Consider the following 56,165-nt stretch of genomic DNA (forward strand, 5'->3'; position numbering starts at 1 on the left):
CCCAAGTGGGATCGCAAGCCACCCCCTCCCTCAATCCGCAGCACCCTCCCGCCGAGCCCTGTTGCGCCATACCCGATACGCCCGAATCCCCGCCCGGACCGAGCCGAACAGCAGTTTCTCCTCCAGCTCCCGCGCCATCCCGGAACGCACCAGCATGCGCAGGAAAGTGCCACGGGCGCGGGCGATGGCGAAATGGATGCCCTGGGCGGCGAGGGTGTCGCGTACCTCGCGCAGGGCGGCGATGCCGCTGACGTCGATGCTGGTCACCGCTTCGGCATCGAACAGCACCACCTGGGTTTTTTCCACGTTCTGCACGGCTTCGAGCAGGCGCATCTTGAAGTAGTCGGCGTTGAAGAACAGGATCGCATCGTCGAAGCGGTACACCACCAGGCCTGGCACGGTACGGGCATCCTTGTGCTGGCGCACGTCCACTTGGCCTTCGATGCCCGGCACCCAGCCAAGCACGGCGTCGGTGGGCTGATAGATGCTGTAGAGCAGGCGCAGGATGGCCAGGGTCACGGCGAACACGATGCCCGGCAACACGCCCAGGCCGAGTACGCCGACTGTGGTCAGCAGGCACAGCCAGAACTCGAAACGGCTGAGCTTGCGGATGGTCTTGAGCGACTTCACGTCGATCAACCCCCAGCCGGCCATCAGCAGCACGGCACCCAGCGCCGCCTGGGGAATCCAGGCCATGGGCGCGGTGAAGAACAGCAGGATCAAGGCGATCACCAGGGCTGCGATGATGCCCACCAGCTGGCTCTTGCCGCCGACCATGTCGTTGACCGCGGTGCGCGAGTCGGCGCCGCTGATGGCGAAGCCCTGGGAGATACCGGCGGCCAGGTTGCTCACGCCCAGGGCCAGGAACTCATGGTTGGCGTTGATCGCGTAGCCGTGGCGGGCGGCAAAGCTGCGGGCGGTGAGCATGGCGCTGCAGAAACTGATGGTGGCGATACCCAGGGCGTCGCGCAGCAGGCTCTTGGTTTCCGCAAGAGAGCTCTGTGGCCAGGCCAGCTCGGGAATGCCCGCCGGCACCGGGCCGAGGATCGCCACGCCGAAACGGTCCAGGCCGAACAGTCCGGCCAGGGCTGTGAATACCACCACGGTCACCAGCGCCGCCGGCAGCCGCGGATAGCGCCGTGGCAACCAGATCAGCAGGCCCAGGCCGGCCAGGCCAATGGCCAGCGTCAGCCAGTGGATCTCGCCCAGGCGCTGGAAGAAGTTGATCAGGCTGAGGATGAAACCGTCGCCTTCGATCTTGAAACCCACCACCTTCGACAACTGCCCGGCGAGCAGGCTCAGGCCGATGCCGTTGAGGTAGCCGATGAGGATCGGCCGCGAGAAGAAGCTGGCGATGAAGCCGGCCCGCGCCACCCCGGCGGCGATCAGCATCACGCCCACCAGCACGGTGACGATCACCGACAGCTCGGCGATGCGTTGCGGGTCGCCCATGGCCAGCGGTGCCACGGCGCCGCCGATCATGGCGCAGGTGGCGGCGTCCGGGCCGACCATCAATTGCCGTGAACTGCCGACCAGGGCATAGACCATCATCGGCAGCACGCAGGCATACAAGCCGTACTGTGGCGGCAGGCCGACGATCTGCGCATAGGCGATGGCGATGGGGATCTGGATCGCGGCCACCGACAGGCCGGCCTGCAGGTCAGCATGGAACCACTCGCGGCGGTAGTGCAGCAGGTTGGCCAGGCCCGGTAGCCAGCGGGAGAGAAACATGCGCAGTCCTTTGGATGTGTTTCACAAAGCGTAGCGGTCAGGCGCCACGAACGACTGGGCATTCAAGCCAATTGGCGCGGCGATGGCTATGGGCCAGATCAACAAAGGCACGTTGGAAACGAAAAAGCAGTCGACGCTCCTTTTGACAGAGACGACGTGGACGGAATACGAGTTGGAGCGGGAGAGTGAATCGAACGGTTATAGGGCAAACTTCGGGCAGCGGAGATGAGTGGCGAAGGAATTCGCGAGGAGCGCTTTCATTATCGTTTTGGAGTAAACTATCTGGATCGGTAGCGAATTTGCGTGCTCCGTAGTATTTTTGCGTCTGACGGCTGGCGGTATCGTTTTGCGGTGATAGTCAAAAAAATTAGCGTTTTTGGGCTTCCGGTAGAGGTTTTCCCATGCAGGTCGGTTTCAAAGCGTTAGCTACTCGGTACGGAGTTAATCCGGTACAACCTCTGCGCGTCGATTCGGCCATCGGCACCGTGCGAGCAAGCCGCGATACCGGTAGTCAAGTAGAAAACAGGTTTCCGCCCAACTATCGGCCCGACGACGATTTTGCAGGCCACTTCGAATTCGGGCTCAAATACGAGGAGATTCACCTCGAGTTCTTCGCCCGCCTGTTTGCCGTTATAGGACCCGAGCCAGTCGAAGCTTGGTGCCGGCGTTCCCCTTTTGGCCAGTACGCTCGGCGCACCGGTTTTCTATACGAGTGGCTGACGGGGCAACATCTGGATGTGCCTGATGTGACCAATGGCGCCTATATCGATGCCGTGTCGCCCGCCCACTACCTGACCCGCACGACGCCGCTTCGATCTCGCCGCTGGCGGGTCAACGACAATCTGCCAGGCACGCCTGAGTTTTGCCCGCTTATCCGGCGAACCGACACCGTGCAGCAAGCCTTGCAGTTTGACCTGAGAGCCGCTTTGGGAGAGCTCGATCAGACCTTCGGCCCCGACATCCTGATGCGGACGGCGAGTTGGTTGACGTTGAAAGAGTCGCGCGCCAGCTTTCTGATTGAAAAAGAGGAAGGCCAAGCCAGCCGCATCCAGCGCTTTGCACATGTCATCGCGCAACACTGTGGCCATATCGAAGAACCATTGAGTGACCGAAGTCTGCATCTCTTGCAGGTAGGTATTCTGGGGCACGATGCATTTGGCCTGGGGTTGCGGCGCTCCCCCGTTTTTGTAGGGCAATCCACGATGCGCGAGAACATCGTGCACTACGTCGCCCCTCATTTTGACGACCTTGCCCCGATGCTTGCTGGCCTCAACGAATTCGAGATGGCCACCCGGGGCGCCGAGTCGCTTGCGCGCGCCGCGGCATTGGCGTTCGGCTTCGTCTACATCCATCCGATGAGAGACGGAAATGGGCGAATCCACCGTTTCCTGATCAACGACACTCTGGTTCGGGATCAGGCGGTTCCGAATGGCGTGATATTGCCTGTTTCAGCGACCATTACCAGCTCGACCGAGTTCCGGGCCGGCTATGATGCGACACTGGAGCAGTTCTCCCGACCCTTCATGCGGCGGTATGCGGCATCCTGTCGCTTTGGCACGCTTGTGGCCTACGAAGACGGTACGCCGAGCAACTTCGAGTTCGACGATTACGATGATGCGCGCTTCGCCTGGCGCTATCCGGATCTGACCGCACATGTTCTCTATACCGCGCGCGTCGTCGAATACACGATTCGAACGCAGATGGCGGAAGAAGCCAGGATCCTTGTCATTTTCCAGCTCGCCCAAGAGCGTTTAAAAGATGTTGTGGAGATGCCCGACCAGGATGCAAGCCGCATCATTCGCTCGGTTAAGGAGAATGGCTGGAATGTTTCAGGCAAGCTCAAGAAGCAATATCCGCAGCTCGACGACGAGCGCCTCGCAGCGCGAATCGTGGAGGCCGTTCGGTCGGCGTTTGAAGACCGAGAAGGGCAATGAGGATTGACCTTGGCATTCTCAGCGGTGCTTTGAATTTCAAGCGCAGAAACGAAAAAAGGAGCCGAGGCTCCTTTTGACAGCGACGACGTTAATGGAACGTCGTGCGGGGAATGCGAGATGGAGCGGGTAGAGGGAATCGAACCCTCCTCAATAGCTTGGGAAGCTATAGTTTTACCAATAAACTATACCCGCTTCGAAGCCAGACTTTTTACCAGAACCCTCCTCGAATGAGAAGCCCCAAGCTTGTAAAAAAGCCTTTCGGCGGCCCGTAGCCTGCGGCTGACGAGGGCTACAGGACGCCGATGCGCTCAGATCGCCAGTGCATGCTGGCTCGGTTCCTGTGCGTAGCGTTGGCGCGATTCTCGCTGGGCCGGCTTGAGGAAGCCGAGCATGGCATTGCGGGTATCCTCGCAGGCGGTCTTGTGCTCCATGTCCAGGAAGTGGCCGGCGCCCTGGATCACGCTGAACTGGCTGCGTCCGACATGGCGGCTGAACTGGCGGGCATCCTCGACGGTGGTGTATTCGTCGCGGTCGCCATTGATGAACAACACCGGGATATCGATGTTGCGCGCGGCCTTCAGTGCCCGCTCCAGGTCGTGATCGAGCACCTGGTTGATGTGGAAGAGCATCTGCGCGTACTCATGGCTGTCCAGGCTGCTGACGTGCCGGTAGTTGAAGCGCTTGAACAGCGACGGCAGGTACTTGCCGATGGTGTCGTTGACCAGGTTGCCCACCTGGTAGCGGTCGCAGGCGGCCAGGTACTGGCAACCACGGTCCAGGTAGTCGCGCATCGGTTCGTTGATCACCGGCGAGAACGAGCTGACGATGGCCTTTTTCACCAATCGCGGCTGGTGCGCCAGGGCCAGCAGGGTGCAGGCGCCGCCCCAGGAGAACGACAGGACATGATCGGCACGGAAATGCTCGATCAACTCGAGCAGGATATGCGCCTCGGCCTCCTTGGTCAGCAACCGTTCATGACGGTTGTGGGGTTTTGACTTGCCGGCATACGGCTGGTCGTACAGCACCACGTTGAACTGCGGATGCAGGCTGCGCACTGTCTGTGCAAAGGACGCCGTGGTGGCCAAAGAGCCATTGATCAGGATGATCGTCTTCTCGGCGCCCTGCGCGCGATGGAACTCCGTGTAAACCCGGTACTGCCCTTGGATATCAAGTACAGCGATTTCTGGCCTCATGTCATCGACTCCTGGCGCAAAAAGGGTATCCGCGTCACCTGGTGGCCTGCGTGGTCGTTTGGCGGACTGGCGCCGAACCGACCGGACTGGCCATCAGGGTGCACGTGCTTTATGACAGGTAGGCATTCGCCTGGAACTGAAAACCGGTGGGCCCTTGTGTCGATCCTTGACGTTGGTGTCGACGGTATTGTTTTGGCGGGCGATTACCGTGCCCCAGGGCATCGAGACCCCGGGTGGCCGGTAAAGGGCGTCTTGGACTACGGTTGTGACTGGTTGGTCACATGCAGACCGACGAGTTAGCAGTCAAGCAGCGCGGGCAGGATCGCGCAAGTGCCGTTGGAGGAAATCTTTCGTGGGAAACCGCCGAATGCTGATCCGCTCAGACCGAGGCGATTTCCTCGTCGGTCAGCGCCCTGAACTCTCCAGGATGCAATATCGGGTCCAGTGTGATCGACCCCATGCTTTCCCGATGCAGCCCCACCACCTTGTTCTGGAAGTGTCCGAACATCCGCTTCACCTGGTGATAGCGGCCCTCGACGATGGTCAGGCGCGCGCTGCGCGGGCCGAGGATATCCAGCTGCGCGGGCAGGGTGGTGAGGTCTTCGAAGGCGAAGTAGAACCCTTCACGGAACTTGTCGATGTAGTGCGCACCAATCTCGTCCTCGGTGTGCACCAGATAGGTCTTGGGCTGCTTGGTCCGTGGCTGGGTCAGGCGCCGCGACCAGTGGCCATCATTGGTCAGGATCATCAGTCCGGTGGTGTTGTAGTCCAGGCGCCCGGCGATGTGCAGCTCATCGCGCAGCACCGCCGGTAGCAGGTCGAGCACGGTGCGGTGCTGTGGGTCCTGGGTGGCGCTGACGCAACCGCTGGGCTTGTGCAGCATCAGGTAGCGTGCCGGGCGCCCGGCCTGGTGTACCTGCTCGTCCACTTCGACGCGGCTGAATTCACGCACCTCCAACAGCGGGTCGGCGGTTGCCACGCCGTCCACGCGCACACGCCGTTGCGCCAGCAGCAGACGCACTTGCTGGCGGTTGTAGCAGGGCAGGTTGCCGAGGAATCGGTCGAGGCGCATGGTGGGCCGCTTGCAGGAAACCGGCGCGCAGTCTAACGGATCGTGCGCGCTTGCGCTGCCTTGAGCTGTGCGTCCACCTGTGCGCAGCGCGGGCACAGGCAGGCCTTGTTGCGCAGTTCGGCGGGCAGGGCTTCGATGACTGCCGAGTCGATGTCCACCTCGAAGCACCAGCAGCCTTGCGTGGCGTTGCGCGGGTCGGCCAGGCCGCATTGGTTGAGGGCGCCGCAGGCGGGGCAGCGTTGGGGGTCAGGCATGGTCGGTTCCGGGCATCTCGCTGCAGACGCGGTTGCGTCCGCCTTGTTTGGCACGATAGAGGGCGTGGTCGGCGCGGGTCAGCAGACTGTGCAGGCTGTCGCCGCGCTGCAGGGCGGACAGGCCGATGCTCGCGGTCAGGCGCAGTGGCTGGTCGGCATAGCTGAAGGTCAGCTGCTCGGTGCGCCGACGGATCTTCTCCGCCACTTCTATGGCCTGGCGGCCTTCGGCTTCACGCAGCAGCACGATGAACTCCTCGCCGCCCCAGCGGCAGAGTATATCGGACTGACGCAGGCTGCCCTGCAGCACATTGGCGAACTGGCGCAGCACTTCGTCGCCGGCCAGGTGGCCATGGGTGTCGTTGAGGGCCTTGAAATGATCGAGGTCGATCAGCAGGGCGACCAGCGGCGCGCTGTCGCGCTGGGCCTCGACCAGCGCCTGGCCGGCCAGCAGGTCGAAGCTGCGGCGGTTGGGCAGGCCGGTGAGGCTGTCGAGGGTGGCCAGCGCCTCGGCGTTGTCCTGGTGGCGCTTGACCATGGCGTTGAGCAGTGACAGCACGACCAGGGTGATCATCGCGCAGATCGCCAGGTTCAGGTACAGCGACTGGCGGATGCGCTCCAGGGCGCCGGTCTCGCGCTTGTCCACCAGCAGGTACCAGCCCAGCTCCGGCAGCAGGCGCACGTTGAGGAAGTGGCTGTGGCCGTCGTTGTCGGTGTACTCATGGCTGCCGGTGGCGGGTGTCGGCATGCGCGCCAGCAACGCCTGCCACTGGTTGCTGTCGGCCAATTGCTGGCCGGCGCGCAAGCCGTGGGGGCCACCGTCGGATCCGGTCAGCAGGACCTTGCCCTGGGCATCGGTGAACAGCACCGAACGCTGGTACCTGCGTTGATAGTCGTCGATCAGGCGTACCACCGACTCCACGCTCAAGCCCACCCCGGCGGCCCCGATGAAGCGTTGCTGGTAGTCGAGCACGCGGTGGTTGATGAACACGGTGAGCTTGTCCTGGTTGGCCATGTCCAGGTCGACATTGATCTCGTAGGGTTTGTTCGACTGGCGCAGGCGGAAGTACCAGGCGTCGCGCCAGGCATCGGGGCGTACCTGCTTGAGTACGCCCTTGGCCTGGTAGTAGGTGAGGCTGCGGTCGGAAACGAAGAAGCTGGTGCAGGTGACCTGGCTGCCCATCACTTCGCCCAGGTAGCGGGTGACGCGCGTGGTGTCCTGTTCGCCGCCCAGTACCCAGTCCCGCAGGAAGGTGTCCTGGGCCATCATCGATGAGATCAGCACCGGGCGAATCAGGTCTTTCTGGATTTCCGAATAGACCGTGTCGGAGGTCAGCGGCAGTTCGGTGTTGACGATCACGTCGCGGATCGCCCCGCGCGAGGCGTAGTAGCTCAGCAGCGAGGTGGCCAGGAAGCCGCAGGCCAGCAACAGCAGCAGGGCGAGGATCAGCGAGCGTTGCGAGAACAGGGCGGAGGGCGAAGGCATGATCTTCCCGTGAAGTGTGCCGGTGGCCACATTCTAGTGAGATGACCGAAAAATGACTGCATGTTTTTCAGGGTTATACGACCTGTTTCAATTTGTTGCAGAAATGGCACCGAACCCTGGCGCGACTGTCTTATCCAGTGTCGATGAACGCATTGCCGTCGACGCCCGCCAGCGCCGCTGTGCCGGGCACCCCTGCGGTCCAGGAGGCCGCCATGTACCCACGAATCCTGCTCATCGTCCTGCTTGGACTGCTGACATCCGCCTGCGCCCCTTACTATGCGGGCAACGGCTACTACCGCCGTGACTACTACACCAGCGATCGCTATGTTTACCCTGGCTACCGCCAGGATCGCTACTATGTGGCGCCGCAGCCACGCTATTACTACCAGCCCGCGCCGCGTTACTACCGGCCCGCACCAGTGCCACAGTACCGCCCGTATCCGGCACCCGGCGTGCAGCCGCGCTGGCAAGGCAACCCGCGCTACGACTATGGCAACCGCCAGCGCTACGACTATGGGCGCGATCGCGACCGCCACGACTATCGCAATGATGATCGCCGAGGTGATCGCTGGCATTCGAACGGGCAGGGTAATCGCGACCGTCGACCAGACGGCGGGCGAGGTGGCGAGCGGGGCTGGTCGCGTTGACCGAGTGCGGACACGCCCCGCGATGCGTCATCCCAGTTCCGCCAACGGATGCCGCCCCTCCCAGACCTTGCTGAAATGCGCCTCCACCACCGCCGCTGGCACCTGCGCCACATCCGGCCAGTGCCAGTGCGGGGTGTTGTCCTTGTCCAGCAGGCGCGCGCGCACCCCTTCGCTGAACTCCGGGTGACGGCAACAGTTCAGGCTCATCGTGTACTCCATCTGGAACACCTGGGTCAGCGAAAGGTACCGAGCCCGACGGATCTGTTCCCACACCAGGTGCGCCGTCAACGGGCAGCCCTCATGCAAGCGTTGACCCGCCGCCGCCAGCAACGGATCGGCATGCCGGGCCAGGCCGGCCAGAGCGCGCCAGGCCGCGACGGGGTCGGCCACGTCGAGCACTTCGTCGATCACGGCCCGACGTGCCAGCCATTGCCCTTCGGGAAGCTCCACGCAGGCACGGTGCTGTTCGGCCTTGAGCAGGCTGTTGAGCTGCAGGGCGGTCTGCTCCTGCCAGTTCAACTGCAACAGCTCTTCGATCAGCGCCTCCTGCTGATGCTCGCCCAGGAAGCGGTCGGCGAGGCCCAGGTCCAGCGCGTCGCGGGCATTGAGGGGCGCGCCGGTGAGCCCCAGGAACAGGCCAAGCTTGCCGGGCAGGCGGGCCAGGAACCAGCTGGCGCCAACGTCGGGATACAGGCCGATACTGATTTCGGGCATGGCCAGGCGGCTGCTGGGAGTGACGATGCGCACCGCGGCGCCTTGCAGCAGGCCCATGCCGCCGCCCAGCACATGACCATGGCCCCAGCACAGCAGAGGCTTGGGATAGGTGTGCAGGTGATAGTCGAGACGGTATTCACGGGCGAAGAAGGTCGCAGCCAGCGGTGGCACGCTACCGGGGTGTTCGCGGCAGGCCTGGACCAGGGCCCGCACGTCGCCGCCGGCACAGAAGGCCTTTGGCCCGTTGCCGCGCAGCAGCACGCAGACGATCCCGGGGTCGCTGGCCCAGCCGCGCAGCCGTTCGTCGAGCACTTCGATCATGGGCAACGTCAGGGCATTGAGCGCCTTGGGCGCGTCCAGGGTGGCGATGCCGATACGGGCGCCGTCGGCGCCGGTCAGTACCTCGCATTGAATGGACATGGGCTACCTCGCGCAAATCATCCCCTCAGTATGGCCTGCCGCGCCGAAGCTGCCGGTCGTCGGTCGGATCGATTGACAAGCCGGCCAGGCTTTCCTAGTGTCGCGGCACTTTGCTTTTGGATGCCCCCATGACCGACGATGATCGCATCAAACTCGAGCCCAGCTGGAAAGCCGCGCTGCGTGCCGAGTTCGACCAGCCCTACATGCATCAGCTACGCGAGTTCCTGCGCGGCGAATACGCCGCCGGCAAGGAGATCTACCCGCCCGGGCCATTGATCTTCAACGCCCTCAACTCCACGCCGCTGGAGCAGGTCAAGGTGGTCATCCTCGGCCAGGACCCGTACCACGGCCCGGGCCAGGCCCATGGCCTGTGCTTCTCGGTGCAGCCGGGCATCGCCGCGCCGCCGTCGCTGGTCAATATCTACAAGGAGCTGCAGCGCGACCTCAACCTGCCGATCCCCAGCCACGGCTACCTGCAAAGCTGGGCGGAGCAGGGCGTGTTGCTGCTCAACACCACCATGACCGTGGAGCGGGCCAATGCGGCTTCGCATGCGAAGAAGGGCTGGGAGTTCTTCACCGACCGGATCATCCAGGTGGTCAGCGAGCAGTGCCCGAATGTGGTGTTCCTGCTGTGGGGCGCGCATGCGCAGAGCAAGCAGAAGCTGATCGATGCCAGCAAGCACCTGGTGCTCAAGTCGGTGCACCCGTCGCCGTTGTCGGCCTACCGTGGGTTCTTTGGTTGCGGGCATTTCAGCCGCACCAACAGCTTCCTCGAGCAGCGCGGGATGGCGCCGATCAATTGGGCGTTGCCGCCGTTGTGAGCTGAAAAAGAGGGCCGCGAAGCGGCCCTTCCTGCTCAGAGCCTGGCCCACTGCCGGAACAACGGCTCGGCCAGGAACAGCACGAACAGCAAGCGCATCACCTGCAGCGCCGTTACCAGCGGCACCGACAGTTGCAAGGTCTCGGCCGTCAGGCTCATCTCGGCGATGCCCCCGGGCATCATGCCCAGCGTCAGCGAGCGCAGGTCCAGGTGCGTCAGCAGGCTCAGCGCCCAGGCCGCGCCGGCGGCGATCAACATGCACAACGCCGTGGCCAGCAGGGTGCGCCCCAGGAACGACGGCGCCCGGCGGAAGAACGCGCGGTTGAAGTGGCAGGCCAGGCCACTGCCGATCAACCACTGGCCGATCTGGCTGGCGCCGTTGGGCAGGCCGATCTGCAGGTTACCCGCCAGGCTTGCGCCGGCAGCCACCAGCAACGGCCCGAACAGCCAGGGGTTGGGTTGGCGCAGGCGTTGCCACAGCAGTGCCATGAGCACCCCAAGCGGCGCTATCAACGCCAGCCAGCCCCAGCTCACGCTGCCCGCATGGTTCAGCGGCACGCCATCGCCCAGCAGCAGTTTGAACAGCGCCGGCACGCACAGCACCACCGCCAGCACCCGCAGGCTCTGCGCCGCGGCCACCTGGCTGAGCACCGCGCCATTGCGCGCGCCGAGGTTGACCATCTCGCCCGAGCCGCCCGGCATGCTGGCGAAGAACGCCGTCGCCCGGTCTTCACCGGTGCGCCGCAGCAGCCAGACACTGATCACGCTGGACAGCGTGGTGAACAGCGCGCCGAAGAAGATCAGCGCGAAGTGGCTGGCCACCTGTTCGATCACCGCCGGGGTGAAGTGCAGGCCGATGCCGATACCGATGATCCATTGCCCGCATTTGCGGCCATTGGGGATTTCACTGAGCTGCCAGGGGGTCAGGCAGCGCACCAGGATGATCGCCAGCAAGGAGCCGACCATCCAGGGCAAGGGCCAGCCGACCTTGCTGGCGGCAAAACCGCCCGCAAGGCCGACCAGCCCGGTGGCCCAGAACAGCGGCAACGACCGGTCAGGCATCGGCCATGGCCCGGCGCTGCAGGGCACGTTTGCGCCAGCTGCGCAGCAGCGGCAGGCTCAGCATGCACACCACCAGCACCCACACGCCCATGCTGATCGGGCTCGACCAGAGGATGCCCAGTTCGCCGTTGGAGATCGACAGCGCGCGGCGCAGGTTCTGTTCCATCAAGCCGCCGAGGATGAAGCCCAGCAGGATCGGCGACAGCGGGAAGTCCAGCTTGCGCAGGATGTAGCCCATGATGCCGATGCCGACCATCAGGAACAGGTCGAAGGTGGTGGCATGCACCGCGTACACGCCGATCGCGGTGATGATCGCGATCACCGGCACCAGTGCCCAGTTCGGCACGGCGAGGATGCGGGTGAAGATGCGGATCATCGGGATGTTCAGGATCACCAGCATGATGTTGGCGATGAACAGCGAGGCGATCAGGCCCCAGACGATGTCCGGTTGCTGTTCGAACAACAGCGGGCCGGGGGTGATGTTGTACAGCGTCAGGGCGCCGATCATCACCGCAGTGGTGCCCGAGCCTGGCACGCCCAGGGTCAGCATCGGTACCAGGGCGCCGCAGCAGGAGGCGCCGATGGCGGTTTCCGGGGCTGCCAGGCCACGTGCGTCGCCCTTGCCGAACTTGCCTTTGTCGCCGGCGATGCGTTTCTCGGTCATGTACGCCACGGCACTGGCCAGGGTCGCGCCAGCGCCCGGCAACACGCCCATGAAGAAGCCGAGCAGGCCGCAACGAACGTTGACGAAGAATACCGAGGCCGCTTCCTTGAAGTTGAACAGCATGCGCCCGGTGGCCTTGACCGCCACATGGCCATGGTGGGTCTTCTCCAGCAGCAGGAGGATCTCGCTGATCGAGAACAGCCCCAGCACCAGCACCACGAACTGGATGCCGTCGGCCAGGTGCACGCTGTCACCGGTGAAGCGGTACACGCCGCTGTTGGCGTCGATGCCCACCGCCGAGAGGAACAGGCCGATCAGCGCGGCGATGAACGTCTTCAGCGGTTTGTCGCCGGCCATGCCGCCGAGGGCGACGATGGCGAACACCATCAGCACGAAGTACTCCGCCGGGCCGAAGGCGATCGCCCATTTCGCCAGCAGCGGGGCGAACAGCACCATGCCGCAGGTGGCGATGAGGGCACCGATGAACGAGCTCCAGGCCGACAGCGACAGGGCCACGCCGGCCAGGCCCTGGCGGGCCATGGGGTAGCCGTCGAGGGTGGTCATCACGGTGGAGGCTTCGCCCGGGATGTTCAGCAGGATCGAGCTGATCCGTCCGCCGTACTCGCAGCCCAGGTACACCGCGGCCAGCAGGATCAGCGCCGACTCCGGCGGCAGGCCGAGGGCGAAGGCGATGGGGATCAGCAGGGCCACGCCGTTGATCGGGCCCAGGCCCGGCAGCAGGCCGACCACGGTGCCGATCAGGGTGCCGGTCAGGGCGGTGACCAGGTTGTACGGGCTCAGGGCGACGCCGAAGCCCTGGCCCAGGTAGCTCAAGGTATCCATGTGTCAGTTCTCCAGTACGTCGAGCAGGCCGAGGGGCAGGGGGACGTCCATCACCCGGTCGAACAACCAATAGAGGAAGATGCTCATGCCCACCACCACGATGGCGCTGTGCAGCCAGCGGCCACCGTACAGGCGGGCCATGGGCAGGCCGACCAGGATGGCGCTGAGGATGAAGCCCAGCGCCTCGAAGGTGGCGGCGAAGACGATCAGCAGCCCGACGCAGGCGGTGATCTTGATCAGGGTCTCGCGGTCCAGCTCCGGTTCGTCGTCCTTGCGCACGATGGGCGTGGGGCGAATGGCCAGGTACAGCAGGCCCAGGCTCATCAGGCCGAGCATCAGCAGCGGGTAGGCGCGTGGGCCCACCGGTTCGTAGGAGAAGGCGGCCTGGTAGGGCCAGGCCATTACCGCCAGCACGGCGCACAGCGCCAGCAGGACGAGGGCGAAGAGGCGTTGCAGGATCATGGAATAAATCCTCATGGTCGAAGAGCGGGGCGTGGGAGCGGGCTTGCCCCGCGATGGGGCATCGCGGGGCAAGCCCGCTCCCACGGGGTCGATGCTTACTGGATCAACCCGAACTCACGGGCCAATGCCTTGTAGTCAGCCACCTGCTTCTTCACATAGTCGTCCAGCTCTTCGCCGGTCATGGCGAACGGGAACAGTTCGCGCTGGTCACGCAGCTTGGCGAACTCCTCGGAGGCCAGCAGCTTGTCGAACGAGGCCTTCCACCAGGCATAGTCCTCGTCGCTGACCTTCGGCCCGAGGTAGAAACCGCGCACCACCGGCCAGACGATGTCGTAGCCCTGCTCCTTGGCGGTGGGGATGTCTTTCATCTCCGGCTCGTCCAGGCGGTTCTCGGAGAACACCGCGAGGATGCGCATGTTGCCGCTCTGGATGTGCGGCATGGAGTCGGAAATATCGGTGGAACCCACCTGGATATGCCCACCGAGCAGCGCGGTGGCGATCTCGCCGCCGCCTTCCAGGGCCACGTAGCGCAGGTCGCGCGGGTTGATGCCGGCGGCCTTGGCGATCAGCGCGGTCTGCATCCAGTCCTGGCTGCCGACGGTGCCGCCGGAGCCGATCACCACCTTGCTCGGGTCTTTCTTCAGGGCCGCGACCAGGTCATCGAGGGTCTTGTAGGGCGAGTCGCTCTTTACCGCGATGGCGCCATAGCTGGTGCCGACCGCCGCCAGCCATTTCACTGCGTTCTCGTCGAAGCGGCCGAACTTGCCCTGGGCCAGGTTCAGCAGCGAACCGCTGGACCAGGCCACCAGGGTGCCGGCATCGCCTGGCCGCTGGGCAACCACGGCGTTGTAGGCTACCGCGCCGACACCGCCGGGCATGTAGGTCACGCGCATGGGCTTGCTGAGGATCTTCTCGTTGACCAGGGCGCTCTGCACCAGCTTGCAGGTCAGGTCGAAACCGCCGCCGGGCGAGGCCGGCGCGATGCATTCGGGGCGTTTGGGTTCGGCGGCCAGGGCGTTGCCGGCCAGCAGCAGGCAGCCGGTGGCCAGGACGAGGCGGCGCAGTGAAAATGTCATCGTCTATCTCCGTGAGCGTTGTTGTTATGGGTTACCACAGAGCCACGCTGTAGCTCACCAGCAGCCGCACCTCGTCCGCGTCGCGGGCGAAGTTGGAGCGGAAGGTGGCGTTGCGCAGGCGCACGGCGACGTTTTTCAACGGGCCGCTTTGTACCACGTACTTCAGTTCGGTGTTGCGTTCCCACTCCTTGCCCTCGCCGCCGGCGGCGCGGCTGACGTTGTCGCCGCTGATGTAGCGGGTCATGAAGGTCAGGCCGGGGATGCCGAGGGCGGCGAAGTTGTAGTCGTAGCGTGCCTGCCAGGAGCGCTCGTCGGCACCTGCGAAGTCATTGATCTGGACGAAGTTGACCAGGTAGGGGTCGGCGCCGTCGACGTAGGGGAAGGCGCTGTCGCCTGTGAGCTGCTGCCAGGCGCCGCTGACCTTGTGCCCGCCCAGGGTGTAGCTGAGCATGCCGTTGAAGGTGGTGTTGTCGATCTTGCCGGCCTTGGCCGCGCCGGCATCGTCGCTGATCGCCAGGCGCAGGTCGGCGCCCAGGGTGCCCGGGCCCCACGGCTGGCTGGCGAGCATGCCGATGAAGTGCTGGCGGTAGATGTCGTCGAGCTGGGCGAAGTGGTAGCTGCCGGTGATGCGGTCGGTAAACTGGTAGTCCAGGCCGCCGGTGTCGAAATGGTCGGCGCTGAAAGTGCCGCCGAAGCGACTGTTCTTGTTGTTGAGGGCCAGGTCTTCCCAGTTGGTGTCGTTGCGGTCCTTGGCTTTTTCCAGGCGGGCGCCGGTGAAGGTCAGGCCTTTGATCTCCTTCGAGGTGACCAGGCCGCCTTCGAAGGTCTGCGGCAGGATGCGCCCGTCGTTGGGCTGCAGCGTGGGCAGCTCGGGGATCAGCGTGCCGACCTTCAGTTCGGTCTGCGAGACCTTGACCTTGCCGGTCAGGCCGAGCTTGGAGTATTCGTCGGCAGCCTTGCCGTTGTCGTGGGTCGGCAGCAGGCCGGTGTCGGTGCGGTCCTTGCTGGAGTCGAGCTTGACCCCGAGCATGCCCAGCGCGTCCAGGCCGAAGCCCACGGTGCCTTCGGTATAGCCGGACTCGAAGTTGAGCATGAAACCCTGGGCCCATTCGTCGCGCTTGGATTGCTGCGCGCTGGTGCCGTCGCGGAAGTCGCGGTTGAAGTACATGTTGCGGGTTTCGAAGGTGGCCGTGCTGTCTTCGAAGAAGGCGGCCTGGCTCACGGGCGCGACACCGGCAAGGGCGAAGGCGCTGGCGAGGGCGGAAGGTCGGGCGGCGAGGGAACGGAAAGGCGCGTACGCCTGCGGCTGCGTGGACAGCATCGTCGGTGACTCCATTTATTGTTCTTATGTGTTTGCACCTTGCTGGTGCTTTTTGCGGCGCGCGGGGCGGCCGTGGTGCGATGCTAGGTAACCAACCTTTCGCTAACCTTTCAGCGTGAAAGGTTTGTTGCGAGGGCTTCACAGCACTCGCCACGGCGGTACACTCCGCGCAAAAAGCCCAGCCGAACAGGGAGAATCCGATGCGTGTGCTGCTGGTCGAAGACCATCTGCAACTGGCCGAAAGCGTGGCCCAGGCCCTCAAGAGCCAGGGCCTGACCGTGGACGTGCTGCATGACGGCGTGGCCGCCGACCTGGCCTTGGCCAGCGAGGACTATGCCGTGGCGGTGCTGGATGTCGGCCTGCCGCGCATGGACGGCTTCGAGGTGCTGGCGCGTTTGCGCGGGCGCGGCAAGACCTTGCCGGTGCTGATGCTCACCGCCCGCAGCGATGTGAAGGACCGGGTGCATGGATTGAACCTCGGTGCTGACGACTACCTGGCCAAACCCTTCGAGCTGACCGAGCTGGAAGCAAGGGTCAAGGCCTTGCTGCGGCGCAGCGTGCTCGGCGGCGAGCGCCAGCAGCGTTGCGGCCCGCTGGTCTATGACCTGGATACCCGGCGCTTCGGCCTGGATGGCGAGCCGCTGACCCTGACCCAGCGCGAACAGAGCGTGCTCGAGGCACTGATTGCCCGCCCCGGCCGGGTGATGAGCAAGGAGCAGCTGGCGGCCCAGGTGTTCGGCCTCGACGAGGAGGCCAGCCCCGACGCCATCGAGATCTACATTCACCGCCTGCGCAAGAAGCTCGACGGTCACCCGGTGGCCATCGTCACCTTCCGTGGCCTGGGCTACCTGCTCGAGCACCGCGATGCGTGACAACGGCAGCCTGCGCGGGCGCCTGCTGGGCAACCTGGCGTTGCTGCTGGTGGTGCTGATGCTGGCCAGCGGCCTGAGCGCTTACTGGAATGGCCGCGAAGCCGCCGACACCGCCTATGACCGGACCCTGCTGGCGTCGGCGCGGACCATCGCTGCCGGCCTGTCGCAGCGCGACGGCACCCTCAGCGCCGATGTGCCCTACGTGGCCCTGGACACCTTCGCCTATGACAGCGCCGGGCGCATCTACTATCAGGTGCTGGACATCCACCAGAAGCTCATCTCCGGCTACGAGCACCTGCCCCCGCCACCGCCGGGCACGCCGCGCACCGACGACTACCCGGCACTGGCGCGGTTCTACAATGCCACCTACCTGGGTCAGGACGTGCGTGTGGTCAGCCTGCTCAAGGCGGTGAGCGAACCAAACATGAACGGCATGGCCGAGATTCGCGTGGCCGAGACCGAGGAGGCGCGGGTGCGCATGGCCCGCGGGCTGATGGCCGACACCCTGCTGCGCCTGGGGATGCTGGCCTTCGGCGCGCTGATGATGGTGTGGTTCGCGGTGAGCGCCGCCCTGCGTCCCCTGGAGCGCTTGCGCACGGCGGTGGAAGAGCGCCAGCCGGACGACCTGCGCGCCTTGCCGGTGGTACAGGTGCAGCGCGAACTGGGGCCGCTGGTGCGTGCCCTCAACCATTTCACCGAGCGGCTGCGTGGCCAGTTCGAGCGCCAGGCGCAGTTCATCGCCGACGCCGCCCATGAGCTGCGCACGCCGCTGGCGGCGCTCAAGGCACGGGTCGAGCTGGGCCTGCGCTCACGGGAGCCAGAAGAATGGCGCAAGACCCTGGAGGCGGCGGCCCTGGGCACGGACCGGCTCACCCATCTGGCCAACCAGTTGCTGTCATTGGCGCGGGTGGAGAATGGCGCCCGCGCCATCGCCGAGGGCGGTGCGCAACGCCTGGACCTGAGCCAGCTGGCCCGCGAGCTGGGCATGGCCATGGCGCCGCTGGCTCATGCCCGCGGCGTTGCCCTGGCGCTCGAGGCCGAGGCGCCGGTATGGCTCAAGGGCGAGCCGACCTTGCTCAACGAGCTGCTCAGCAACCTGGTGGACAATGCCCTGGCCCACACCCCGCCAGGCGGTGACGTCGTGCTGCGGGTGCTGGCGCCGGCGGTACTTGAAGTCGAGGACGATGGGCCAGGGATTCCGCAGGATGAGCGTGAGCGGGTGTTCGAGCGCTTCTACCGGCGCAGCGCCCAGGGCAGCGGGCTGGGGCTGGCCATCGTCGGCGAGATCTGCCGGGCGCACCTGGCGCAGATCAGCCTGCATGACGGCGAGCGCGGCGGGTTGAAGGTGCGGGTGAGTTTTATCGCGGATTGATGTCGGCTATCGCGGGGTTTGTCCCGCGATCAGCCCTGTCGATTCAGCGCAACATGCTCCGCGCATCCAGCAGTTCGGCGATATCCAGCTCGGTGCCATAGGGCAGCCCCAGATGCCGGTAGGCGGGCAGGGCGGCCAGTGGCCGGATGCGCTCGCGCTGGCAGATGCAGCGGGCGATCTGGACGATATCGATGTAGTCGATCTGGTCGGTGCGCCGGTCCAGGTCCTGCACCTGGCTGGGCAGGCTGACCAGTTGCTCGGGAAACTCCCAGGCGCTAAGAATCTTGTCGCCCAGCACCGGCTGGATCTGTTCGATCACGAAATGCAGGCAGATCGGGTCGGAGAGCAACTCGTTGTGCTCCTCGGCATAGATCAGCACCGGCAACGCGCCGATCTGGTGCACCAGGCCGCCGAGGGTGGCCTGGTCGGGCTTGAGCTGGGTGTAGCGTCGGCACAGTTCATAGCTGATGCCTGCCACATCCAGGCTGTTGGCCCAGATATCACGCAGCTTGTGTTCAACCGCCGGGGCGCGGGCATGGAAGATCTGCTCGATCACCAGGCCGATGGCCAGGTTGCAGCTGTAGTTGATGCCCAGGCGCGTGATCGCGGTGTGCAGGTCGGTGACTTCGACGGCGGCGCGCAGCAACGGGCTGTTGACCACCTTGATCAGGCGTGCCGAGAGGGCGGCGTCGCGGCCGATCACCTTGCTCAAGGCGGACACGCTGATCTCGCTGTCTTCGGCGGCTTCGCGAATGCTCAGGGCGACTTCCGGAAGCGTCGGCAGGACCAGGTCGTCCCGGTCGATGGCGGCGAGCAATTGCGCTTGGACCTTCTCGGCCAGCTTGTTCATGGACTTCTCTACGGCAAAGGTGGTGCAGCCCCGGCGTAACGCCGGGGCGGGCTGGTCAGCGCTGGATTTCCCGGTCGCGGTCCAGTTCGTAAGGCAGGTCGAGCAGCGTCAGGCGCGGGCCTTCCAGGCTGCCCAAGTGCAGGTTGTCGTCCGCCACGGCATCGGCGCTGAGCACGGCCAACAGTTCGACGGCGCTGCCGGTGCTGGCGGCGATCACCACCTCGCCGACCGACGAGCCGTGTGTCGGCGAGAAGATCTCGTCGCCCGGCTCGGGTACCGCTGTCTCGGCCAGCGCCAGGCGATACTGGCGACGTTTGAGCTTGCCCAGGTACTGCATGCGGGCGACGATCTCCTGGCCGGTGTAGCAACCCTTCTTGAAGCTCACGCCATCGACGGCCTGCAGGTTGATCATCTGCGGGATGAACAGCTCGCGGGTCGGGCCCATGACCTGGCCGATGCCGGCGCGCACCTGGCCAAGCAGCCAGTCGTTGAGCGTGCCCTCTGGCAGCGCGGCGGCGAGCGTCCCGCGCACGGCGCTGGCCCGGTCGGCAGGCGCCCACAGTTCGACCCGCCCGGCCGAGGCGCGGATGGCGATCAGGCCATCATGACGTGCGGTCGCGCCGGCCTCGTCCGCCACGCTCAGGCTCAGCGCCTGCAGGGCCGCGTCGCCGTGCTGCAGGCCGAAGCGCACCCAGGCGGCGCTGTCGTCGCTCAGCGTGGCCTTGGAGAACACCGCGTACTTCTTCAGGTCGGCCAGTTGCGCCTCGAGCAGCTCGCTGGCCATGGCCAGCAGGTAGCCATTGCCCTCGGGCAGGATACGGAAGCTCGACTGCATGCGGCCCTTGACCATGCAGCGGGCACCGAGGCTCGCATGGGCTTCGCTGAGGTAGCTGATATTGCAGGTCAGTTGACCCTGCAGGAACTTGCCGGCGTCGGAGCCGCGGACGGCGAGGATGCCCTCATGGGAGAGGGAACAGAAGAAAGCGGAATCGGCCATGGGTCATCGCGGTAGCTAAAGACTGGCGGCCATCATAGAACGCCGGTAACAAAATAGGTAGGTGAGTAGACCAACGCCTTGTGCCGCTTCATTCGCTGCGCGGTATACTGCGCGACCATTCGAGGAGGGCCCCATGGTCGAACAAACTGAACTCAATCGGCTTTTCTGGCACAGCCGTCGCGGCATGCTGGAACTGGACGTGCTGCTGGTACCGTTCACCCAGGAGGTCTACCCGAGCCTGAGCGAAGCGGACCGCGAGCTGTACCGTCGCCTGCTGACCTGCGAGGACCAGGACATGTTCGGCTGGTTCATGGAGCGCAGCGAGTCCGAAGATCCGGAGTTGCAGCGCATGGTCCGCATCATCCTGGACCGTGTCCAGCCCAAGTGAAGCATTCGAGTGCCGTTGGCAGGGCTCGCGCCTGCTGCTGACGGCCTATCTCGCCTGCCAGGCGCTGGCGCTCATCGCCAGCGTTGTGGTCGCGTTGCCCGGTTGGCCAAAGGGCCTGCTGGTCATTGCCTGTCTTGCCCACGCCTGGTGGGCCATCCCCCGCCGGATCCTGCTGTCCCACCCTGGCGCCGTCACCGGCCTGCGTCGGGAGCCGCGTGGCTGGCATATATACAGTCGTGCCCGGGGTTGGCAACCGGTGCGCCTGTGCCGTGACAGCGTTGCCTTGCCCGCGGTGGTAGTGCTGCGCTTCGTGCGCAAGGGGCAATGGTTCAGCCAGAGCCAGTGCATCCCCAAGGACGCCCTGGCGCAGGAACAGCATCGAAGGCTGCGGGTGCGGCTGAAGTTCAGCCGGCGCCGCTGGGCCGCGCCGGCCTGAAGGGTCAGACCCCCTGCGGGATCTCTTCGCCGCCGAGTGCTTCGAACAGCACCGGCAGGAACTCGGTGAAGGTCATCATCATCAGCAGGAAGCTGGCGTCGAACTGTTGCTGGGCTTCGTCACCACCATCCTGCTCGGCCTGCTCTTGCAGCAGCTCCTCGAACTTCAGGCGCTTGATCACCATCTTGTCGTCGAGCACGAACGACAGTTTGTCCTGCCAGGCCAGGGCCAGTTGGGTGACCACCTTGCCGGTGCTCAGGTGCAGCTGGATTTCCTCGCCGGTCAGGTCCTGACGCTTGCAGCGCACGATGCCACCGTCTTCGGCGGTGTCGCGCAGTTCGCATTCGTCGAGGACGTAGAAACCTTCGGCGGCCTGTTGCGACTTGACCCAGTCGGTCATGGTCGCGCTTGGCGCGATCTTCACGGTGGCCGGGCGCACCGGCAGCGAACCGATCACTTCACGCAGGGTCGACAGCAGGTCCTCGGCGCGCTTGGCGCTGGCCGAGTTGACCAGGATCATGCCCAGGCGCGGGGCGATGGCGGCGAAGATCATCGAACGACGAATGAAAGCGCGCGGCAGGAAGGCCTGGATGATCTCGTCCTTGATCTGGTCGCGTTCCTTCTTGTAGACCTTGCGCATCTGCTCGGCCTCGATCTCCTCGACCTTCTCCTTGACCGCGTCGTTGACCACGCTGCTGGGCAGGATGCGCTCTTCTTTACGTGCGGCGATCAGCATGAATTCGCCACTGACGTGAACCAGGGGGGCATCCTCGCCCTTGCCGAACGGTGCGACGAAGCCGTAGGTGGTCAGTTCCTGGCTGGCGCAGGGGCGGGCCGGCTTGCTGGCCAGGGCGGCCTCCAGGGCCTCGGCCTCGAACGGTACTTCCTGGGTCAGGCGATAGGACAGCAGGTTCTTGAACCACATGAGGGGGAATCTCTCCTTAATACATAAGGCGGGCATTATTCTCCGAGCGACGGTTCCAGGCCAACCCTGTCAGAGGGCCAGCAGTCCTATATAGAGGAAGAAAATCGCGGCGCGGCTAGGTCTTTGAAAGGCCTGGAAATTTTTTTCAAATATTTTGAAAAAAGTGCTTGCCAGGGTAGGAGGTCCTCCGTAGAATGCGCGCCACACCGAGACGAAGGGTGATTAGCTCAGCCGGGAGAGCATCTGCCTTACAAGCAGAGGGTCGGCGGTTCGATCCCGTCATCACCCACCACTCGATGTATAGCGCGGCGGTAGTTCAGTCGGTTAGAATACCGGCCTGTCACGCCGGGGGTCGCGGGTTCGAGTCCCGTCCGCCGCGCCATATTAAGCTTCCAGGGCCCACTGAACACCCGGAAGCAACAGAGAAAGCGACCTTAGGGTCGCTTTTTTTGTTTCTGGCGTTGCGTCAGAATCCCCTGTCCGCCGCAACTGGCCAGCAGGCCTTGCGCCGGTTCCTACCGCAAGCAAGAGACCGACCATGCAGGATGCCAGCCTCTCTCCCGCTCCGACACACACCACTCCCTTGCTGGGAATCGACCTGGGTACCACCAACAGCCTGATCGCCGTCTGGCAGGATGGCGAAGCGCGGCTGATCGCCAATGCCCTGGGCGAGGTGCTGACGCCGTCGGTGGTCAGCGTCGATGACGATGGCAGCATCCTCGTCGGCCAGGCCGCCCGGGCGCGCCTGACCACGCACCCTCAACGTACCGCCGCGGCGTTCAAGCGCTTCATGGGCAGCGACAAGCGTTACGCCCTGGGCGAACACCGTTTTACCCCTGAAGAGCTGTCGGCGCTGGTGCTGGGTTCGCTCAAGCAGGACGCCGAGGCCTATCTGGGCTGCCCGGTGAGCGAGGCGGTGATCTCGGTGCCGGCCTATTTCAGCGACGAGCAGCGCAAACGCACGGTGTTCGCGGCCGAACTGGCCGGGCTCAAGGTCCAGCGGCTGATCAACGAACCCACCGCCGCCGCGATGGCCTACGGCCTGCATGAGCAGAAGTTCGAGCGCACCCTGGTGTTCGACCTGGGCGGCGGCACCTTCGACGTCACGGTACTGGAGTACGCCCTGCCGTTGATCGAGGTGCATGCCTCTACCGGAGACAACTACCTGGGCGGCGAGGATTTCACCGAGGCGCTGCTGCAGGCCTGCCTGCGTGACTGGAGCCTCAAGGCCGAAGACCTGGAGCCCCAGGCCCTGGCCAGCCTGCACGACGCCATCGAGCAGCTCAAGTGCGAAGTGGGCGAGGGCAGTCGCACCTTTGCCTGGAGCATGGATGGCCAGCCCCGCGAGTGGCAGCTGGACGAGCAGAAGCTGCAGGCGATCTGGGCGCCCTTGCTGGCACGGGTACGCACTCCCATCGAACAGGCCCTGCGTGATGCCCGCTTGAGCCCGCGCGAGCTGGACAGCCTGGTGCTGGTCGGCGGCGCCACGCGCATGCCGCAGGTGCAGCAACTGGTGGCCAAGCTGTTTGGGCGCCTGCCGTACCGGCACCTGGACCCGGATACCATCGTTGCCCTCGGCGCCGCCAGCCAGGCGGCGTGCAAGGCCCGCGACGCGGCCATCGACGAACTGATCCTGACCGATGTCTGCCCCTACACCCTTGGCGTGGCCTCGTCCCGGGGCGAGGATGTCACTGGTGCCTTCTCGCCGATCATCGAGCGCAATACGATCATCCCCACGTCCAAGGTGCAGCGTTTCTACAGCAGCCACCCGGAACAGAAGTTCGTGCGCATCGCCGTGTACCAGGGCGAGCGGCCATGGGTGCGGGACAACATCCTGGTGGACAGTTTCGAGATTCCGTTGCAGCCGACCGGCGAGATCCAGTCGCTGGACGTGCGCTTCAGCTACGACATCAACGGCCTGCTGGAAGTGGACGTGACCTTCCTCGAGAGCGGCCAGAAGCACAGCCACAGTATCGACCGCAGCCCCACCGGGCTGGATGCGCAGGCACGCCAGGCCAGTGAGGAACGCCTGGCAAAATTGAAGATCCACCCACGTGACACGCTGCCCAACCGCACTTTGCTGGCCCGCCTGGAGCGAGCCTGGATGCAGAGCCTGGGCGACGAGCGCGAGCTGATCGGCAGCTGGCTGGACGCCTTCAATGCCGTGCTGGCCGGGCAGCAGGCCGGCGAGATCAGCCGTGAGCGCCAGGCATTGAGCCAGGCGCTCGACGAGCTGCGTTACTGAGCGTTGAGCCGGCGCAGGGTGGCCTGCAGGCCGCCTTCCAGCGGCTGCCCTTTGCCCGGTACCGGGCCGTAACGGTTTGGCAGCTTGTCGCCGGGCAGGCCCAGCAGCACCAGTGACGAGAACGGCAGCACGCGGGTCAGCACCATCACCAGCAGCAGTGCCGGCACGCCGTGGCCGAGGTCGCGCAGGCGACGCAGGAAGCCGCTGATCGACAAGACGCTGATCACCACCAACATCGCCGGGATATGGAGCATCAGGCTGGCGCCCAAGGCGATGATTGCCACGTGCACGGCCAGGCCCGTGCGGTTCAGTCGACTCTTGAGCTTCCAGAACGCCCACATCGGCGCCGGCGGTTCCTTGATCATGTCCAACAGCAGGCGTTCGCTCCATGACAGCACGGCCATGATCGCGCAGCGCAGGCCGGGGTCCTGTTCCGGATCGTCCTTGACCTTTTGCAGGGCGCGCAGCAGCCGGGTCTTGGGTGGGGTGCAAGTGTTCAGCAGGCGGTGCAGCGCATCCAGTACGTCGTCGACCGTGCGGCTGTCGAGGCCTTGCGCGCGCACCGCGGCAGCCGGCGGATGCTTGGCCTGGCCGTTCAGCAACCCCCGGCGCAGCGCTTCGAACCAGTCGTCTTGCAGGTCCAGCGCCTGCATGCGGTCGCGCAACGCGCAGCGCTGTGGTTCGTCCAGCGACGGATCATGGTGCAGCACTGCGCAGAACAGCAGGTAGCCCAGCGGATAATCGGTACGCAGTCCGCCGTCGTCGTTGTCCAGGCAAGCGAGCAGTTGCACGGCGTTGGGCAGGCGCGTGCTGTTGAGCGCCTGCTGCAAGGTCAGCAGGCGTGCCGAGATCAGGGCTTGTACCGGATCGCGGATATCCAGGCTGCCGAGCAGTCCACTGGCGCCTTCGGGGCTGGTCAGCAGTTGACAGAGCAGGGCGTGTGTCGGAGCGAACGGATGCTCGGCCGGGTAGTGCAACTGCCCGGGCAAGGCCGGATCGATCAGTGCCAGCCAACGTGAAGGTTGCTCCAGCAGGGCCAGCATGAACAGCTGCTGGCGGTGCCACTGCCACAGTGCCTCGCCCTCGGGCATCGAAGGTAACAGAACTCCGGCTTCGGCCAGGCGGTCTTGCAGTTGCAGGCCGAACGGGGTGGTGAACAGGCGGCGCATGTCGAACTGACGGTTGAGCGTGTGCAGGGCATGGGCCGGATAGACCCGCATGCGCCGCAGCCATTCACGGCAGACCGGGCGAATGGCATCCTCGGTCAGGGCCTCGGGCAAGGTAGCCGCCGGATCATCGCTGGCGCTGAGTTGCGTCAGCGCCTGGACCACGGGAGCCTGATCGAGCCAATGCAACTGCTGGCTCGCCTGGCGCTGGAAGCCCTCGAGGATCAGCGCGTCGAGGGCGTCCTTGGCCGGTGGCTGGGCGAGGACCAGGCGCAGCAAACCGGCCTCGCCGCGCTGCAGGGCCCAGGCATGCCAATACAAGCGGTGCAGATTGTGCTCCGGCTGCTCCTGCAGCAGCCAGGCCAGCAGCGGCAGTTCGTCGTCACCGTCCAGATGCCAGTCGACGAAGGTGCTGGCGATGCCGTCCAGCTTCAGGCGCGAGGCTTCGGACCAACGCGCCAGGGTCTGCGGTGACTGCCCCGGGCTGCCCCAGGCCTGGGCCGGGTCGCCGAGGTTCTCGGGCCAGCCGGCTGGCGTATGCAAGCAGTCGAAGGCCTGGATCAGCAAGGGCAGACGCTGGGGTTGATGGCGGGCGCAGAGGTCGATCAGCCAGCGCTCGGCCTGTGGATGCTGGTGTTGGCGGTACAGCCGCAACCAGCAGTCCAGCGCTTGTTGCTCGGCCCCCAGGGCATCGGCCTGGCGGGCCAGCAGGTAGAGCAGGTCGGCATCGTCCGGGGTTTGCGCCTGTTGTGCCTGGAGCAGTCCGTGGAAGGTCCGGCTGGCGATGCCGGCCTGGCTGAACTGCACCAGCAGGCGCTGTACCAGCGCCGAGTCGTCCGGGATCGCCAGGCAGGTATGCACGCTGGCGAACTGCTCGTACTCGAACAATGGGCGGTGCTGGTAACAGTACTCGAGGCTGCGGAAATACCACAGGCTCTCCATCTGCGCCGGGGCTGGCCAGTCGCGCATGCATGCGGTATCGAAGGGGTCCGGCTGCGCGAGACGGTCGAGGAAGGCTTCCACTTCGTGGGGGTTGTCCAGGCGCAGCAACTGGTCGGCCCAGCCCAGGCGCCGGGCTAGCAGGCCCGCGCAGTGATGGGACAGCGGCCCGCAGTCGCGCAGGGTGTGCAACAGCTGCCAGCCGAGGTCGTCCAGTTCGTCCAGTGGCAGTTCGTCCAGCTCGGCGATGAAGCCCTGCCAGGCTTGCGGGTCGAAGCGCAGCGACGGCTCCTCGAGCAGGCGATGGAAGTGCTGCAGTGTCGGATGTGGGGTGTCCTCGGCGACCGTTGGCTCGGCCTCGTGGGTTTCCTGCTCGCGGGCCAGGCGCAGCGCTTCCTCGTAGGCCGCGCGCAGGGCCTGGAAACCTTCCGGGTCGGTTTCTGGGTGGTGCGTGGGCAGGCGGCCGCGGTAGGCCAGGCGGATGGCGTCCAGGTCCTGGGTCGGTTCGATCCCCAGGCGAATCCAGCAACTCATGACCAGCAGTCCTCTTCCAGGGTGGCGGGGCGCGGCGGCTCGGGCAGGTCCATGTCCCAGGGCAACCCGGCCAGCAACTCATGGGCGCCGAGGCGCAGGTTAAGCAGGATGCAGCGGTTCCAGTGCTCGCTGCCCTGGCGCTCGAGATCGGCGGCCAAGGTCTCGTCGCTGCTGTCGCTGACATTCCATAGCGCCTTGCCAAACAGGTAGCCGGCCAGGTAACAGTCCCAGCGGTTGTAGTAGTGGCGTGCGCGCAGCGCCAGGCGGTAGTGCAGGTAGAGGCTTTCGTCGCGGTCGATCAGGCCTTTCTTGACCCCGGCGCGCAGCAGGAAGCTCATGCGCCCCAGGTCCCAGGCTCGGGTGCCGCCCGGGCCACAGTCGGGGAAGGTGCGGGCGGCGTATTCGTGGCGGATGCGTTCGCGTGGGGGCAAGGTGTCGAGCAGGGCCTGCCACTGGCTGGGCAGGCAGCGCTGGTACTGCCAGTAGGCTTCGCTCATTTCGGTGGCGTGGCCGTTGTCGGCCATGTTCAGCATGTCCAGCAACTGGGCGCGGTCGCTGATCCCCCACCAGCGCTCCAGATCGGTCTGGTCTTCCCCTTCGAAGTAGTCGGGGGCGGTGTAGCTGGCGCCGTTGAGGGCGGCCATGGGGGCGGAGAGGGCATGCAGCCAGTGCTGCGCGGTTTCGTCCATGAAAAGGTCCTGGAGGCGCTGGGAACTGGCGGGGATTGTATAGGAATACGCGCGTCGGGTTGTCAGGGGTATGTCCCAAGCCGGTAAGCTTCGGCCACCTCCCGGAGCACCTCGCACAACCACTGCGCCGGCAGGCTCTGCGCCAGGGCCGCATTGCGGCAGATGCCCACCGAGCCGCCCGGCTCACGCACGCCCAGGTCGAGCTCGACCAGTTCTCCCCGCCCGAGGTCGATCAGCACGGCATCGCGCGGCGCCACCCAGACCGCCTCGCTGCCCAGCACGTAGCGCCTGCTCAAGGCCAGCGACAGAGTCTCCAGGCGCTGTGCCGGCAGCTGGATCGCGCATTGCACGAACAGGCTGTCGGCATGCCGGCGAATGGTCGTGCCTGGCGGTGGCAGCACCAGTGGATAGGCACCGACCTGCGTGCGATCAATAGGCTGAGCCGCCAGCAGCGGATGTCCGGGTCGCACCACCAGGGTCATCGACTCGCTGTACAGGTGCTCGAACGACAGCCCTTGGATCTGCGGGCTGTCGGTCATACGGCCTATCACCAGTTCCAGCTCGCCAAGGTGCAACTGCCCGAGCAGCTGGGCGCTGGCCCCGGTCACCACGCTGATTACCAATGCCTCGTGCTGCTGGTGCAAGCGGCACAGCACCTCGGGCATCAGTAACCCTTCGACAGTCGACAGCACGCCAATACGCACCTGCGACGGCGCCCGCGCTTCCCCTCGCACGCTGCCGACCCCGTCACGCAGCGCTTGCACGCTGGGGCCGGCATAGCGCATGAAGCGGGTACCGGCCGGGGTCAGGGCGACGCCCTGGTGGCTGCGCTCGAACAGGCGAGCTTCCAGCAGATCCTCCAGCTCCTTGAGGGTCTTGGAGATCGCAGGCTGGCTGATCGCCAGCACGTCGGCGGCCCTGGCCAGGCTGCCCTGTCGGGCAATCTCCAGGAAGCACAGCAGATGGCGGAACTTGATGCGGGTATCGAGGTTCATGCCGGGCAGTGTATCCGTGCGGGCCAGACCTGCAACGTCCGGGTGATCTTCGTCGGCGGACGGCGGTTCCTCCCTTGCAGGCAAAGCCCCGAACCTTTAGCGTGTGCCGCTTCGATGCATGGAGCTGCGCAATGGCCGCCTACCTGACCCAGGACCTGGTCCTTGAACTGGGCGATGAAACGCCCGAAGACACCACCATGAACATGCTGACCTTCCGTCAGCGTGGCACCACCCTGGTGATCGCCCGCAGTCCGCTGGCTGCCGGGCAGACGCTGGAGGCGCTTTACCAGCAGCAACTGGCGCAGTTGCGTGAACGCCTTGGGGCGGTCATCAGCGACCCACTGCCGGTCAGCGCCGGCGTCGATCGTGCCATTCACGGCTTGGAAGTCAGCCTGCAGTTCAAGCGCGGCGAAGTGGTCTCGTATCAACGTCAGTTGGCCTACACGCCAAGCGGGCAGGCCCGTTTCGTGGCGGTCAGCTATAGCAAGGAAACACCGCTGGAAGCGGTCGATCTTGCCCATTGGGAAGCCATCAAGGCAGGCTTGCGGCTGAACTGACCCGGGCGGATTCGAGGCTGTACCTTGATCTCACTGACGTCGGGTGATCGAGCTGTACCTGGCCGTGTCATATGAGCCTCAGCCCCAATTCGACCGTCACCCCACGGATACGCACCGGCCACACTGGCAAGTGCTGTGTCGGATCCTCCAGGCACGCGCCGTCCTGCAGGCAGAAATGCTGCTTGTAGAGCGGTGCCACCACCACCACCGTTGCTCCCAGGCTGGCCAGCAGTCCACGGCCGATGGTGTTCGCGCCTGAGCGTGGGTCGCGGTTGCCGACGGCATACAGCTCCCGCCCTTGTCCCGGCACGTAGAACAACGCCACCTGCTCGCCCTCGTGCCACACCACCACCCCGGAGTCGGCGACCAGGTCGCTGGCCTGGCACACCGCCTGCCAGCGGGTTTCACTTGCTACAGCCGTGTTGGACAGGTTCATCACATTGCCTCCTCATGGGTGGGAATCAACTGCAGGGGCGCCGCCGGCCGGCGTTGGCCACGCTCGCGCACGAAGTGCACATCGGGATCGCCGCGTTGGTCATTGACGAAGGTGCGGAAGCGCTTGAGCTTTTCCGGATCGCCCAAGGCGTTGGCCCATTCGCATTCGTAACGGTCGACCACCTGCTGCATCTGCGTCTCGAGTTCGCGGGCCAGGCCCAGGCTGTCGTCGATTACCACCTGTTTGAGGTAGTCGAGCCCGCCCTCGAGGCCCTCGCGCCACACCGAGGTGCGCTGCAGTTTGTCGGCGGTGCGGATGTAGAACATCAGCACGCGGTCGATCAGGCGCACCAAGGTCTCGTCGTCCAGGTCGGTGGCGAACAGTTCGGCGTGGCGTGGGCGCATGCCGCCATTGCCGCACACGTAGAGATTCCAGCCCTTGTCGGTGGCGATCACGCCAATGTCCTTGCTTTGCGCCTCGGCGCATTCGCGGGTGCAGCCAGACACCGCGAACTTGAGCTTGTGCGGCGCGCGCAGGCCCTTGTAGCGGTCCTCCAGGCGCAGCGCCATGGCCACGCTGTCCTGCACGCCATAGCGGCACCAGGTGCTGCCGACGCAGGATTTCACCGTGCGCGTCGACTTGCCGTAGGCGTGCCCGGTCTCGAAGCCGGCGGCGATCAGCTCGCCCCAGATCAGCGGCAGTTCGTGCAACTGGGCACCGAACAGGTCGATGCGCTGGCCGCCGGTGATCTTGGTATAGAGGTCGTACTTCTTTGCCACCTGGCCGATCACGATCAGTTTTTCCGGGGTGATCTCGCCGCCGGGGATGCGCGGCACCACCGAGTAGGTGCCGTTCTTCTGCATGTTGGCCATGAAGGTGTCGTTGGTGTCCTGCAGCGGTACCAGCGCCGGGTCCATGATCGGCTGGTTCCAGCACGAGGCGAGGATGTTGCCCACCGCCGGCTTGCAGATGGCGCAACCCACCTGGCCTTTGCCATGGCGTTCGAGCAGCTCGTTGAAGGTGCGGATGCCTTCTACCCGCACCAGCCCGTAGAGCTCCTGGCGGGTGTAGGCGAAGTGTTCGCACAGGCTCTTGTCGACGGTCACGCCGCGGGCGCTCAGTTCGTGCTCGAACACGTGCTTGAGCAGCGCCGCGCAACCGCCGCAACCGCTGGCGGCCTTGGTGCATGCCTTGACGGCGGCGAGGTCGCCGCAGCCACTGTCGATGGCGGCGCACACCGCGCTCTTGCTGACGTTGTGACACGAGCAGATGGTCGCGCTGTCGGGCAAGGCATCGGCGCCCAGCGCCGGCGCGCCGCAGCCCTGGGGCAGAATCAGCGCGGCCGGGTCGGCCGGTAGCTTGATGCCGTTCTGGGCGTATTGCAGCAGGGTGTCGTAGTAGCTGTTGTCGCCGACCAGCACCGCGCCAAGCACACGCTTGCCGCTGGCATCGACCACCAGGCGCCGGTAGGAGGCCGTGGCTTCGTCGATGAAGCGATAGCTGCGCGCCCCCGGCGTGACGCCCTGGGCATCGCCGATGGAGCCAACATCCACACCCAGCAGCTTGAGCTTGGTCGACATGTCGGCGCCGCTGAACTCGCTTGCCGACTCGCCCATCAACAGGGCTGCCAGGTTACGTGCCATGGCGTATCCCGGGGCGACCAGGCCGAACGCGCTGCCGTTCCACGAAGCGCATTCGCCGATGGCGAAGATGCGCGGGTCGCTGGAGCGGCACTGACCGTCGATCACCACGCCGCCGCGGGGGGCGATTGTAAGGCCGCAGGTTCGGCCCAGGGCATCCTGCGGGCGGATGCCGGCGGAGAACACGATCAGGTCGGTTTCCAGGTGTTCGCCGCCGTCGAAATTCATGCGGTAGCGGTAGTGTTCGCCTGTGCTGATCGACTGAGTGGCGCGGGCCAGGTGCACGCCTACGCCCAGCGCCTCGATGCGCGCCTTGAGCGCCGCGCCGCCCTCGCTATCCAACTGGACTGGCATCAGCCGCGGCGCGAACTCCACCACATGCGCTTGCAGGCCTAGCGACTTGAGGGCGTTGGCGGCCTCGAGGCCGAGCAGGCCGCCGCCGACCACCACGCCGCGGCGGGCGCTGCCGGCGGCGGCGCGGATCGCATCGAGGTCTTCGAGGGTGCGATAGACCAGGCGCGCATTGCCGCTGGACCCTTCGATGGGCGGCACGAACGGATAGGAGCCGGTGGCCAGGATCAACTGTTCGTAGCCGAGGCGGCCTTCGGCGGTGATCACTTCCTGGCGTTCGCGATCAATATCCACTACCGCCTCGCCCAGGTGCAGGTGCACGCCGTTGCTCGCATAGTAGTCGCGGTCGCACAGGGCCAGGGTTTCGGCGCAACTGCCGGTGAAGTATTCCGAGAGGTGCACCCTGTCGTAGGCGCGCTGGCGCTCCTCGGCGAACACGTGCAGCTCGAAGCGCGCGCTGGCGCCGCGTTCGATCAGTTGCTCGACGCAGTGATGGCCGACCATGCCGTTGCCGACGATGACCAGTCGCGCTCGTTGTGCTTCGTTCGCTGTTGCCTGCATAGCCGATCCTCGATCACGGAAAAACGAAAAAGGCGCCTGGAGCCGAAGCTCCAGGCGCCTTTGCCTGTACTCATCAGTGTCAGGCCCCTGGACGATCGCCGTTGATCGAGGGGCTGTTGTACTTCGTTGAAAAGCAGGGAGTGTGCCAAGCGGCCACTCATCGGTAGCCTTCACGGGACTCACCGCCGGAAAGCCGGCTCCCACCGGGCTGCGGGCCCGTATGCGGCGTATCCTTGTGGGAGCCGGCTTGCCGGCGATGAGGCCGTTCGGGGCACAACAAAGGTGCAAGCCTCACCAGCGTGGTGCATCAATACACATCCCGCAGGTAGCGCTTGTCCCGCCCCAACCCCTCGACATACGCCGCAGCTGTGGTCTCGTCCAGGCCGCCGTGCTCCGCCACGAGCTGGCGCAAGGCCGTGTCCACATCCCGGGCCATATGCCGGGCATCGCCACACACATACACATGGGCACCCGCCTGCAGCCATTGCCACAGCTCGGCGCCGTGTTCCAGCAGGCGATGCTGCACATAGACTTTTTCCACCTGGTCACGGGAGAACGCCGTGCTCAGGCGCACATGCCCGCAGGCCTCCCAGGCCTGCAATTGTTCGCGGTAGTAGAAATCGCAGGCGGCATGCTGTTCGCCGAAGAACAGCCAGTTGCGCCCTGGGGCCCCACGTAGTTCGCGCTCTTCGAGGAAGGCGCGGAAGGGGGCGATACCGGTACCGGGGCCGATCATGACGATAGGCACCCCGTCGTCCTCGGGCAGGTGGAAATGTTTCGATGGCTGCGCAAATACCCCCACCTCCAGCGCCGCTGCCCGGTCCGCGAGGAAGCTCGAACAGACGCCCTTGCGCTCGCCATGGCGCACGATGGAGACGGTCAGGTGTACCTGGCCGGGATGAGCCCGGGGGCTGGAGCTGATCGAGTACAGGCGCGGCTGCAAGGGTTTCAGCAGCGACAACCAGTTGCCCAGCGGCATGGCCTGGGGGTACTCGCGCAGCACGTCGGCCAACTGGCGGCCCCACAGCCATTCCTTGAGTTCGTCCTTGCATGCTGGCAGCAGCAGGCGTTGCAAGCCGCTGGCGTGCTGGCTGAAGACTTCGAGTTGCTGGCGGCTGACCTGGGTGATGTCCAGGTGCCGCTCAAGCGCGGTTCGCAGGGGCATTGGGGCATGGCCCTCGAGTTCGATCTCGGCCTGGCCGTCCAGCTGCATCAGCATCAGCAGCTCGTCGACCAGGCCCGGGCAATTGCGCGGCCATACGCCCAGGGCATCGCCGGGTTGATAGCGCAGGTCGCTGCCGGACAGGTCGAAGACCAGTTGGCGAGTCTCCTTGGTTGAATCCGGGCCGCTGAGGAGGCGGTTCTCCCGCAAGGTGGCAGGCCAGGGCTGGTGTTTGCCGCGGGCGGTGGCCGACGCGGTGGTGGTAGCCGTCGGGGTACTGCCAAGCTTGGGCAGCAGGGCATCGAGCCAGGCGCCGAAGGCCGCTTCGCAATCCGGCTCGCAGTCGACCCGGGCCAGCAGACGCCGGGCCCCCAGCTCGGCCAGGCGTTGGTCGAGCTTGCGACCGAAGCCGCAGAACTGGTCGTAGCTCGAATCCCCCAGGGCCAGCACGGCGTAGGGCAGCGTGGCACAGCTGGCGCCTTCTTCGTCCTGCAGGGCTCGCCAGAACGTGGCGCCGCTGTCCGGCGCATCGCCGTCGCCGAAGGTGCTGGCGATCAGCAGCAGGCTGGCGGCGCCTCGCAGTTGGGATGGGCGCACCTCCTCCATGCAACTGAGCGCGACCACCAGCCCCGCGTCGCGCAGGTGCTGGGCGCAGCGTTCGGCGAGGTGCTCGCCATTGCCGGTCTGCGAGGCCCACAGCACGTGGTGACGAGGGCTTTCGAGCGCTGCTTGCGACGCCGGCGCGGGCCGGGCGAACAGGCCGGCCAGCAGGCCGTTGACGAACAGGCGTCGCTCCGGCGCCAGGGGCGCATCGGGCGGCAGGCAAGGCACGTTTTCGGTGCGGGCCTGGCTCAGGCCGAGCAGGAAACCTTGCAGGTAATGGCGTTCTTGCTCGGCCAGGATCGGAGCCGGCAATGTCTCTAGGCCGAGCAGGCGGGACAGGGTGGCGGTGGGCATGGCGATGGGGGCCGGGGGAAGCGTCAGTTCAAGGGTGTCGATGCGCTCGCCGGCGACCCGTTCCAGGGCCACGGCACAGTGCTTGAGGGCCGGCTGCAGCGAAGTCGGGTCCACCGCGTCGCAGGTCACCGCGTTGATTGCCAGTTGCTCGCCGTACAGATCGTTCCAGTGAAACGGGGCGAAACAGTTGCCCGGCAGCACCCGCTCGCTGAGTCGCGCCGGCAGCACGGCCTGGCCGCGGCGCGAACGGATCGCCACCTGGTCCTTGTCCGCGATACCCAGGCGCCGGGCGTCGTCGGGGTGGATCTCGACAAAGGGACCGGGCTCCAGCTTGTTGAGGCTGGGTACCTGGCCAGTCTTGGTCAGCGTGTGCCACTGGTGCTGCACGCGGCCGGTGTTGAGCACGAAGGGGAAGGCATCGTCGGGCAGCTCCGCCGGCGGCAGCCAGGGGCGGGCGAAGAACCGGGCCTTGCCGGTGGGCGTCGGAAACACCGGCGTCTGTGGGGCGTCTGGCGCGACATAGCGCTGGGGGCTGCGAGCGTCCTTGCGCCCCGGCGCGCTTGGCCACTGCCGCGGGCCCTGGCGCAGGCCGGCATAGTCGATGCCGCGCAGGTCGTAGCCGGTGTCCGGGTTGTGGAAGCGGCGGATCTCATCGAACACCGCTTCGGCGTCGGGGTAGTCGAAGGCGTGCGCATAACCCAGGGCACAGGCGATGCGCGCGATCAGGCGCCAGTCCTCGAGGCTTTCGCCGGGCGCCTCGACGGCGCGGGGCATCAAGGTCAGGTTGCGCTCGCTGTTGATCATCACCCCTTCGCCCTCGGCCCACAATGACGCCGGCAGCAGGATGTCGGCGTAGCGGTTGGTCTCGGTGTCGAGGAAGGCGTCCTGGCTGATCACCAGCTGTGCCTGGCGCAGGCCGTCGATCACCTGCTGGCGGTTGGCGACGCTGGCCACCGGGTTGCTGCAGATGATCCAGCAGGCTTTCACCTCGCCATGCTTGAGCTGCTCGAACAGTGCCACGGTGCCTTCGCCCCCTTCGTCGCGCAGGGTGCCGGGGGGCAGTTGCCATTGCGCTTCGACGAAGGCGCGGTCGGCTGCCACCTGCGCCGAACGCTGGCCCGGCAGGCCCGGCCCCATGTAACCCATCTCGCGGCCGCCCATGGCATTGGGTTGGCCGGTCAGCGAGAACGGCCCGCTGCCGGGGCGGCAGATGGCGCCGGTGGCCAGGTGCAGGTTGCACAGGGCATTGCTGTGCCAGGTGCCGTGGATGCTCTGGTTCAGGCCCATGGTCCAGCAGCTCATCCATTCGCCCGCCTCGCCGATCAGGCGGGCGGCTTCGCGGATGTCGGCCTCGGCCAGTCCGGTGATGGCCGCGACGCGTTCGGGGGGGTAGTCTGCGAGAAACGCCGGCAGTGCCTCCCAGCCTTCGGTGTGGCGGGCGATGAAGTCCGCGTCGGTGTGGCCATTGGCATGCAGCAGGTGCAGCAGGCCATTGAGCAGGGCCAGATCGGTACCCGGGCGCAGTTGCAGGAACAGGTCGGCCTTGTCGGCGGTGGCGCTGCGCCGGGGGTCGACGACTATCAGCCTGGCACCGGCCTTGAGGCGGTCGAGCAGGCGCAGGAACAGGATCGGGTGGCAGTCGGCCATGTTCGCGCCGATCACCAGGAACACCTCGGCGCGCTCGAAATCCTGATAACTGCCGGGTGGGCCGTCGGCGCCCAGCGATTGCTTGTAGCCGCTGCCGGCACTGGCCATGCACAGGCGTGAGTTGGACTCGATATGGCGGGTGCGGATGAAGCCCTTGGCCAGTTTGTTGGCCAGGTACTGGGCCTCCAGCGACATTTGCCCGGAGACATAGAAAGCCACGGCGTCGGCGCCGTGGGTATCGATGATCGTGCGCAGGCGCCCGGCCGTCTCGGCGATGGCGGTCTGCAGCGGGCGACGGGCTGGCTGCTGGCTGCGCTGGTCACGGACGAACGCGTGGGCCATGCGCCCGGCCTCCAGCGGCACATGGGCGGTCAGCCCCTTGGTGCACAGGCGCCCGAAGTTGCTGGGGTGCTGCTTGTCGCCGCTGACTTTGACGATCTTGCCTTCACTCACGTGCATGACGATGCCGCACCCGACTCCGCAATACGGGCAAACACTGCGCACTTCACTGCCGCTCATCACGATCTCCTGCTGACGAAACGACAAAGGCGCCGGCTGCCCGGCCTGCAAGTGGCAAGCGGGGCAACACGGCGCCTTCGTCGTGGAGGGAGGACCATCGGCGTTGATGGCCTCGATGCCTTGCCGGCAGCAAATCCCGGGCCATATCACGGCGGGGCGCGTCTCTGCGGTGTGAGTGGGCTCGCCCGGGAGGGGCGCGCGCACCGATATGGGGAACGGTGCACCAGCGAATGGCGCCAGCTGGCTTATGGATATATGATTCGCATGCGTTTCATATATAGGTAATCGCACATGGGCATCGTCAAGATCGCCGACGACCTCCACGAAGACCTGCGCGTGGCCAGCGCCGCGCTGTCGCGCTCGATCAACGCCCAGGCCGAGCACTGGATCCGCATCGGCATGCTGGCCGAGTTGCACCCGCAGGCCACCTACCAGGAACTGCTGCGCCAGTTGCTGCGCCAGGAGCAGGCCAATCTCAAGGAGCTGCTGCAATGAGCAAGGTCATCCTCAAGGACGCCGCCCAGCTCGAATTGATGCGCCGTGCCGGCCAGTTGCTGGCCCGGGTGTTCGCCGACCTCGACGGTTTCATCCGCCCCGGCGTGACTACCATGCAGATCAACGACCGCGCCGAGGCCTTCATCGTCCAGACCCTCAAGGCGCGGCCGGCGAGCAAGGGCCAGTATGGTTTTCCCTTTGCCCTGAACACCTCGGTGGACCATGTGGTCTGCCATGGCATGCCCAAGGCCGACGAGGTGCTGAAGGAGGGTTCGATCGTCAACGTCGACATCACCCTGGAGCAGGGCGGCTATATCGCCGATTCGTCGAAGATGTACAGCATCGGCCAGATCGGCGAAGAGGCCCGGCGGCTGGTGGACACCACCTATGCCGCGCTGTGGAAGGGCATCGAGCAGGTGCGCCCCGGCGCGACCCTCGGTGATATCGGCCACGCCATCCAGGCCCACGCCGAGGCCGCCGGCTACAGCGTGGTGCGCGAGTATTGCGGGCACGGCATCGGCACGCAGATGCACGAGGCGCCGGAGGTGCTGCACTACGGCCAGCGTGGCACGGGCATGAAGCTGCAACCAGGGATGGTGTTCACCATCGAGCCGATGATCAACCAGGGTGGGCGCGGGACCCGCGGTTTGCGCGATGGCTGGACGGTAATTACCCGTGACCGGAGCCTGTCGGCGCAATGGGAGCACACCGTGGCGGTGACGCAGAGTGGCGTCGAGGTGCTGACCTTGCGCGAGGAGGAACGAGCGGCGCAGGGCGATGGGCAAACGCCCCTCGGAGCCATGGTCTAGGCTGAAACCTACCGGTACCGGCCCACGCCCCACGCCCCACTACAAATGCCGGCCCGGCAACCATTGGAGTCCCTGGGAGGTGCGCCATGAGCCTGCTGCTCGAACCCTATACCCTGCGTCAGCTGACCCTGCCCAACCGTATCGCCGTTTCCCCCATGTGCCAGTACTCCGCCGTCGACGGCCTGGCCAATGACTGGCACCTGGTGCACCTGGGCAGCCGCGCTGTCGGTGGCGCCGGCCTGGTGATCAGTGAAGCGGTCGCGGTCACCGCCGATGGGCGCATCACTGCAGAAGACCTCGGCCTGTGGAACGACGAGCAGATCCCCGCGCTGCAGCGCATCACCCGCTTCATCACCGCCCAGGGCGCCGTCCCCGGCATCCAACTGGCCCACGCCGGACGCAAGGCCAGCACCCACAGGCCGTGGCTGGGCAAGCACGGCAGCGTCAAGCTTGAAGACGGCGGCTGGCAGCCGGTAGGACCCTCCAGGATTGCCTTCGACCCCGAGCACACCGTCCCCCATGAACTGAGCAAGGACGAGATCCAGCAGGTCGTCAGCGCGTTCGTCGCCGCCACCGAGCGGGCGTTGAAGGCCGGCTTCAAGGTCGTCGAGATCCACGCTGCCCACGGCTACCTGCTGCACCAGTTCCTCTCGCCGCTGAGCAACCAGCGCCGCGACGAGTACGGCAGCTGCTTTGAAAACCGTATCCGCCTGACCCTGCAAGTCGCCGAGGCGGTGCGCCAGGCCTGGCCACAGGAGCTGCCGCTGTTGGTGCGGGTGTCGGCCACCGACTGGGTCGAGGATGGCTGGAACCCGGACGAGACCGTGGAACTGGCCCGCCGGCTACGCGCCTTGGGCGTCGACCTGATCGACGTGTCGTCGGGAGGGACCTCGGTCAATGCAGAAATCCCCACTGGCCCCGGCTACCAGACCCGTTTCGCCGAGCGGGTGCGCAAGGAGTCGGAGATCGCCACCGGCACCGTCGGCATGATCACCGAGCCGGCCCAGGCCGAGCATATCCTGCGCACCGGCCAGGCCGATATGATCTTCCTGGCCCGCGAACTGTTGCGCGACCCTTACTGGCCATTGCACGCCGACGACGACCTGGGCGGCAACAAGGCGACCTGGCCGGCGCAATACCAACGCGCGACAAGCCGGGCCAACCCGATCCACGAATCGGACCTGCGCGACTGACTCAGCTGCAGGCGGCCTGGCTGAGGATGTCGCTGACCCACTGGTTGATGCTCTTCTGCGCCAGCTCGGCCTTGGCCGCCACGCTGGCGTGGAGAGCAGGCTCCAGGCGCAGGCTGAGTTTGCCGGAGTAAGTTTTCTGCGGTTCACGCCCCAGGCGCCGACAGGTTTCGAGGTAGTCGTCGACAGCTTCCTCGAACGCCTGGCGCAATTCACTGATCGACTCGCCATGGAAGCCGATCACGTCGCGGATCCCGGCGACATGGCCGATCAGCAACTGGTCTTCGTCGCTGTATTCGATGCGCGCCGAGTAGCCGCGGTAATTCATCACATTCATGGTGTAACTCCTGCCTGCTCCAGGAACTGGCGGGCATCGCGCACCTGATAGGGTTTGGCGTGCCGGTCGGGGTGAGGACGATGAAAGGTCGCAACCTCACCGTTGAGTTCGAAGCGCACACGCGAGCCTCTACCCTCGATAACCCGGGCACCGAGCGAGACCAGCAGGGACTCCAGGCGCGACCAGTCCAGCGTTCGGGGAACGGGCTTGTTGAAGACAAGTTCGAGTAACGCACGTTGACGATTATTCATGGTATCAGTCTGTGATACCAGCGCCATTGAACTCAATAGATCGGCGGTAGGGTGTAGTTCAGGCGATAGGCAGGAAAAATCGCGTTGCTTTGCAGGAAAAAAGCCGGTGGGTGTTTTGCCCCCACCGGCTAGTCATGCATCAGTGCTTGAACATCACATGGCGCACACAGGTGTAGTCCTCCAGCCCGTACATCGACATGTCCTTGCCATAGCCGGAATGCTTCTGCCCGCCGTGCGGCATCTCGCTGACCAGCATGAAATGCGTGTTGACCCAAGTGCAGCCATATTGCAGCCGTGCGGCGAGGCGGTGGGCGCGTCCGCTGTCACGGGTCCACACCGACGAGGCCAGGCCATACTCCGAGTCGTTGGCCCACTCCAGCGCCTGGGCTTCGTCGCTGAAGCGGGTGACCGACACCACCGGGCCGAACACCTCGTGGCGGACGATTTCATCGTCCTGCAGCGCATCGGCCAGCACGGTCGGGGCGAAGAAGAAGCCATCACCGGGCAGTGCCTTGCCACCGGTGACCAGGCGGATGTGCGGCTGGGCGATGGCGCGGTTCACCAGGCCGGCGACCTTGTCGCGATGCTGGGCGCTGATCAACGGGCCGAGTTCGGTGTCGGCCGCCTGCTGTGGGCCTGGCTTGATGCTCGCCACCGCCGCGCCCAAGCGTTCGACGAAGCGTTCGTAGATGCCGTCCTGCACGTACAGCCGGCAGGCGGCGGTGCAGTCCTGCCCGGCGTTGTAGAAGCCGAAGGTGCGGATGCCATCGATGGCAGCGTCGAGGTCAGCGTCGTCGAACACCAGCACCGGTGCCTTGCCGCCCAATTCCATGTGCATGCGCTTCACGCTGTCGGCGGTGGCGCCAATGATGTGCGCGCCGGTGGGGATGGAGCCGGTCAGCGACACCATGCGCACCTTGGCATGGGTGACCAATGGGTTGCCGACGGTCTGGCCACGGCCGAAAAGGATATTGAGCACGCCGGCCGGCAGCAGCTCACGGACCAGCTCACCAAGACGCAGGGCGGTCAGCGGGGTGAGCTCCGATGGCTTGATGACCACGGTGTTGCCGGCGGCCAACGCGGGGGCAATCTTCCAGGCCAGCATCATCAGCGGGTAGTTCCAAGGCGCGATGGAGGCGACCACGCCCAGCGGGTCGCGGCGGATCATTGACGTGTGCCCGGGCAGGTACTCGCCCGCCGCCAGGCCACCCAGGCAGCGTGCGGCACCGGCGAAGTAGCGGAACACATCGGCGATGGCCGGGATCTCGTCGCCGAGCGCCGCGGCATAGGGCTTGCCGCAGTTGTCCGATTCCAGCCGGGCCAGTTCCTCGGCGTGTCGTTCGATGACCTCGGCAATGGCCAGCAATGCGCTGGCGCGCTCCTTCGGCGTGCTCTGCGACCAGTGCTCGAAGGCTTGGTCGGCGGCGCGCACGGCGATGTCGACCTGGGCCTCGGTGGCCTCGTTGATCTGTGCCAGGGCACTGCCCTTGGCCGGGTCGAGCACGGTCCAGGCCGGGCCTTCGCCGTTCACCAGGTGACCGTTGATCAGCATTCGGGTTTGCATGGAGCGGTTCTCCTTGTGGTACTCGAGCGCACTGTGCCGCAGTGACGCTACAGATTAGAAGCGACTGGCCGTGGCAACAAACCGAGGAGGGCAACATTCGGATGCAAATGCGTTAAGCGAGGCTTCAGCTTGTCGGCCTACTCTGGGGCCTTCTCAACCGTGAATGTTTGCGAGGCCTGTCAGATGAACACGCGTGGTCTGCTCGATCAGCTTTTGAAAACCGGTCAATCCCTGCTGCAGAACCAGCAGGGCAAGGGCGTCAGCGACAAAGGTTCGGGGAACCTTGGCAGCCTGTTGTCCGGTGCGGGCGGTGGCGCGTTGGCAGCGGGGGCCATGGGCTTGCTGCTGGGCAGCAAGAAGGCCCGCAAGTACGGCGGCAAGGCCCTGACCTACGGCGGCCTGGCCGCGCTCGGGGTGCTGGCCTACAAGGCCTATGGCAACTGGCAGGCACGCCAGGGCGCCAGCGATCAGCAGCCGCAGACGCTGGATCGCCTGCCGCCGGCCCAGGTCGAGCAACACAGCCAGGCAGTGCTGCGGGCGCTGGTGGCGGCAGCCAAGTCCGATGGCCATATCGATGACCGTGAGCGGGCCCTGATCGAAGGCGAGTTCACTCGCCTGGACAGCGACCGCGAGTTGCAGCACTGGCTGCACGCCGAACTGAACAAGCCGCTGGATCCGGCCGAAGTGGCCCGCGCCGCGCAGACGCCGGAAATGGCCGCCGAGATGTACCTGGCCAGCGTGATGATGGTCGACCAGGAGAATTTCATGGAGCGCGCCTACCTCGACGAACTGGCGCGTCAGCTGCGTCTGGACCCTGCCTTGCGCCTGGAGCTGGAGAACCAGGTCAGGCTTGCCGCGGATCAATGAGCCTGCAATTGGCCATATCAATGGGCACGGAGGCCTGAATACAGCAGCATTCAGCCGCAAATACGTAGGAAGCCTGGGCTATACTTCGGCGATTTTTCCCGCTCGTATCGAATTCCTGAGGGCTGAATGTGAAGAACTGGACCTTGCGCCAACGGATCCTGGCAAGTTTCGCCGTGATCATCGCCATCATGCTGCTGATGATCGTGGCCGCCTACTCGCGGCTGGTGGCGATCGAGTCCAGCGAGGAGGCGGTAGGCTCCGACAGCATTCCCGGGCTCTACTACAGCTCGATGATCCGCAGCGCCTGGGTCGACAGCTACGTGACCAGCCAGCAACTGGTCGGCCTGTCGAACCACCGCGAGTTCACCACGACCGATGCCGAGTTGTTCAAGAGTTTCGACGACCGTCTGAAGCAGCATATGGCCAGCTACCAGGGCACTATCCGCGACCCGGCCGACCAGGCCGCGTTCGACGATTTCACGCGCCAGGAAGAGGCTTACGTCAAGATCGTCGATCAGGTCCTGGAAACCTATCGCCAGAAGAACTACGCCGAAGCCCAGCGCTTGATCGCCGAGGTGCTGACGCCCGCCTGGAGAGAAGGGCGCCTGCATCTGAACGAAGTGATCGAGCGCAACCGGGAGTCGGCCGACAACGCCACCAATGAAATCGTCAGCGCCGTGGCCACCGCCAAAGGCAGCATGATCGTCTCGCTGCTGCTGGCAATCGTCGCCGCCGGCGTTTGCGGCCTGCTGCTGATGCGCGCGATCACCGCCCCCATGCAACGCATCGTGCATGCCCTCGACGGCCTGCGTTCGGGCGACCTGAGCATGCGCCTGAGCCTGGACCGCAAGGATGAGTTCGGCGCGATCGAGGGTGGCTTCAACGAAATGGCCGAATCCCTGGCCAACCTGGTGTCGCAAGCCCAGCGCTCGTCGGTGCAGGTGACCACCTCGGTCACCGAGATCGCCGCCACCTCCAAGCAGCAGCAGGCCACCGCCACCGAGACAGCCGCCACCACCACCGAGATCGGCGCCACCTCGCGGGAAATCGCCGCGACCTCGCGGGACCTGGTGCGCACCATGACCGAAGTCACTTCGTCGGCCGACCAGGCCTCGAGCCTTGCCGGTGCCGGCCAGCAGGGCCTGGCGCGCATGGAGGAGACCATGCACCAGGTGATGGGCGCCGCCGACCTGGTCAACGCCAAGCTGGCGATCCTCAACGAGAAGGCCAGCAATATCACGCAGATGGTGGTGACCATCGTCAAGGTTGCCGACCAGACCAACCTGCTGTCGCTCAACGCTGCCATCGAGGCAGAGAAGGCCGGTGAGTACGGTCGCGGTTTCGCCGTGGTCGCCACCGAAGTACGCCGGCTGGCCGACCAGACCGCCGTGGCCACCTATGACATCGAGCAGATGGTGCGCGAGATCCAGTCGGCGGTGTCGGCCGGGGTGATGGGCATGGACAAGTTCTCCGAGGAAGTGCGCCGCGGCATGTTCGAGGTGCAGCAAGTGGGCGAGCAGCTCAGCCAGATCATCCATCAGGTACAGGCGCTGGCGCCGCGGGTGCTGATGGTCAACGAGGGCATGCAGGCCCAGGCCACCGGCGCCGAGCAGATCAACCAGGCACTGGCCCAGCTCAGCGATGCCAGTACCCAGACCGTGGAATCGCTGCGCCAGGCCAGCTTCGCTATCGACGAACTGAGCCAGGTAGCCGCCGGGCTGCGTGGCGGTGTTTCGCGGTTCAAAGTCTGACGACGATGAACGAACCGTCCCCTCGCGAGGATCGCGAATCAGCCGGCAAGGGCGTGCTGTACCTGCAATTTCGCATCGCCGACCAGCGCTTCGCCCTGGACGTGCGTGAGGTGATCGAAGTGCTGCCGTGCCGTACCCTCAAACCCATCGCCCAGGCGCCGGGCTGGGTGGCCGGCGTGCTCGCCCACCGTGGTGCGTTGGTACCGGTGATCGACCTGTCGGCGCTGAGCTTCGGCATGCCGGCACAGTCGCGCAGCAGTACGCGGATGGTCCTGGTGCACTATCGCGCTGACCCGCGCCGTCCTGACCTGCAACTGGGGCTTGTCCTGGAGCAGGCCACCGATACGCTGCGCTGTGCCCCCGAGGAATTCCAGCCATACGGCCTGGACAATGCCGACGCGCGCTATCTCGGGCCGGTGCGCCAGGACGCCCGCGGTTTGTTGCAGCGCATCCAGGTGAACGACCTGTTGTCGGACGCGGTGCGTGAGCTGCTGTACCCCGTCGAGCCCGGGCAGGAGCCAGCATGAGCGAGCAACGTTTCTTCCGTTTCCTGCAGGAACGTATCGGGCTGGACGTGGAGTCGGTCGGCGCAGCGATGGTCGAGCGCGCACTGCGCCAGCGCTGCACGCTCGTGCAGGCTGCGGATCTCGACGACTATTGGCTGCGTTTGCAGCAGTCCAGCGATGAGCAGCAGGCCTTGATCGAGGCGGTCATCGTTCCGGAGACCTGGTTCTTCCGTTACCCCGAATCCTTCACCGCGCTGGCGGGGCTGGCGCACAAGCGTGCGGCAGAACTTGCCGGCGCACGGCCCTTGCGTATCCTCAGCCTGCCGTGCTCGACGGGCGAGGAGCCCTACTCGATCGCCATGGCCTTGCTCGACGGTGGCCTGAGCCCGGGCGCTTTCCGCGTCGATGGCATTGATATCAGCCCCAGTTCGGTGGCCAAGGGCGAGCAGGCGCTTTACGGGCGCAACTCCTTCCGCGGCAGCGAGCTGGCCTTTCGCGAGCGGCACTTCAGCCCAAGCGGCGATACCCATCGCCTGGATGAGCGGGTGCGCCAGCAAGTCAGCCTGCAGGCGGGCAACGTGCTCGACCCGGCGCTCAAGGCGCGTGAAGGGTTGTACGATTTTGTGTTCTGCCGCAACTTGCTGATCTACTTCGATGTTCCGACCCAGCAGCGGGTGTTCGAGGTACTCAAGCGCCTGATCCACGCCCAGGGCGTGCTGTTCATCGGCCCCGCCGAGGGCAGCCTGCTGGCGCGCCTGGGCATGCGCCCGCTGGGGATTGCCCAGTCATTCGCCTATGTGCGCCAGGATGATGCCCCACCGCCTGTTGCCAAGCCGTTGCCGGTTGCGCGCCAGCCGGTCGCGCCGCCGCCGCCGCGTCTCGTGGCACTGCCGCCCCGAGCCGCCAGGTCGAGCGCCGTGCCAGCGGCGCCGGTCCCGGCGCAGGGCGAAGCGCAGTTGCTGGCCCTCATTGCCCGGCAGGCCAATGCCGGTGAAAACCAGCAGGCCAGGGCGGACTGCGAACGCTATCTGCGCCAGTTCGCCCCCAAGGCGCAGGTCTATTACTGGCTGGGGTTGCTCAGTGACACCGAAGGCGATGCCGCGCAGGCCATCACCCATTATCGCAAGGCGCTCTACCTCGAGCCGCAGCACCCTGAGGCACTGATGCACCTGGCCATGCTGCTGGCCGCGCAGGGGGACGATGCCGGTGCCCGGCGCCTGCAGGAGCGTGCCGCCCGAGCTGGCAGGGAGTCTGAACGATGAGCGGCGGATACCATATGCAACTGATCGCCAATGACAACCAGCCCATCGATGATTGCTGGAACCGCATCGGCGTGCATGGCGACAAGCAGTGCCCGTTGCTGGAGCGGCATGTGCACTGCCGCAATTGCGAGGTGTATGCCGACGCGGCCACGCGCCTGCTGGACCGCTATGCGCTGGTCCAGGACGAGCAGGTCGAAACGGCCATCGTGGAGGAATGCGCGGTCGGCCGCTCGATGCTGCTGTTCCGCCTGGGCGAGGAGTGGCTGGCCCTGGCCACCGCCTGCCTGGCCGAGATCGCCCCGGCGCAGCCGGTGCACTCGTTGCCGCACCAGCGCTCGCGTGTGCTGCAGGGCGTCGCCAATGTGCGCGGTGCGCTGGTGCCTTGCCTGTCGCTCGCCGACCTGCTGGGCGTGCCGACGCAAGCGGGCGCGGAGCGCACCGGGCGGAGCATGCCGCGCATGCTGATCCTGGCGGCCGAGGGCGGGCCGGTGGTGGTGCCGGTGGACGAGATCGACGGCATCCATCGTCTTGACCTTGCGGGCCAGGACAACGGCCGCGATGCGGCGCATTTCACCGCTGCCGTGTTGCAGTGGCGAGGGCGCAGCGTGCGAGTGCTGGATGAACAACACCTGATGTCAGCCGTGAAGCGGAGCCTGTCATGACCCCGGAGCAAATGCGCGATGCGTCGCTGCTCGAGCTGTTCAGCCTGGAGGCCGAGGCCCAGACCCAGGTGCTCAGCGTCGGCTTGATGGCGCTGGAGCGCAACCCTGCGCAACCCGATCAACTCGAGGCCTGCATGCGTGCGGCGCACTCGCTCAAGGGGGCGGCGCGGATTGTCGGCATCGATGCCGGGGTCAGCGTCGCCCACGTCATGGAAGACTGTCTGGTGGCCGCTCAGGAGGGCCGCCTGCTGCTGCGCCCGGAGCATATCGACGCCTTGTTGCAAGGTACCGACCTGTTGATGCGTATCGCGACCCCTGGAGATCAGGGCGGCGAAGCCGCCGTGGCGGTGTTCCTGGCACAGATGACAACACTGCTCGACCCTTCGGCGCCCGTGTCGGTGATCGCGCAGGCTGGCGTTCCAAGCGCGCCGCCCGCTGCCATGCCAGCGCGGCCAGAACCCGAGCCAACGCTCCAGGCCCCCACGGAGCCTGAACCGGAAGCTGAGCCCGTGCCTGCCCGCAAGGCCGGCAAGCGCGGTGGCGAGGGGGGAGAGCGGGTATTGCGGGTGACCGCCGACCGTCTGAACAGCCTGCTGGACCTGTCGAGCAAGTCGCTGGTCGAGACCCAGCGGCTGAAACCCTACCTGGCCACCTTGCAGCGCCTGAAGCGCATGCATGGCCAGGGCATGCGCGGCCTCGATGGCCTGAAGGCCCAGCTGGAAGAGAGCGGGCAGGGGCCGGAGGTGCTGGAAGCGCTGGCCCAGACCCAGCAGTTGCTGGCTGAAACCCAGCAGATCCTCTTGCAGCAGGCGGCCGATCTCGACGAATTCGGTTGGCAGGCCAGCCAGCGCGCGCAACTGCTGTACGACACGGCGCTGGCCTGTCGCATGCGTCCGTTCGCCGATGTGCTCACCGGCCAGAGCCGGATGGTCCGCGACCTCGGGCGCTCGCTGGACAAGCCGGTGCGCCTGTTGATCGAGGGCGAGAAGACCCAGGTCGACCGTGACGTGCTGGAAAAGCTCGAGGCACCGCTGACGCACCTGCTGCGCAACGCGGTCGATCATGGCATCGAACTGCCCGAGCAGCGCTTGCTGGCCGGCAAACCGAGCGAGGGCACCGTGCGCCTGCGCGCCTCGCACCAGGCCGGGCTGCTGATCCTCGAACTGTCTGACGACGGTGCCGGCATCGATCTGCAGCGCTTGCGCGAGAGTATCGTCGAGCGCGCATTGTCACCGGCCGAGACGGTGGCGCAGATGAGCGAGGCCGAGCTGCTGACATTCCTGTTCCTGCCGGGGTTCAGCCTGCGCGACACGGTCACCGAAGTGTCCGGGCGCGGTGTCGGCCTGGATGCGGTGCAGCACATGGTCCGTGAGCTGCGCGGCTCCATCGAGTTGACTCAGGTGGCCGGCCAGGGATGTTGCTTCCATGTGGAAGTGCCGTTGACCTTGTCGGTGGTTCGCAGCCTGGTCGTCGAGGTGGGCGGCGAGGCCTACGCCTTTCCGCTGGCGCATATCGAGCGCACCGTCGACGTGGCGGCCGAGGCCATCGTGCAGATCGAAGGGCGGCAGCACTTCTGGCACGAAGGGCGACACATCGGCCTGGTGGCCGCCAGCCAGCTTCTCAACCGGCCGGCGGCCCAGGGCGACGAACAGAGCCTGCGGGTGGTGGTGATCCGCGAGCGCGAGCAGCTCTATGGGGTGGCCGTCGAGCGGCTGATCGGCGAGCGGGTGCTGGTGGTGATGCCGTTGGATCCCCGCCTGGGCAAAGTCCAGGATATCTCCGCCGGGGCCTTGCTCGACGACGGTTCGGTGGTGCTCATCGTCGATGTCGAGGACTTGCTGCGCTCGGTGGACAAGCTGCTCAGCACCGGCCGCCTGGAGCGTATCGAGCGCGGTGGGCGGGGCGCCAAGGGTGCGGTGCGCAAGCGCATCCTGGTGGTCGACGACTCGCTCACCGTGCGCGAGCTGCAACGCAAGCTGCTGGGCCACCGCGGCTACGAAGTGGCGGTGGCCGTGGATGGCATGGACGGCTGGAACGCGCTGCGCAGCGATGATTTCGACCTGTTGATCACCGACATCGACATGCCGCGCATGGACGGGATCGAGCTGGTCACCCTGGTGCGGCGCGACAACCGCCTGCAATCGCTGCCGGTGATGGTGGTGTCCTACAAGGATCGCGAAGAAGACCGGCGTCGTGGACTGGATGCCGGTGCCGACTATTATTTGGCCAAGGCCAGCTTCCATGACGATGCGTTGCTGGATGCGGTCGTGGAGCTGATCGGAGGTGCCCAGGGATGAGAATCGCCATTGTCAACGACATGCCCATGGCCGTCGAGGCCCTGCGCCGGGCGTTGGCATTCGAGCCCGCGCACCAGGTGATCTGGGTCGCCGGCAACGGCGCCGAGGCGGTGCGCCTGTGCGCCGAGCAGACGCCGGACCTGATCCTCATGGACCTGATCATGCCGGTCATGGACGGCGTGGAAGCGACCCGGCGCATCATGGCCGAAACCCCCTGCGCCATCGTCATCGTCACCGTGGATCGCAAGCAGAATGTGCACCGGGTGTTCGAGGCCATGGGCCATGGCGCCCTGGATGTGGTCGACACCCCGGCATTGGGCGCGGGCGATGCACGCGAGGCAGCCGCGCCACTGCTGCGCAAGATCCTCAATATCGGCTGGCTGATCGGCCAGCAGCGGCCCAGCGCGCCTCGGGCGGTTAGCGTGCCGCTGCGCGAGGCCTCGCAGCGCCGCGCACTGGTGGCCATCGGCTCGTCCGCGGGTGGGCCGGCCGCCCTGGAAGTACTGCTCAAGGGGCTGCCGCGCAGTTTTCCGGCGGCCATCGTGCTGGTCCAGCATGTCGACCAGGTATTCGCCGCGGGCATGGCCGAGTGGCTCAGCAGCGCCTCCGGCCTGCCGGTGCGCCTGGCCCGCGAGGGTGAGCCGCCGCAGCCGGGGCAGGTGCTGCTGGCCGGCACCAACCACCATATCCGCCTCCTTAAGAATGGCGAGCTGGCCTACACTGCCGAGCCTGTCAACGAAATCTACCGGCCCTCGATCGATGTGTTCTTCGAGAGCGTGGCGCGCTGCTGGTCCGGCGATGCGGTGGGCGTGCTGCTCACCGGCATGGGGCGCGACGGCGCCCAAGGCCTGAAACTGATGCGCCAGCAGGGTTTCCTGACCATCGCCCAGGACCAGCAGAGCAGCGCGGTGTACGGCATGCCCAAGGCCGCCGCGGCGATCGACGCGGCGGTGGAAATACGTCCGCTGGAGCGAATCGCCGGACGACTGATGGAAATCTTTCCGAAATGACGATATGTATTGAGTCGCGCCGCGTGGCCGGCAGTGGACGGGTGATTACGCATGAATGATCTACCGATCGAAGGTTTCACGACCATCAACGAAAGTGCGGCGATGGTCCTGCTGGTCGACGATCAGGCCATGATCGGCGAAGCGGTGCGCCGTGGCCTCGCCCACGAAGAGAACATCGACTTCCACTTCTGCGCCGACCCGCACCAGGCGGTGGCCCAGGCCATGCGCATCAAGCCCACGGTGATCCTCCAGGACCTGATCATGCCGGGCCTCGATGGCCTGACCCTGGTGCGCGAGTACCGCAACAATCCGACCACCCAGGACATTCCGATCATCGTCCTGTCGACCAAGGAGGACCCGCTGGTCAAAAGCGCGGCCTTCGCCGCCGGGGCCAACGACTACCTGGTCAAGTTGCCGGACACCATCGAGCTGGTGGCGCGTATCCGCTACCACTCGCGCTCCTACCTCACCCTGTTGCAGCGCGACGAGGCCTACCGCGCACTGCGCGTGAGCCAGCAGCAGTTGCTCGACACCAACCTGATGCTGCAGCGGCTGATGAACTCGGACGGCCTGACCGGGTTGTCCAACCGCCGTCACTTCGACGAGTACCTGGAGCTGGAATGGCGCCGGGCGATTCGCGAGCAGCAGCAGTTGTCGCTGCTGATGATCGACGTCGACTATTTCAAGGCGTTCAACGACAGTTTCGGCCACCTGGCCGGCGACGAGGCCTTGCGCAAGGTGGCCGAGGCCATTCGTGGCTGCTGCTCGCGTCCTACCGACCTGCCGGCGCGTTATGGCGGCGAGGAATTCGCCCTGGTGCTGCCCAACACCTCGCCCGGTGGCGCGCGCCTGGTGGCCGAAAAACTGCGCCAGACCATCATGGGCCTGAAGATCGCCCATACCGTGCCCGAGGCGGCGTCGCACCTGACCGTGAGCATCGGCCTGGCGACCCTGACCCCGAGTGTCGGCAGCCATTGCCGGCAGCTGATCTCGGCGGCGGACAAGGGGCTGTACCTGGCCAAGAACAGTGGGCGCAATCAGGTCGGGATCGCCTGAGTCAGTTCCTGAAAGGGCAACGGTGTTTTCTGTGGGAGCCGGCTTGCCGGCGAGAGGCCGCGACAGCAATCGCAAGACTGGAGCCTCACCTGCAAAAGCGTGCTACGACTCGTGAAACAGCGTGAATACTGGCCAAAGGCTGCCTGTGCGACCATGAACAAGCTTTCACCCAGGAACTTCCTGCCCCCAACCCGCTCTTATGCCGGTAGCCATTGGTCGCGGCCGCCTGCTAAGCTCGCGGCTTTACCCTGATTGCCCTCATGGCGCATGAACAAGGAAATTACATGAAACAGCATCGTTTGGCGGCCGCGGTTGCCCTGGTAGGCCTGGTCCTCGCCGGTTGCGACGCCCAGACCAGCAGCGTCGAGCTGAAGACCCCAGCACAGAAGGCCTCCTACGGTATCGGCCTGAACATGGGCAAGAGCCTGGCCCAGGAAGGCATGGACGACCTCGACTCAAAAGCCGTCGCCCAAGGCATCGAGGACGCTGTTGGCAAGAAGGAACAGCGCATCAAGGACGAAGAACTGGTCGAAGCCTTCACCGCCTTGCAGAAGCGCGCCGAAGAGCGCCTGACCAAGGCCAGCGAGGAAGCAGCCGCCGCCGGCAAGAAGTTCCTCGAGGAAAACGGCAAGAAACCTGGCGTGATCACCACCGCCTCGGGCCTGCAGTATGAAGTGGTGAAGAAGGCCGATGGCCCGCAACCCAAGCCGACCGACGTCGTCACCGTCCACTACGAGGGCAAGCTGACCGACGGCAAGGTATTCGACAGCTCCGTCGAGCGCGGCAGCCCGATCGACCTGCCGGTCAGCGGCGTGATCCCGGGTTGGGTCGAAGGCCTGCAACTGATGCATGTCGGCGAGAAGTACAAGCTGTACATCCCGGCCGAACTGGCCTACGGCGCCCAGAGCCCGAGCCCGCTGATCCCGGCCAACTCGGTCCTGGTGTTCGACCTGGAACTGCTGGCCATCAAAGACCCGGCCAAGGCCGGCGAAGCACCGGCCAAGTAACAGCCGTCGTGTTGCATGAAGACGCCCCGTTTCGACGGGGCGTCGTCGTTTTCAGCAGCGCTTGACGCGAACCGTTGGCGTCATTCACTGTCGCAAGCAGTGCCCGGCCTGAATACAGGTGCCTTTGTCGCAAAACGTTTGCGCGCTTGAAACGGTTGTGTAAAAAACGCCCGATTCGTACCCGGCCCTTGCCCGGTGGGCACCACGCGGCGTCAATGCCGCCCTGTTCACAAGGTTATCCACAATAAATGTGGATAACCTCCGGCTCCTGTGGAGGCCCCATGAGCGCACCTTGGAATTTCACCCGCTTCCTGCCCCTTGCCGAACGCTTGCTCAGCCGCGGCCGGCTGCCGGCATTGCTGTTCGCAGTGGCGCGCAAAGGGCCGAGGCTGGGCCAGCTGCGCGAGGACCTGCGCCTGATGCAGGCGCTTTGCCTGGCCTGGTGGCGTGGCGAGTACCGCGCTGTCAGCCCCAAGGCACTGGTGACCATCGTCGCCGGGCTGCTCTACTTCGTCAGCCCACTGGATGCCATCCCCGACTGGCTGCTGGGTGTCGGCCTGCTCGATGACATCGCCGTGCTGGGCTGGGTGCTCAAGACCGTGGCTGACGAGCTGGGCCGCTTCAAGGCCTGGCGCGACAGCCAGGCGCCGGAGCGGCTGCGCGTGGTCGAACGGTTGCCGGAAACCCCCGAAGCGCTGCGCCTGGAACGGCCCGGTAGCTGATTCCGCACAGACCCCCGAGGTTGGTAATATAATTGGCATAAGGGTTATGCCTACGGATTACATGCCGTAATCCAACGTCAAGGGGGTTGTATGGGTATTCAGGTCATCAGCCGGGACGGTCAGCCCGAGTACGCAGTGGTTCCCTGGGAGCAGTATCAGGCGTTGCTCGCGGCCGCAGGCCAGGCACCAGCCAGCGCACCCGTCACCGAAAGCAATGTTGCCAACACTCAACCAAGCGCCAGCCTGTCCTCACTGGCTGAGCTGGCGTCCTTGCGTCAGGCCAAGGGGCTGGCGCCGGAGCAGTTGGCACGCAGTGTCGGCATCAGCCCGGCATACCTGGCCATGATCGAGTCCGGGGAGCGCCGCCCCGACGCGGCCATTCTACGCAGCCTGGCGTGGCACTTGGGCGTGGCCGGCTGGAGCGAGCCGTCATGAGCCAGGTCAGGATCAGCCGTCAGCAATGGCAGGGCCTGCTGAGCGAGCTCGACCTGGCCCGCCGGCAACGCCATCTGCTGACCTACCGGGCACTGCTTGAGCGTTTGCAATTGCCCAGCCCGGCCATGCAGACCTTGACCGCGGCCCTTGAGTACCTGGCGGTGCTCGACGCCCGGGCCGAGCAGCCGCTGCGCAGTTCGCTGGTGATCAGCCAAGGCGCCAGCCGCCTGCCACGCACCGGGTTTTTCGAGTGTGTCGAGCGCCTGGGACGGTTTTCCGGGCCGGTGGACGGCATGGAGGCGGCGTCCTGGCATGCCTCGGAAGTGGTGCGGGTGTTCGAGTATCGCTACCCGGAAGAGGCCTGAAACCGGGGGAGAGGGCTACCTGGCGCGGTAGCGGTTGCCGGAGCCTGCCAGGGTTTACTCCAGTACCGTTGTGTCGATCAGGCTCAGGCTCGCCCCGCCGGTTTCCTTGGCCTTTCTTTTCGCCTGTGAGGCGAGCTCGGCCAACTGGCCGGCATCCAGCCCGGCGCAGCTTCCAGACTTGAGCCAGACCACGCCGATCGACAGCGACAGCAGTTCGAAGGTTTCCCGTTGACCCTGACGGTTATGGGCAATAAAGCATCCGGCCTCCAGGTGTTCACCGCGGTAGAAGCGCCGACATTGCCGGGCAAATGCTTCCAGTAGCAGTTCAAGCCGCGCTCGCCAGTCTGCCGAGCCCAATACCAGCATGAAATCATCCCCACCGATATGGCCGACGAAATCCCTGCTGGGGTCGACGCAGTCGCTCAGGCACTGCGCCAGGCACAGCAGCACTTCGTCGCCACGGGCATAGCCATAGATATCGTTGAAGGGTTTGAAGTTGTCGATGTCCACGTAGCATACGGCGGCCTCGCGCCGTTGCAGCAGCAGGCGCGCCAGGCATTGCTGGATCGGCACGTTGCCGGGCAGCAGGGTGAGTGGGTTGGCGTGCCTGGCCTGCTGGATCTTCTGTTCGGTGATCAGCTTGAGTACGTCGATCACCCGCCCCAACCCCAGATAACGCCCACTCTGGGTGATGATGAAGTCTTCCTCGATACGCTGGCGGGCTCGGCTGGTAAGCAGCCGGCTGACCTGCTGCAGCGACTGGCTGCGCTCAACGGCGAGAAAGTCCTGGCTCATCAACCGGCTGATCGGTTTGCGGGCGTACAGGTCGGTGCCAAAGGGCTTCAGCAGGGCATCGGCAAGTGAATGGCGGTGGACGATACCGCATGGTTTGCCACGTTCGTCCAGTACCGCGAGCGAATTGAGGTTGGCCTGGCGGTGGAACGCCTCGAGCACTTGCTGAATGGGTGTCTCGCGCGTGACCGAGGGTTGCAGGATGAGCAGGGCGCTGAGATCGCTGCTGTCCTCATCCAGCGCCACGGCGGTATCCGGCGCCGGGGGTAGCAGGCCGAGGCTGTCGCCTGGGGGAAACTCCTGGGGGCGCCCCAGCAGGTAGCCCTGGACCAGGTCCACGCCCATGTCGCCCAGTATGGCCAGTTCCTCGGCCAGTTCGATGCCTTCGGCGATCACCTGGGCGCGCGAAGCGCGTGCGATCTGCAGGATCGAACCGACGAACTCACGCTTGAGTGGATCCAGGTGGATACCATCGATGAAATGGCGGTCGATCTTCACATAGTCCGGGCGCAGTTCCGACCACAGGCGCAGGCTCGAGTAACCAGCACCCAGGTCATCCAGGGCGATGGAAAAACCCATGTCGCGGTAATGGTGCAGGGCGTTGTACAGCAGCTGGAAGTCTTCGGTGGGCGTCTGCTCGGTCAGTTCGATGACCACCCGGCTGGGGGCCAGGCCGACCTGTTCGAGCATTTGCAGGGTGCGCCCGGAAGGGTAGTTGGGTTCTACCAGGGACTCGGGCGAGACGTTGAGAAACAGCTGGCCCGCCAGGTTCAGCTCGCTGAAGCGTCGGCAGGCGGTTTCCCTGCACAGCACTTCCAGTTCACCCAGGCGACCGGCCTGGCGGGCGATGGCGAACAGGTTCAGGGGTGAGTGCAAAGGGCTGTTGGAGGGGCCGCGGCTCAGGGCCTCATAGCCGAGGATGCGCCGTTCGGAGAGGCAGACGATGGGTTGGAACAGACAGTGGATGCTGCGTTGAGCCAGGATGGCACTCAATGCGCTGAGCTGTTCGGTGACGGTCATGGACTGCTTCCTGAATTGAAAAGGGCCAAACGCTTGCACGTTCGGCCCTTCCATTTCACGACAGTCCGATGACTGTTTGATGACAGATCACATTATTTTGCCATCACTTCAGTGCTTGGCCACCGAAGTGCTGAGGCTCAGGTAGTCGAGCAGGATGCGACCGGTCTCGGACAGGTAGGCATCGTCCTCGGGCTTGGTGTCGTCCGGCTCGGCGGGCAGGGCGTCCTCGTCCTCTTTCTTCAGTTCCTTGAGCGGCTCTTCGCCCTTGGCCTTGCGCCGGATGTTCTCCAGCGCCAGCTGCTTGGCTTCGATCTCGTCGTGGCGGGCGCGACGCTGCTGCTCGTTAAGGCTGACGGTCTTCTCGTTCATCAGCTTCTGGGTCAGTGCCAGGCGGTCGCGGATGTAAACGAACTCGGCATCCTTGTCACTGCGCGCCTCATGCTGCGCTTTGAGCTGGGCGAGGAACGGCTTGAACGGATCGGAGGCAGGCTTGACCACTGGACGGATGGTGTCCCACGGCATGGCTTCAGGCAGGGCGCTTTCACCGATTTCCTTGGTGTCGATGATCGACGGGTAGGCGATGTCCGGCAGCACGCCCTGGTGCTGGGTACTCTGCCCGGAGACCCGGTAGAATTTGGCCAGCGTCAGCTTGAGTTCGCCATGGTTGAGCGGCTGGATGGTCTGCACGGTGCCTTTGCCGAAGGTCTGGCCACCGATGATCAGCGCACGGTGGTAGTCCTGCATGGCGCCGGCGAAAATTTCCGAGGCGGACGCCGACAGGCGGTTGACCAGCAGTGCCAGCGGGCCTTTGTAGAAGGCGCCGGGGTTCTCGTCCTCGAGCACGTCGACGCGCCCGTCGCTGTTGCGCACCAGCACGGTCGGGCCCTTCTCGATGAACAGGCTGGTCAGCTCGGTGGCTTCCTGCAGCGAGCCGCCACCGTTGTTGCGCAGGTCGATGACCACGCCGTCGACTTTCTCTTTCTGCAGCTCGGTGAGCAGCTTCTTCACGTCGCGGGTGGTGCTCTTGTAATCCGGATCGCCAGCGCGGTATGCCTTGAAGTCCAGGTAGAAAGCCGGGATCTCGATGATGCCGAGCTTGTAGTCACGGCCATCCTGCTTGAGCTTGAGCACCGACTTCTTCGCCGCCTGCTCCTCGAGCTTGACCGCTTCGCGGGTGATCGAGACGATCTTGCTGGTCTGGTCGTTCGGCGCGTTGCTGGCCGGGATGACCTCCAGGCGCACCACCGAGCCTTTCGGGCCGCGGATCAGCTTGACCACTTCGTCAAGGCGCCAGCCGACCACGTCGACCATTTCCTTGTTGCCCTGGGCGACGCCGATGATCTTGTCGGCCGGCGCCACCTGTTTGGTCTTGGCGGCCGGGCCGGCCGGTACCAGGCGTACGATCTTGACCTGGTCGTTGTCGCTCTGCAGCACCGCGCCGATGCCTTCGAGCGACAGGCTCATGTTGATGTCGAAGTTCTCGGCGTTGTCCGGCGACAAGTAATTGGTATGCGGGTCGTAGGACTGGGCGAAGGTGTTGATGTAGGCCTGGAAGATGTCTTCCGCGCGGGTCTGGTCCAGGCGCGCCAGCTGGTTCTTGTAGCGCTTGGTCAGGGTTTCCTGGATCTGCTTGGGATCCTTGCCGGCAATCTTCTGGCGCAGCACTTCGTCCTTGACGCGCTTGCGCCACAGGTCGTCGAGCTCGGCCTGGTTCTTCATCCACGGGGCGTCCTTGCGGTCGACCAGCAGGTCTTCCTTCACCGTGAAGTCGATCTTGTCGGCACCCTTGGCCAGCTCCGCCAGGGCGAAGTCCAGGCGCGACTTCACGCGGTC

General features: G+C 65.5%; 49 protein-coding genes and 3 tRNA genes (1 of these 52 running past the window's edge). 26 read left to right on the plus strand and 26 right to left on the minus strand.

What is annotated here, in order from left to right; all coding sequences use genetic code 11:
• Positions 1-30: 30 nt before the first annotated feature.
• Entirely contained in the window at positions 31-1,731 is a 1,701-nt protein-coding gene (locus AC3WL2_RS01365; protein ID WP_102681570.1) for a SulP family inorganic anion transporter, read from the minus strand.
• A 401-nt stretch (positions 1,732-2,132) separates the two neighbouring features.
• Between AC3WL2_RS01365 and AC3WL2_RS01370 the strand changes: the two genes are divergently transcribed.
• Positions 2,133-3,665, plus strand: a complete 1,533-nt coding sequence (locus AC3WL2_RS01370; RefSeq protein WP_102681571.1) for a Fic family protein — start codon at positions 2,133-2,135, stop codon at positions 3,663-3,665.
• A 118-nt stretch (positions 3,666-3,783) separates the two neighbouring features.
• On the opposite strand, the gene AC3WL2_RS01375 is transcribed toward AC3WL2_RS01370, so the two are convergent.
• From AC3WL2_RS01375 to AC3WL2_RS01395, 5 genes are all read right to left on the minus strand, one after another.
• A tRNA-Gly gene (locus AC3WL2_RS01375) sits at positions 3,784-3,857 on the minus strand.
• 116 nt (positions 3,858-3,973) lie between these two features.
• On the minus strand, positions 3,974-4,858 hold the full coding sequence (locus AC3WL2_RS01380) for an alpha/beta fold hydrolase (protein ID WP_102681572.1): 885 nt from the start codon (positions 4,856-4,858) through the stop codon (positions 3,974-3,976).
• Between the two features lie 379 nt (positions 4,859-5,237).
• Positions 5,238-5,930 (minus strand): pseudouridine synthase, encoded by a 693-nt coding sequence (locus AC3WL2_RS01385; RefSeq protein WP_102681573.1) that lies wholly within the window; start codon positions 5,928-5,930, stop codon positions 5,238-5,240.
• A gap of 32 nt (positions 5,931-5,962) precedes the next feature.
• Complete coding sequence (locus tag AC3WL2_RS01390; RefSeq protein ID WP_102681574.1) at positions 5,963-6,184, minus strand: cysteine-rich CWC family protein; 222 nt, start codon at positions 6,182-6,184, stop codon at positions 5,963-5,965.
• A complete protein-coding gene (locus AC3WL2_RS01395) occupies positions 6,177-7,667 on the minus strand; it encodes a sensor domain-containing diguanylate cyclase (RefSeq protein WP_102681575.1) in 1,491 nt (496 codons plus the stop codon). The genes AC3WL2_RS01390 and AC3WL2_RS01395 overlap by 8 nt, the downstream gene beginning before the upstream one ends.
• 212 nt (positions 7,668-7,879) lie before the next feature.
• Here AC3WL2_RS01395 and AC3WL2_RS01400 point away from each other — a divergent pair, with 212 nt between their 5' ends.
• Entirely contained in the window at positions 7,880-8,314 is a 435-nt protein-coding gene (locus tag AC3WL2_RS01400) for a hypothetical protein (protein WP_102681576.1), read from the plus strand.
• A gap of 27 nt (positions 8,315-8,341) precedes the next feature.
• On the opposite strand, the gene dspII is transcribed toward AC3WL2_RS01400, so the two are convergent.
• Complete coding sequence (gene dspII, locus AC3WL2_RS01405) at positions 8,342-9,448, minus strand: enoyl-CoA hydratase/isomerase DspII (protein WP_102681577.1); 1,107 nt, start codon at positions 9,446-9,448, stop codon at positions 8,342-8,344.
• A 128-nt stretch (positions 9,449-9,576) separates the two neighbouring features.
• On the opposite strand from dspII, the gene ung reads away from it, so the two are divergent.
• A complete protein-coding gene (gene ung, locus AC3WL2_RS01410; RefSeq protein ID WP_102681578.1) occupies positions 9,577-10,269 on the plus strand; it encodes a uracil-DNA glycosylase in 693 nt (230 codons plus the stop codon).
• A gap of 35 nt (positions 10,270-10,304) precedes the next feature.
• Here the strand turns inward: ung and AC3WL2_RS01415 are convergent, their stop codons facing one another.
• The 5 genes from AC3WL2_RS01415 to AC3WL2_RS01435 all read right to left on the minus strand — a co-directional run bounded on the left by AC3WL2_RS01415 (position 10,305) and on the right by AC3WL2_RS01435 (position 15,696).
• Complete coding sequence (locus tag AC3WL2_RS01415) at positions 10,305-11,330, minus strand: AbrB family transcriptional regulator (RefSeq protein WP_102681579.1); 1,026 nt, start codon at positions 11,328-11,330, stop codon at positions 10,305-10,307.
• On the minus strand, positions 11,323-12,837 hold the full coding sequence (locus tag AC3WL2_RS01420; protein ID WP_102681580.1) for a tripartite tricarboxylate transporter permease: 1,515 nt from the start codon (positions 12,835-12,837) through the stop codon (positions 11,323-11,325). The genes AC3WL2_RS01415 and AC3WL2_RS01420 overlap by 8 nt, the downstream gene beginning before the upstream one ends.
• A 3-nt stretch (positions 12,838-12,840) precedes the next feature.
• Positions 12,841-13,299 carry a tripartite tricarboxylate transporter TctB family protein gene (locus AC3WL2_RS01425; protein WP_102681581.1) on the minus strand — a complete coding sequence of 153 codons (459 nt, stop codon included), beginning with the start codon at positions 13,297-13,299 and terminating at the stop codon, positions 12,841-12,843.
• A gap of 95 nt (positions 13,300-13,394) precedes the next feature.
• A complete protein-coding gene (locus AC3WL2_RS01430) occupies positions 13,395-14,375 on the minus strand; it encodes a Bug family tripartite tricarboxylate transporter substrate binding protein (RefSeq protein WP_102681582.1) in 981 nt (326 codons plus the stop codon).
• 31 nt (positions 14,376-14,406) lie between these two features.
• The gene (locus AC3WL2_RS01435) at positions 14,407-15,696 is read right to left on the minus strand and encodes an OprD family porin (RefSeq protein WP_102681583.1); all 1,290 of its coding nucleotides are present in this window, start codon (positions 15,694-15,696) and stop codon (positions 14,407-14,409) included.
• 200 nt (positions 15,697-15,896) lie between these two features.
• On the opposite strand from AC3WL2_RS01435, the gene AC3WL2_RS01440 reads away from it, so the two are divergent.
• On the plus strand, positions 15,897-16,568 hold the full coding sequence (locus AC3WL2_RS01440) for a response regulator (RefSeq protein ID WP_038705540.1): 672 nt from the start codon (positions 15,897-15,899) through the stop codon (positions 16,566-16,568).
• Positions 16,561-17,940, plus strand: coding sequence for a sensor histidine kinase (locus tag AC3WL2_RS01445; protein ID WP_102681584.1), 1,380 nt, complete (start codon positions 16,561-16,563; stop codon positions 17,938-17,940). The genes AC3WL2_RS01440 and AC3WL2_RS01445 overlap by 8 nt, the downstream gene beginning before the upstream one ends.
• Before the next feature lie 43 nt (positions 17,941-17,983).
• On the opposite strand, the gene AC3WL2_RS01450 is transcribed toward AC3WL2_RS01445, so the two are convergent.
• Positions 17,984-18,790, minus strand: coding sequence for an HDOD domain-containing protein (locus AC3WL2_RS01450; protein WP_102681585.1), 807 nt, complete (start codon positions 18,788-18,790; stop codon positions 17,984-17,986).
• Between the two features lie 55 nt (positions 18,791-18,845).
• Positions 18,846-19,787 (minus strand): CAF17-like 4Fe-4S cluster assembly/insertion protein YgfZ, encoded by a 942-nt coding sequence (ygfZ, locus tag AC3WL2_RS01455; RefSeq protein ID WP_102681586.1) that lies wholly within the window; start codon positions 19,785-19,787, stop codon positions 18,846-18,848.
• A gap of 133 nt (positions 19,788-19,920) precedes the next feature.
• Between ygfZ and AC3WL2_RS01460 the strand changes: the two genes are divergently transcribed.
• Both AC3WL2_RS01460 and AC3WL2_RS01465 read left to right on the plus strand, forming a co-directional pair.
• Positions 19,921-20,175: an FAD assembly factor SdhE gene (locus AC3WL2_RS01460; RefSeq protein WP_028690159.1), complete on the plus strand. Its 255-nt coding sequence runs from the start codon at positions 19,921-19,923 to the stop codon at positions 20,173-20,175.
• A complete protein-coding gene (locus tag AC3WL2_RS01465; RefSeq protein ID WP_102681587.1) occupies positions 20,159-20,611 on the plus strand; it encodes a protein YgfX in 453 nt (150 codons plus the stop codon). Before AC3WL2_RS01460 ends, AC3WL2_RS01465 begins: the two co-directional genes overlap by 17 nt.
• 4 nt (positions 20,612-20,615) lie before the next feature.
• Here AC3WL2_RS01465 and rdgC read toward each other — a convergent pair whose 3' ends face one another.
• Complete coding sequence (rdgC, locus tag AC3WL2_RS01470) at positions 20,616-21,536, minus strand: recombination-associated protein RdgC (RefSeq protein ID WP_023631647.1); 921 nt, start codon at positions 21,534-21,536, stop codon at positions 20,616-20,618.
• 216 nt (positions 21,537-21,752) lie between these two features.
• On the opposite strand from rdgC, the gene AC3WL2_RS01475 reads away from it, so the two are divergent.
• The 3 genes from AC3WL2_RS01475 to AC3WL2_RS01485 all read left to right on the plus strand — a co-directional run bounded on the left by AC3WL2_RS01475 (position 21,753) and on the right by AC3WL2_RS01485 (position 23,781).
• Positions 21,753-21,828, plus strand: a tRNA-Val gene (locus AC3WL2_RS01475).
• Positions 21,829-21,841: 13 nt separating this feature from the next.
• A tRNA-Asp gene (locus AC3WL2_RS01480) sits at positions 21,842-21,918 on the plus strand.
• Between the two features lie 156 nt (positions 21,919-22,074).
• Complete coding sequence (locus AC3WL2_RS01485) at positions 22,075-23,781, plus strand: molecular chaperone HscC (RefSeq protein ID WP_102681588.1); 1,707 nt, start codon at positions 22,075-22,077, stop codon at positions 23,779-23,781.
• Here AC3WL2_RS01485 and AC3WL2_RS01490 read toward each other — a convergent pair.
• The 3 genes from AC3WL2_RS01490 to pcaQ form a co-directional block, all read right to left on the minus strand.
• Positions 23,775-26,420 carry a DUF805 domain-containing protein gene (locus AC3WL2_RS01490; protein WP_102681589.1) on the minus strand — a complete coding sequence of 882 codons (2,646 nt, stop codon included), beginning with the start codon at positions 26,418-26,420 and terminating at the stop codon, positions 23,775-23,777. The two genes, AC3WL2_RS01485 and AC3WL2_RS01490, sit on opposite strands and share 7 nt — an antisense overlap.
• On the minus strand, positions 26,417-27,109 hold the full coding sequence (locus AC3WL2_RS01495) for a DUF1266 domain-containing protein (protein ID WP_102681590.1): 693 nt from the start codon (positions 27,107-27,109) through the stop codon (positions 26,417-26,419). Before AC3WL2_RS01495 ends, AC3WL2_RS01490 begins: the two co-directional genes overlap by 4 nt.
• A 62-nt stretch (positions 27,110-27,171) precedes the next feature.
• Positions 27,172-28,104, minus strand: a complete 933-nt coding sequence (pcaQ, locus tag AC3WL2_RS01500; protein WP_102681591.1) for a pca operon transcription factor PcaQ — start codon at positions 28,102-28,104, stop codon at positions 27,172-27,174.
• 131 nt (positions 28,105-28,235) lie between these two features.
• On the opposite strand from pcaQ, the gene AC3WL2_RS01505 reads away from it, so the two are divergent.
• Entirely contained in the window at positions 28,236-28,661 is a 426-nt protein-coding gene (locus tag AC3WL2_RS01505) for a DcrB-related protein (RefSeq protein ID WP_102681592.1), read from the plus strand.
• 67 nt (positions 28,662-28,728) lie between these two features.
• Here AC3WL2_RS01505 and nirD read toward each other — a convergent pair whose 3' ends face one another.
• The 3 genes from nirD to AC3WL2_RS01520 form a co-directional block, all read right to left on the minus strand.
• Entirely contained in the window at positions 28,729-29,097 is a 369-nt protein-coding gene (nirD, locus tag AC3WL2_RS01510; protein WP_102681593.1) for a nitrite reductase small subunit NirD, read from the minus strand.
• Positions 29,097-31,649, minus strand: a complete 2,553-nt coding sequence (gene nirB / locus AC3WL2_RS01515) for a nitrite reductase large subunit NirB (protein ID WP_102681594.1) — start codon at positions 31,647-31,649, stop codon at positions 29,097-29,099. Before nirB ends, nirD begins: the two co-directional genes overlap by 1 nt.
• Before the next feature lie 307 nt (positions 31,650-31,956).
• Entirely contained in the window at positions 31,957-35,934 is a 3,978-nt protein-coding gene (locus AC3WL2_RS01520; protein ID WP_102681595.1) for a bifunctional nitrate reductase/sulfite reductase flavoprotein subunit alpha, read from the minus strand.
• A gap of 291 nt (positions 35,935-36,225) precedes the next feature.
• On the opposite strand from AC3WL2_RS01520, the gene AC3WL2_RS01525 reads away from it, so the two are divergent.
• From AC3WL2_RS01525 to AC3WL2_RS01535, 3 genes are all read left to right on the plus strand, one after another.
• Positions 36,226-36,429: a ParD-like family protein gene (locus AC3WL2_RS01525; protein WP_046856862.1), complete on the plus strand. Its 204-nt coding sequence runs from the start codon at positions 36,226-36,228 to the stop codon at positions 36,427-36,429.
• Positions 36,426-37,238 carry a type I methionyl aminopeptidase gene (map, locus tag AC3WL2_RS01530; protein ID WP_102681596.1) on the plus strand — a complete coding sequence of 271 codons (813 nt, stop codon included), beginning with the start codon at positions 36,426-36,428 and terminating at the stop codon, positions 37,236-37,238. Before AC3WL2_RS01525 ends, map begins: the two co-directional genes overlap by 4 nt.
• Before the next feature lie 86 nt (positions 37,239-37,324).
• Positions 37,325-38,431 (plus strand): NADH:flavin oxidoreductase/NADH oxidase, encoded by a 1,107-nt coding sequence (locus AC3WL2_RS01535; protein WP_102681597.1) that lies wholly within the window; start codon positions 37,325-37,327, stop codon positions 38,429-38,431.
• Between the two features lies 1 nt (position 38,432).
• Here AC3WL2_RS01535 and AC3WL2_RS01540 read toward each other — a convergent pair whose 3' ends face one another.
• The 3 genes from AC3WL2_RS01540 to AC3WL2_RS01550 all read right to left on the minus strand — a co-directional run bounded on the left by AC3WL2_RS01540 (position 38,433) and on the right by AC3WL2_RS01550 (position 40,580).
• Positions 38,433-38,765, minus strand: coding sequence for a type II toxin-antitoxin system HicB family antitoxin (locus tag AC3WL2_RS01540; RefSeq protein WP_102681598.1), 333 nt, complete (start codon positions 38,763-38,765; stop codon positions 38,433-38,435).
• Positions 38,762-39,016, minus strand: a complete 255-nt coding sequence (locus tag AC3WL2_RS01545) for a type II toxin-antitoxin system HicA family toxin (RefSeq protein WP_102681724.1) — start codon at positions 39,014-39,016, stop codon at positions 38,762-38,764. Before AC3WL2_RS01545 ends, AC3WL2_RS01540 begins: the two co-directional genes overlap by 4 nt.
• Before the next feature lie 139 nt (positions 39,017-39,155).
• Positions 39,156-40,580 carry a gamma-aminobutyraldehyde dehydrogenase gene (locus AC3WL2_RS01550; protein ID WP_102681599.1) on the minus strand — a complete coding sequence of 475 codons (1,425 nt, stop codon included), beginning with the start codon at positions 40,578-40,580 and terminating at the stop codon, positions 39,156-39,158.
• A 183-nt stretch (positions 40,581-40,763) separates the two neighbouring features.
• Between AC3WL2_RS01550 and AC3WL2_RS01555 the strand changes: the two genes are divergently transcribed.
• From AC3WL2_RS01555 to AC3WL2_RS01610, 12 genes are all read left to right on the plus strand, one after another.
• Positions 40,764-41,447, plus strand: a complete 684-nt coding sequence (locus tag AC3WL2_RS01555) for a tellurite resistance TerB family protein (protein WP_102681600.1) — start codon at positions 40,764-40,766, stop codon at positions 41,445-41,447.
• 128 nt (positions 41,448-41,575) lie between these two features.
• On the plus strand, positions 41,576-43,198 hold the full coding sequence (locus AC3WL2_RS01560) for a methyl-accepting chemotaxis protein (protein WP_038705554.1): 1,623 nt from the start codon (positions 41,576-41,578) through the stop codon (positions 43,196-43,198).
• Positions 43,199-43,203: 5 nt separating this feature from the next.
• Positions 43,204-43,725, plus strand: coding sequence for a chemotaxis protein CheW (locus tag AC3WL2_RS01565; RefSeq protein ID WP_102681601.1), 522 nt, complete (start codon positions 43,204-43,206; stop codon positions 43,723-43,725).
• A complete protein-coding gene (locus AC3WL2_RS01570; protein ID WP_102681602.1) occupies positions 43,722-44,966 on the plus strand; it encodes a CheR family methyltransferase in 1,245 nt (414 codons plus the stop codon). Before AC3WL2_RS01565 ends, AC3WL2_RS01570 begins: the two co-directional genes overlap by 4 nt.
• Positions 44,963-45,628, plus strand: a complete 666-nt coding sequence (locus AC3WL2_RS01575; RefSeq protein WP_256582488.1) for a chemotaxis protein CheW — start codon at positions 44,963-44,965, stop codon at positions 45,626-45,628. Before AC3WL2_RS01570 ends, AC3WL2_RS01575 begins: the two co-directional genes overlap by 4 nt.
• On the plus strand, positions 45,625-47,925 hold the full coding sequence (locus AC3WL2_RS01580) for a hybrid sensor histidine kinase/response regulator (protein WP_102681603.1): 2,301 nt from the start codon (positions 45,625-45,627) through the stop codon (positions 47,923-47,925). Before AC3WL2_RS01575 ends, AC3WL2_RS01580 begins: the two co-directional genes overlap by 4 nt.
• Positions 47,922-48,935 carry a chemotaxis response regulator protein-glutamate methylesterase gene (locus tag AC3WL2_RS01585; protein ID WP_038705558.1) on the plus strand — a complete coding sequence of 338 codons (1,014 nt, stop codon included), beginning with the start codon at positions 47,922-47,924 and terminating at the stop codon, positions 48,933-48,935. The genes AC3WL2_RS01580 and AC3WL2_RS01585 overlap by 4 nt, the downstream gene beginning before the upstream one ends.
• Positions 48,936-48,986: 51 nt before the next feature.
• Positions 48,987-49,991, plus strand: coding sequence for a response regulator (locus AC3WL2_RS01590; protein WP_102681604.1), 1,005 nt, complete (start codon positions 48,987-48,989; stop codon positions 49,989-49,991).
• Positions 49,992-50,275: 284 nt separating this feature from the next.
• Positions 50,276-50,998: a BamJ family beta-barrel-assembly machinery protein gene (gene bamJ, locus AC3WL2_RS01595; protein WP_038705560.1), complete on the plus strand. Its 723-nt coding sequence runs from the start codon at positions 50,276-50,278 to the stop codon at positions 50,996-50,998.
• Between the two features lie 281 nt (positions 50,999-51,279).
• On the plus strand, positions 51,280-51,720 hold the full coding sequence (locus AC3WL2_RS01600; RefSeq protein WP_102681605.1) for a YkvA family protein: 441 nt from the start codon (positions 51,280-51,282) through the stop codon (positions 51,718-51,720).
• 90 nt (positions 51,721-51,810) lie between these two features.
• Positions 51,811-52,155, plus strand: coding sequence for a helix-turn-helix domain-containing protein (locus AC3WL2_RS01605; RefSeq protein ID WP_102681606.1), 345 nt, complete (start codon positions 51,811-51,813; stop codon positions 52,153-52,155).
• On the plus strand, positions 52,152-52,520 hold the full coding sequence (locus tag AC3WL2_RS01610; protein ID WP_023629774.1) for a hypothetical protein: 369 nt from the start codon (positions 52,152-52,154) through the stop codon (positions 52,518-52,520). The genes AC3WL2_RS01605 and AC3WL2_RS01610 overlap by 4 nt, the downstream gene beginning before the upstream one ends.
• Positions 52,521-52,574: 54 nt before the next feature.
• Here AC3WL2_RS01610 and AC3WL2_RS01615 read toward each other — a convergent pair whose 3' ends face one another.
• Positions 52,575-54,332, minus strand: coding sequence for a bifunctional diguanylate cyclase/phosphodiesterase (locus AC3WL2_RS01615; RefSeq protein ID WP_102681607.1), 1,758 nt, complete (start codon positions 54,330-54,332; stop codon positions 52,575-52,577).
• 108 nt (positions 54,333-54,440) lie between these two features.
• Positions 54,441-56,165: the 3' portion of a carboxy terminal-processing peptidase gene (locus AC3WL2_RS01620; protein ID WP_172670906.1), read on the minus strand. Its footprint extends 357 nt past the window's final position; 1,725 of the gene's 2,082 nt are visible here — the last part of the coding sequence; the start codon falls outside the window, past its right edge; it ends in the stop codon at positions 54,441-54,443.

It is taken from the genome of Pseudomonas sp. FW305-96 (genome assembly GCF_058783825.1).

Bases quoted from the DNA above. Each gene is read 5' to 3' on its own strand.
- AC3WL2_RS01485 (WP_102681588.1), top strand. From the start codon at position 22,075: ATGCAGGATGCCAGCCTCTCTCCCGCTCCGACACACACCACTCCCTTG.
- AC3WL2_RS01380 (WP_102681572.1), bottom strand. From the start codon at position 4,858: ATGAGGCCAGAAATCGCTGTACTTGATATCCAAGGGCAGTACCGGGTT.
- AC3WL2_RS01570 (WP_102681602.1), top strand. From the start codon at position 43,722: ATGAGCGAGCAACGTTTCTTCCGTTTCCTGCAGGAACGTATCGGGCTG.
- AC3WL2_RS01495 (WP_102681590.1), bottom strand. From the start codon at position 27,109: ATGGACGAAACCGCGCAGCACTGGCTGCATGCCCTCTCCGCCCCCATG.
- AC3WL2_RS01550 (WP_102681599.1), bottom strand. From the start codon at position 40,580: ATGCAAACCCGAATGCTGATCAACGGTCACCTGGTGAACGGCGAAGGC.
- rdgC (WP_023631647.1), bottom strand. From the start codon at position 21,536: ATGTGGTTCAAGAACCTGCTGTCCTATCGCCTGACCCAGGAAGTACCG.
- AC3WL2_RS01520 (WP_102681595.1), bottom strand. From the start codon at position 35,934: ATGAGCGGCAGTGAAGTGCGCAGTGTTTGCCCGTATTGCGGAGTCGGG.
- ung (WP_102681578.1), top strand. From the start codon at position 9,577: ATGACCGACGATGATCGCATCAAACTCGAGCCCAGCTGGAAAGCCGCG.
- AC3WL2_RS01545 (WP_102681724.1), bottom strand. From the start codon at position 39,016: ATGAATAATCGTCAACGTGCGTTACTCGAACTTGTCTTCAACAAGCCC.
- AC3WL2_RS01420 (WP_102681580.1), bottom strand. From the start codon at position 12,837: ATGGATACCTTGAGCTACCTGGGCCAGGGCTTCGGCGTCGCCCTGAGC.
- AC3WL2_RS01540 (WP_102681598.1), bottom strand. From the start codon at position 38,765: ATGAATGTGATGAATTACCGCGGCTACTCGGCGCGCATCGAATACAGC.
- AC3WL2_RS01555 (WP_102681600.1), top strand. From the start codon at position 40,764: ATGAACACGCGTGGTCTGCTCGATCAGCTTTTGAAAACCGGTCAATCC.
- AC3WL2_RS01445 (WP_102681584.1), top strand. From the start codon at position 16,561: ATGCGTGACAACGGCAGCCTGCGCGGGCGCCTGCTGGGCAACCTGGCG.
- AC3WL2_RS01370 (WP_102681571.1), top strand. From the start codon at position 2,133: ATGCAGGTCGGTTTCAAAGCGTTAGCTACTCGGTACGGAGTTAATCCG.
- AC3WL2_RS01490 (WP_102681589.1), bottom strand. From the start codon at position 26,420: ATGAGTTGCTGGATTCGCCTGGGGATCGAACCGACCCAGGACCTGGAC.
- AC3WL2_RS01535 (WP_102681597.1), top strand. From the start codon at position 37,325: ATGAGCCTGCTGCTCGAACCCTATACCCTGCGTCAGCTGACCCTGCCC.
- dspII (WP_102681577.1), bottom strand. From the start codon at position 9,448: ATGTCCATTCAATGCGAGGTACTGACCGGCGCCGACGGCGCCCGTATC.
- bamJ (WP_038705560.1), top strand. From the start codon at position 50,276: ATGAAACAGCATCGTTTGGCGGCCGCGGTTGCCCTGGTAGGCCTGGTC.
- AC3WL2_RS01460 (WP_028690159.1), top strand. From the start codon at position 19,921: ATGGTCGAACAAACTGAACTCAATCGGCTTTTCTGGCACAGCCGTCGC.
- AC3WL2_RS01435 (WP_102681583.1), bottom strand. From the start codon at position 15,696: ATGCTGTCCACGCAGCCGCAGGCGTACGCGCCTTTCCGTTCCCTCGCC.
- AC3WL2_RS01605 (WP_102681606.1), top strand. From the start codon at position 51,811: ATGGGTATTCAGGTCATCAGCCGGGACGGTCAGCCCGAGTACGCAGTG.
- AC3WL2_RS01585 (WP_038705558.1), top strand. From the start codon at position 47,922: ATGAGAATCGCCATTGTCAACGACATGCCCATGGCCGTCGAGGCCCTG.
- pcaQ (WP_102681591.1), bottom strand. From the start codon at position 28,104: ATGAACCTCGATACCCGCATCAAGTTCCGCCATCTGCTGTGCTTCCTG.
- AC3WL2_RS01415 (WP_102681579.1), bottom strand. From the start codon at position 11,330: ATGCCTGACCGGTCGTTGCCGCTGTTCTGGGCCACCGGGCTGGTCGGC.
- AC3WL2_RS01565 (WP_102681601.1), top strand. From the start codon at position 43,204: ATGAACGAACCGTCCCCTCGCGAGGATCGCGAATCAGCCGGCAAGGGC.
- AC3WL2_RS01575 (WP_256582488.1), top strand. From the start codon at position 44,963: ATGAGCGGCGGATACCATATGCAACTGATCGCCAATGACAACCAGCCC.
- AC3WL2_RS01600 (WP_102681605.1), top strand. From the start codon at position 51,280: ATGAGCGCACCTTGGAATTTCACCCGCTTCCTGCCCCTTGCCGAACGC.
- AC3WL2_RS01365 (WP_102681570.1), bottom strand. From the start codon at position 1,731: ATGTTTCTCTCCCGCTGGCTACCGGGCCTGGCCAACCTGCTGCACTAC.
- AC3WL2_RS01430 (WP_102681582.1), bottom strand. From the start codon at position 14,375: ATGACATTTTCACTGCGCCGCCTCGTCCTGGCCACCGGCTGCCTGCTG.
- AC3WL2_RS01615 (WP_102681607.1), bottom strand. From the start codon at position 54,332: ATGACCGTCACCGAACAGCTCAGCGCATTGAGTGCCATCCTGGCTCAA.
- AC3WL2_RS01425 (WP_102681581.1), bottom strand. From the start codon at position 13,299: ATGATCCTGCAACGCCTCTTCGCCCTCGTCCTGCTGGCGCTGTGCGCC.
- AC3WL2_RS01400 (WP_102681576.1), top strand. From the start codon at position 7,880: ATGTACCCACGAATCCTGCTCATCGTCCTGCTTGGACTGCTGACATCC.
- AC3WL2_RS01440 (WP_038705540.1), top strand. From the start codon at position 15,897: ATGCGTGTGCTGCTGGTCGAAGACCATCTGCAACTGGCCGAAAGCGTG.
- map (WP_102681596.1), top strand. From the start codon at position 36,426: ATGAGCAAGGTCATCCTCAAGGACGCCGCCCAGCTCGAATTGATGCGC.
- AC3WL2_RS01590 (WP_102681604.1), top strand. From the start codon at position 48,987: ATGAATGATCTACCGATCGAAGGTTTCACGACCATCAACGAAAGTGCG.
- AC3WL2_RS01450 (WP_102681585.1), bottom strand. From the start codon at position 18,790: ATGAACAAGCTGGCCGAGAAGGTCCAAGCGCAATTGCTCGCCGCCATC.
- AC3WL2_RS01505 (WP_102681592.1), top strand. From the start codon at position 28,236: ATGGCCGCCTACCTGACCCAGGACCTGGTCCTTGAACTGGGCGATGAA.
- ygfZ (WP_102681586.1), bottom strand. From the start codon at position 19,787: ATGGCCGATTCCGCTTTCTTCTGTTCCCTCTCCCATGAGGGCATCCTC.
- AC3WL2_RS01395 (WP_102681575.1), bottom strand. From the start codon at position 7,667: ATGCCTTCGCCCTCCGCCCTGTTCTCGCAACGCTCGCTGATCCTCGCC.
- AC3WL2_RS01385 (WP_102681573.1), bottom strand. From the start codon at position 5,930: ATGCGCCTCGACCGATTCCTCGGCAACCTGCCCTGCTACAACCGCCAG.
- AC3WL2_RS01580 (WP_102681603.1), top strand. From the start codon at position 45,625: ATGACCCCGGAGCAAATGCGCGATGCGTCGCTGCTCGAGCTGTTCAGC.
- AC3WL2_RS01610 (WP_023629774.1), top strand. From the start codon at position 52,152: ATGAGCCAGGTCAGGATCAGCCGTCAGCAATGGCAGGGCCTGCTGAGC.
- AC3WL2_RS01525 (WP_046856862.1), top strand. From the start codon at position 36,226: ATGGGCATCGTCAAGATCGCCGACGACCTCCACGAAGACCTGCGCGTG.
- nirD (WP_102681593.1), bottom strand. From the start codon at position 29,097: ATGAACCTGTCCAACACGGCTGTAGCAAGTGAAACCCGCTGGCAGGCG.
- nirB (WP_102681594.1), bottom strand. From the start codon at position 31,649: ATGCAGGCAACAGCGAACGAAGCACAACGAGCGCGACTGGTCATCGTC.
- AC3WL2_RS01390 (WP_102681574.1), bottom strand. From the start codon at position 6,184: ATGCCTGACCCCCAACGCTGCCCCGCCTGCGGCGCCCTCAACCAATGC.